The following is a 57,671-nucleotide window of genomic DNA, read 5'->3' as shown; positions in this document are numbered from 1 at the left end:
CTACCCAGGCGGCCCCGGAAACCGTTCCCTCGTGACCATTGCCGGATGCGTCGGACACGCTCGCGCCAGAGCCTTCGTCCAAGGTCCAATGCGCCAGCAAGCCTTGCTTGCCCACAGTGTCAGACACGGTCAGCTCCACCACGCGAACTCCCGTCCCCGAGGCATCCGTCGCTCTCAATTCAAATTCATAGCGCGTCGGCAATAACTCCGTGGGCACTCCTGAAAGCTCCCAAGTTCCTGGAGAGACTTCACTAACGCTCAACCAGGACGGCGCTCCTGACAAAGAAAGGGAAACGCTGTCTCCTTCCGGATCCCAAAAGTCCTCGCCTTGCACCAGCAAGCGCGAATAGGCAACGCCTCGCGCGGCATCCGGCAACACCGTGTAGGCGCGGGCCCAGTTCGGGGCGCCGGGCGATTCATGCTCCATTAGGTAAGCGTCCAAGTTCTCAAGCATGACGTAGGCCCATTCGTAAATTGCAGTGACGCTCCTGTTGTAGGAACCATCCCAGGTCATAGAGCCGCCCGCTTGCATGGCTTCCAGGTTCCACTGGTTGAAGTCGTTCTGCTCCCAAGCCTGCGTTGCCCCGTACTTCCAGGACGTGGTGCTCAACTTGGAGTGGAAATTCCCCACAACGAGATCGTCCCAGCTCCAGTTCCCTCCGTCATGCACAAAACCGTTGGTTGCAGCCATGCGAGTGATGTGCTGATAGTTCAAGTTGAACTGATTCCCGCTCACCTTCTCGGCGTGATTCTTGTTACCGCCAAAAGCATGCCCAAAGGTGAAGTCCTCGAAGCGAATCGCATGGGCAAAGGGATAGGAAGCGTAGTTAATCGTACTCCTGCCGTTGTTGAAGGAAGTTGGAATATCCGGATTCCCCGCGTGTACCGCATCCGCGAAGGCCTGGTAGATGCGCTGCTCTTCAATCAGTCCGCTCGTAGCAACGTCCCCATTTTCCTCCATCGTTCCGCCATCGTCGAAAATCCAGGAATCGACGTAAGGACCATAGCGGAGAGCGAACTCCTTCAACACATATTCCGCGTAGCAAAACATGTATTTCCGATACGGATACTGGGTTTCCGCATTCACATAGCCCCCTACCCCAGCATCCCAGATTCCGGTATGGTAAGGCTGGCTGGCGATAAAGGCCTGCACCTCCGGATCAGTATCGCAGTAGGCCATCCAGCTCGCCACGAACTGATCGAACTGGCTTTGGTTCGATCCCACGAAATTTTCGGAGTTCAGGTAGACCTTCACTTTGAAGCCAGCGGATTTGATGTCCAATATCTGGTCCATAATCGGATCGTTCTCTGGTTCGTCCAAACTCGGATTTCCCCAAGGCGGAACCACCTCGCTCCCGCCAACCAAGCTCTCCAGCAACTTGTGCGGAGCAAAGTGCTGCGCCGACAAGCTCGCTCCCTCGCTCAAGCGGACTTGAAAGGCATCCAGGGTCTTCAATGCCTTCAAGCGGCTATCGATCAAACTGGCATCCACCCCGGAAGTCCACGTGCCTCGCAACTTCGCGGCTCGTTCGCCAGCAGCGGGGGCCTTCTCAAGCTTGACGGACTGAATCGACTTCCCGCCTCCATGGTCGTCCTGTCCGTACACGACCACGCGATAGCTTTTGCTGAAATCGAAACCGTCGAGCAACACACCCGAGGCCTCGTACTGGTCATCGATCCGATAGTTCCAGGAACCTCCGATCCCGATTTCAATATACACCTTGCAAGGTTCGCCCGCCTTGAATTGCACGCGCGTCCCGGACTGGTCCAAATTCTCAACCGTCGATCCATCCGTAAAGTTCAGGCCCTGGAAAGCAGCTCCCCCGTCTAGGGTCACGTTCGCTCCCAAACTGTAGACACTGCTATCCGCCTGAAACGGGTTGTATCCAGAATAACTGGACAAGTCCGTGTCCACGCTGACCAAACCAAAGGAAAGGTTATGCGCCGCGAGGTCTCCGATCGACCCTGTCGTTAACTCAACCGTAAGCCTAAAGCCCGAATCGGACTGGAACGCATTTTGCGAATACACCAGAGCCCTTTGCGTGTAAGGAGTGCCGGCTTCGATAAAGCTCAGGTTTCCGTCATCCTCCCAGGAATGCCCTTCAATCGTGCGATTCACCGCGCCGCCACCGACGCCACTTGTATTCACCGATAGCGTATCGCCATCGAAACGGTCTTGGTACAAGACTGACGACTGGGCAAAACAGCCCACAGTGCCCCAAAGGGCCAAGCAGTTGCTGAGCAACTTAGTTCTCTTATTCATTAACTGATTTATTTTGAGGTTTTTAGGGTATAGAGCAGGAAGGCATCCCACCCTTCTTAGGCCCAACCGAACAGCGAACGCTCGCCTATGGATCTGGAAATTCGTATCGCTTTTTTCCTTACAAAGGAAAGCGGACGTCGTTCGGAACGGACTCTAAAATCAAAAAAAGGGGTATCGAGAAGCGTCCTGCTGGGGTCCCGCTATGATAGCCTCCAAAGGGTCGTTCCGGTAATGTCATTTCGTCCGAAAGCTAGGACATAAAATCCTAAGCAGCTGCAGGCGTGCAGCTTACCAAACTCGCCAAGTACCGAATATCCGCCCGCGAAAAAGGCACCTCCCCAGTAGGGAGGCGCCTTGTGCACTCAATAGGTCAGGATCGGCTACTCAACCACCTCGCCGTCGGCGATGCTCGAGCCGGAACGAATCACCGCCCCGTCAGATATCTGAACGTTTTTGCCGATACGCACGAAGCGCCCGATCGTCACCCCGTTACCAATGGTCGTTCCCTCGCCGATCACCACGAAGTAGCTCATCTCCACGTCGCTTCCGATGCTTACGCCGGATCCAACCGTGGTGAACAGGTTCGTTTCCACGCGATCACCCACCGTAACCTCGTCACCGAAGCAACTGAAGCGGCCCAGGTAGGAGTCCTCGCCCACCGCGAGTTCGTCGCCCGCTCGGGTAAAGCGCTCGATGCGGGAACGGTCGCCCACTTGCAGCCCCGCTCCAAACTCGCTGAAGCGATCGATCGTCACCTCGTCGCCCAGCACGGCGCCGTCGCGCAGGATCACGAAACGGTCGACCTGCGTATCCGATCCGATGAAGACATCGTTACCGAGCCAGCTGAATTCGCCGATCGAACTGCCATCCGCGATCGTAAACCCGTTGCCGATGGTGGCGTCCTTGCCGATTTCAACGTTTTCGCCAATGAGCGCATTGTCGCCGATCAGCGCCCCCTTGCCGATCACCGAACCGGCGCCGACGAAGGGGTTGTAGCCCAGACGGGCGCTGGCATCGACTGTCGAGCCTGTATCCACGCAAACATCACCGTAACCGTCGCCGTTAATATCGGCCTGGTCCGCATTGGGCGTGGTCGGGCAGCTGTCCACGAGATCGTCGACGCCGTCATTGTCGTCGTCGGGGTCGGCATTGTCGCCAATTCCGTCACGATCGTTGTCAGCGTTTTCCGTCGGGTCGTTGGGGAACGCGTCCGAGCTGTCGGGCGTGCCGTCGTTGTCGTCGTCCAAGTCGGCGTTGTCGCCAATTCCGTCACCGTCGGCATCCGCATCCTCGGTTGGGTCCTTGGGGAAGGCATCCAACTCATCTGGCGTACCGTCGTTGTCGTCGTCGGGGTCCGCTTCGTCCGGGATGCCGTCGCTATCGTAGTCAGCCTCGACCGTGATACTCACCGTCGCCTCGGAACTGTCGTCCCGGCCGTCGTTCGCCACATAGGTGAAGCTGTCCGTACCGCTGAAGTCGAGGTCCGGCGTGTAGAGGAGGTTTGGAGCCTCTCCGCTCAGCGTACCGTGGGCTGGCGGCGTTAGGATGCGGTAGCTAAGAGCGCTGGTCTCCACATCCGAAGCGAGCAATGCGATTGGCAAGGCAGCGTCCTCCGTGGTTGTCAGGTTCTGAGACTCCGCAAGCGGAAGATTATTGTATCCGTAACTCGTATACAGGTTCGCAACCTCTGCCGCGTCGAGGCTCACGTCGTACACGCGGAAACTATCGATCAAACCGTCGTAGAACAAGTCTCCGTCACCGCCGAGCGTCGCTTTCACGATGCCGCCCATGGTCTTCGTATTCCCACTGGCGCTATGCACGAGTTCGCCGTTTAGGTAGAACGCGATCTCGCCCGTTGTGGCGTCTTTCGTGAACACCCAATGGTTCCACGCATCCTTGTAGTTGACTGGACTCGCAGTGAAGGCGGTCCGGTCGGTCGAGGAGGTCCCGCTATTGCCCCCATCGAAGATGACGAGATTCCTGATCCACGGCAGATGCAAGTTCAGGACATTGTTTCCATTGGCGTCTTCTGCGATGAAGGTCACATCCCTGCGGGGTTGAGAACTACTTCCCAATATCCACAGGGAAATCGTGGCCTGCTCGTCCAAGGTGCTAAACGCCTCAGCGGGAAGATCGACGATGCTAGCAGAGCCATCGAATCCCAAGGCGCTGCCCTGCACGCCGGCAACCCATTCCGTGCCGCTGGCTGTGGCATCGAAACCGAATCCCGCGCTGTCCGCTACCGTCGTTCCGGCAGCATCGTCGAGCGCCCAATGGGCGATCAATCCGCCAGTCCAACCAACGATAACCTTCAAGGTCGCTGTAGCGCTTCTTCCACTACCATCGGAAACTTCGACACTCCAGCTGTTCAAGCCTTTGTCGTCCTCAGCGGGCGTGCCGCTCAAGGTACCATCGGGAGCGATGCTCAACCAAGCCGGACCGCTGAGCTTCGCGTAACTCAAGCTGTCGCCATCCGCATCCGTCGCCGCGCCCTGCAAAGACGCGCTGTAGGCAACCTCCAAGTCCGCGACCGGCTTAACGATCGTGTCCGCGGAGAAGACCGGAGCATCGTCGCTTAGCGGCGTCACCGTGATGGATACCGTCGCTTCCGCGCTGTCGTCGCGTCCGTCGTTCACCACGAAGGTAAAGTGGTCCGAACCGCCAAAATCGGCCTCAGGCGTGTAGACAAGGTCGGGAGCCGTTCCGCTCAGGCTTCCGTTTGCCGGTGGCGTCACGATCACGAAACTCAAGGCATCTCCATCCGCGTCCGAACCTGTCAAGGCAATCGGGCTAGACGTGTCCTCATCCAACACCACGTCCTGCGCATCAGCGACGGGGACCGCGTTGGCATTTAGAACGCTGAGCGTAACCTTGCGGGCCTCGAAACCGCTCGCATCGGCGGCCCTCAACTCGAAGGCAAGCTCCGTCGCCTCCGATTCGCTAGGAGTACCCGAAAACTCCCACACTCCGGGGCTCACTTCACCGATGCTCAGCCAGGCCGGAGCTCCGACAAGGGAGAGCGTTACCGCATCGCCTTCGGGATCCCAGAAATCGATGTCGTTCTGGAGGGTATGCGAGTACGGCTTTCCGATTTCCGCAGCCGGTAAAATCGTCGCATAGCGAGCCCAGTTCGGGGCGCCGGGGTCCAGGTTAGCGGCGAGGTGATCGTCGAGGGCCTTCAATAAATCGGAAGCCCAACCATAGAGGGTTTCAGAGGTTCGCGGATGCGAGCCTCCCCAAGTCATGTGGCCACCAGCTTGCAAGGCTTCGAGATTCCACGCCAAAAAGTCCGCTTCTTCCCAAGCTTGAACGGGACCGTACTTCCAAGCCGTAGTAGCCAGCTTGGAATGGAAGTTTCCAACGATCAAGTCGTCCCACTCCCAGGCGCCGCCATCGTGCACGTAGCCATTAGTCTCGGTCATGCGCTGCACGTGCAGGTAGTTCCTGTCGAACTGGCCGCCCTCCTTGCTCGCATGGTCATTGTTGCCTCCAAAAGCATGCCCGAACGTAAAGTCGTCGAAGCGTACCGCGTGGGCGAAAGGAAAGGACGCATAGCTTACCGTGCTACGTCCATTGTTGAAAGCGATCGGGATCTCAGGATTGCCCGCATGGACCGCATTTGCGTAAGCCTGATAGATGCGCTGCTCCTCGATAAGGCCGCTGGTCGCATTGTCTCCCATCTGCTCCATGGTGGAACCATCGTCGAAGATCCACCCCGCGAAGTGCTCGCCATAACGCAAGGAATGGTCCTTTAGGATAAACTCCGCGTAGCAAAACATGTATTTTCGGTAAGGATACGTCTCGCTCGCATCTTCATACTGCTGCGTATCCCGATTCCAAATACCGGTATGGAAAGGTTGGCTATTGATGAAGGCCTGCGCTTCCGGGTCGGTATCGCACCAAGCCATCCATGCGTCCACGAAGGGCTGCAGGTGCGGCTGGTTCGGGCCAACGAAGTTTTCGCTGTTGGTGTAGGTCTTCACCTTAAAGCCGGCAGCCTTTATCTCCATGATCTTCTCGAGCATGGAATCATGCTCCGGCTCGTCGCGGCTCAGGTCGCCCCATGTCGGAGCGACGATATACTCGATCCCTGCATCCAGCGCGATCTGCTCCATGAGCTTGTGCGGCACGAGTTGCTGGGCCGAAAGGCTTGCCCCATCGGTGAACGTAGTCCCGACGGAATCCATGGTCTTAAAGTGCCTAACGCTCTCAAGGTCGAGCTGGCCTCCTATCCATCCACCCCTGAGATGGGCCGCCCGCTCGCCGGGCCGGTAGCCGCGCTTGAGCGTGATCGACTGGATAGACTTGCCGCCCCCGTTGTCGTCCTGTCCGTAGACGACGACATGATAGGATTTGCTCAGGTCAATCTCCTCGAGCAGGACGCCCGACGCCTCGTATTCGCCATCGATGCGGAGGCACCAGTAGCCGCCGACGCCGATCTCAATCGTCGCCTCGCAGGTTTGGCCCGCTTTGAACTGAACCTTGGTTCCAGACTGATCGAGAGTCGTGACCGTCGCGCCATCGGTGAAGTTGAGCCCCTGGGCGAGTTCGCCGCCATCAGGCGTGACGTTAGCCCCGACGCTATAGACTCCAGTCTCCGCTTGGAAAGGGTTGAAGCCTGCGTAACTCGCTAAATCCGTTTCCGCGCTCACCAATCCAAATGAGAGATTATGGGCCGCCGAATCTTGGATCGTCCCCGTGGTGAAGGCCACCGATAGCACGAAGCCCGTATCGGATTGGAAGGCGCTTTCTGAATACATCAGCGCCCGACGGGTGTAGGTCCTCCCCGGCGAAACATACACGGCCTCGCCGCCGCTTTCCTCCCAGGAGTGGGCTTCTATCGAAGTGGTGAGAGCGCCGCCGCCCACTCCATTCGCATTCGTGGACAGCGAACCATCGTCAAAACTGTCCTGATAGAGAACAGTGTTCTGGGCCCAGCTACCCGCAGCGCCCATCAGCGCTACACAGGTACCAAGCAATACGTTTCTTTTCTTCATAAACGACTTCGTTCTTATTTTGAGGTTTGAGGTAAAGAGGGGGCAGCTCCGCAAAGGGCCGAACCGACATGGCTCGTTCGGCGCGGGCCTCGCGAGCCAAGCGTCTACTCCGCAACCGAAATAGGCATGCCAAGCAGGGCTCCCTTCTAAGCCGACCACTCTAGCGCCCCGGCCTCTTTGGCATAATGTCAATCCGTCCAAATCCTAGGACACAACGTCCTAACCCGCTATCCGCTAGGAACTTGCCAACGCCCATTTCGCCTCCCAGCCACCCGGCCGTCCTGCTTCGACCTGTCCCCAGAACGATTGCATCCAGCCCTCAATCGACCTACACCTTGGCCGCCTTTTGAAACTCGGACGGCGTACAATTGAAACGTTTCTTGAAGGCCCGATAAAAGGATCTCGTCTCGAAGTACCCAACCCATTCGGCGACCTGCGCCACCGACTTTCCCTGCAGCAGGAGCTCCTTGGCCTTGGCGAGGCGATACGCCTTGATCGCTTCCGCTGGAGACGTATTGGTAATCGCCTTACACTTGTCGTAGAAGGAACTCCGTCCCATTCCCATTTCGCTGGCAAGCTTATCGGCATTGAATTCCGCCTTGTCCCAATTCCGCTCCAATAGGGATTGGATTTTCCGCACGAATTCCACTTCGGCATCGTTTTCGCCGCCCCCCGAGTCAAGTGGTTCGTCCGGCTCCAAAAGCTGCGTCCTCAGGTGCTTGGCAAAGCGCCGCCTCGCATCCAAATGGCTATAGATCCGCCTCTTGAGCAGCGACACGGAAGTCGGCTTCGCCACGTAGTCGATGGCGCCCGCCTCAAGTCCAGCCGCCTCGCTTTCGTCAGAGGCAAGCGAGGTCTGCAAAATGATCGGTATGTGGCTTGTCGCCACCTTCTTCTTCAGCGCATCGCAAAAGTCGACCCCGCTCATCTCCGGCATGATCACATCCGCCACGATAATATCCGGCATGCGCTGCACGGCCAATTCGATCCCCTCGCGACCGCTACCCGCCTCCAAGACCGCAAAATCGGCCGCCAACTCGCGGGCCAAGTACTGCCGCAGTTCATCATGGTCGTCCACCAGCAACACACTCGGCTTCCCACCCTCCCCCTTCGTCGCGACCACCGGGCTCGCCCCAAGATGCCGTTTCGGATCGCTCGGCGCCGGCGCCTGCCCTCGCGCTTCCGTTTGCCGCTCTTCGCAACGGGGCATGCCTGCCAACTCAACCGTAAAGCGAGCCCCATAGCCACGGCCGGCCGCGTCATGGCGAATCGGACTTTCGCCCACGATGGAACCTTGGCAAAACTCCACCAGCTCCTTCACCAAGGCCAAACCGATCCCGAAACTCCTCATCCGCTCGCCGGACTCCTTGGCATCGTGATAAAAGGGTTCGAAAATCCTCTTCAAGGCCCGCGGCCGAATCCCCTCTCCATTGTCCTCCACCACCAGCCGCAAGGTCTCGGCAGCGTCACCCACCTGGAGCGATACGGAGATCTCCGCATTCGCGGGCGAGTGCTTGATCGCATTGAGAACTAGGTTGTCCATTATCTTGCGATAGATATCTTCGTCGAATCGAGTCACGTACTCCTCCTCGTTGGAGGAAAATCGCACCTGCTGCCCTCGCCCCTCAGCGAGGTTCCCAAAATCGGATACGATCGCCCGCGTATATCCGACGATGTCGCCAGTTTTTGGATTCAACTTATACTTTAGGGCACGCGCCTTGTGCAGGTCCAACAACTGATCGACGAGCTGGTTCAAGCGCTGCGTACTGCGAATCGCCGTCGCCAAGTCATGCGAACGATCCCCATCGCCGCCTTGCTTCTTCAGCTTTTCCAGCGGCATCATGATCAAGCTCAAAGGCGAACGGAGCTCATGCGAAATGTTCATCAGGAAACGCGTGCGCACCCCGTCTAGCTCCGCCATATGACGGAACTTCTGGGCAACCAACAGAATGACAAAGCCCACCACCGCCAGCGGAAAGGCCACCGCAGCTACCTTGAACCAAGCGCTTTCCCAAAATGGAAAGACCACCGAAAACACCAGCACGGCTGGACTTGTATCCACATTTCTATCCTGGTCCCGCGCCCTCACCCTGAAAAAGTGATCGCCCGGCGAAAGCCCGGAGAGATAGGTGGACGTTTCGGAGCCGTAGGGCGACCACTCCCCGTCGTCGAGCCGATAGGAATACTGCAAGGCGCTTTGCGCCGTTTCGGACCAAGGATCACGGCCTTCCCATACGATGTATGCAGCATCTGAATACTTCGTCGGCTCCACGAAAAACGACGCCTGCGTCTGCGGGGCCTGCTCATCCGCCCGAAACCGCCAGCATGCGAAATCCAGCCCCGGCTCCATCCTAGAATCGCGCGTAACGAACCAACTGGGCGCCGCCTGATTGACCCATACCGTTCCATCCGCCGATTGACGCAGCGTCGAACCTTCCCGTATTCCCTCCAGCGGCGGGCCCGCCACCGCATGCCATTCCCCATCGACAAAGCGATCCAGCCCTTTCGCCGTAAGGGCCAAAACCTTCCCGTCCTCCAGCACAAGCAGGTTCGAAACGAAATCGGAACTCAAGCCTTCGCTCTCCGTAAAGACCTGCCATTCCCGGCCGTCGTAGTAGTGCACGCCCTGCCCCCAACTGCAGTACCAGAGCTTGTCCTGGCCTTGAGGGTGAAACTCATCGATCCAACTCCCCGCCCCCTTCAAGGGCACATCGAGCGGAGACGATTCTCCGTTCGCGTAGCGATAGATGCGATTCTTGCTATAAAGCAGGTCTCCATTCTCTGCCTCCTCGATCGACACGATCCGATTGTACTCCAGATTCTCCAGCCTCTCCTTCACATAGCGCCCCGCCTCCAGACGGATGCGAACGATTCCTCCAGCCCCCTTCCAATGCCTTCGCGCTTGCCCATACCCAAAGGCCAAGCTGCCGTCAGATAACGCTTTCGCCGCAAAGCGGCTGACGAAGCGCCCAAGCTCCGGCAGCTCCAGGAGCTCCCAAGCTTCCCCATCGAAATGGTTGACCGCAGCCTGACCGCCATGGGAGCCAGCCACCCAAAGCTCGTCGTTCCGGTCCCGGAGCGCGACAACGGGATTATCGATCAGCCCGTCGCTTTCGTCGTACAATTTCCAATCGCCCCCTTTCGCGTCCTGAACAACAAGTTCGCCCGACTGGGTAAGGAAGCAATGCCGCCCATCCCCCAAATCGCATTGGTAGTTTAATCCCTGATACGCCTTCCACCGTTCCCCAGCGTAGTCGATACGCGACAAACGACTGCGGGACTTCAAACGACTACTCTGCAAGCACCACAGGGCTCCATCCTTACCCGAGCTCATAGAGGTAACCGGTAGCCCCTTATCCAAGTCGATATTCGGCACCGAATGCCAATCGTCCCCGGACTGATAGACAATCGATTCCGCTCCGGAAATCAGCATCCTTCCTGGCCGGCTTTCCCAGATCGCATAGTTTACGTTGGTCCCGCCGAAACGACGCAGGTCTATCTCCTGCCAACGCCCTGTCTCCGGAGCAAAGACCTGCGGCAATCGTCGCAAGAGGGAGTCGACCACCCAGACCCGTCCGTCGCTCGCCACCTCGATCATACCCGCTTTCGCCCGCAAATGCGACGTATCCCCTACCCACTCCTGCCGGGCGATCGCCGTCCCCGCTTCCACCTCGCAGCGAAAGACGCTACCCTCTTCCGCGAGCACCCAAAGGTCACCTGAGCGATCGAAGGCGATATCGAGAATCCTGCGTGCCAGCCGCTCCGATCGAACGAGCTCGTCTCCCGCAACGCTGAGAATCCTCCCCCGAGAAGCCAGCCAAACGCGGCCGTCTTGCCCCTCCTGCAGACGATGCCCTTCGAAAGGGCCATCCCCCGCGATTTGCACCCACTCTCCCTGCTGGAGACGATAAAGCTCTTGATGCGCCATCAGGTACACTTCTCCCGAAGCGCACTGCTTGACCGCTCCCAAGGTCGACGGAGGAGAACTAAAGACGCCGAATTCCTCAACGGAGCTTCCATCGTAGCGCTGCACCAATCCTTCCTTGCCGATCCAGACAGAACCGTCCTCGGCCAAATCGAAACATCGAATGAAGCCATCGCCCAGCCCTTCGATTTCGCTCCACCGCCAGGCATCTCCAATGACCTCGCTTTCGGACGGCGAATACGCTTGGGCTCCTTCCAGAAAAGAAGCGAAGCAAAGAAGTGCGCATCCAAGGACAAGCCGAAAATGATAGGCGCCCCATGGGAACAAGCCCCAAGCCTGCCCTCTAAGCGATAAACCGGTTCCCTTGAGGATCCCACGCTTTCGCCTCATGCAATCCAAGTAAGCGAACAGGACTTTCATCTTATTCGCCACGAGCTTCAGTAGCCAATCGCTGCTTCAAATTCACGACTTACAAATAGGGGTTGGGGTTCAACGCAGTCGCGCAAGCCAGAGACGGAGGCTCCCTGTCCGAAGCAAACGGAGAAAGCCCGTCTCCCACAGGCGCGAAACAGGCTTCTGACCATAGGCAAAAAGCGGACAAGCGACCACCGCTATTTTAAGTAGGGTTCAAGCGGCATCGAAAAAGGTCCCGCCCTAGGATCTGCCCCACCTCTCGTACCTATCTCTCTGAATACGAAAAAACCTGAGCCCATAAACATAGGCCCAGGACTGCGTACCCTAATACACAGGAAAGGGTAGATAGGAGCGGCAACGCGCCGCCCCTACGATTGTCGCTCGAAACTAGAATTCGATGGTGGTCTTAAGCTTCCAGGTGCGCGGACCAATGATCTGATACTTGCGAACGGTACCATCCACCTGATAGCGAAGCGGATTCACCTGGTAGTCAGGCTCCAGTATATTGTTCGCGTTGAACTGGAACTTTACGACTCGATCCGCACCCAAAAGCTTCATTTTCGTTTTATAGGAAGCCATTATGTTCAGCTTGAAGTCGTCATCGGCTTGATACTCTTTCACGCCGTCTGGATCGCCCCACTCAACCACAGGCTTGGTCACGAGCTCGATCGAACCGTCTTCCTGCTCATATTCGAAGAAGCGATTCAAGATGCGACCTTCGCGCCAGCTGAAACCGCCTCCGATGGACAGTCCCTTCAAGCCACCATCGCGAAACTTGTAGGTCGTGAACATACTTGCCTTCTTCTTGCTGGCGCCCATCGAGCTATCTTCAACAGCCATCTTGTTCACGAAGATCTCTTCCATGACGTGTTCATGGATACGATCGATCGGATCGAGACCGTACAGGAACTCAGCGGCAGCTTCCGGGTCGGTCTCCGCAAGCCGCAGGTATTCTACATTGTGCGCCTCCTTCAAGTAGGAGCGGTTCGCATTGTTCTGCACGACGAAACTATTGAAGAGCTCGCCGTAGCCATCCCCTTCAGCAAGCAACGCATCGTAACGCTCCCTCGCAGCGGCGTATTGCTCCTCGTACCAGGGAAGATCCTCGTCGAAAAGCCCTTCCGCGGAATACGAAAGCATGTCCGACCAGTTCAGAACGATAGACCAATTCTTAGTCGGATTCGCATGGATGCGCAGGTCGTAGCCGCTGGAAGCCTTATCGACGGGCGAAGTCACTACGTTACCGGGCTCGATCGCGTCCCGTTCTTCGGCCGAAAAGAATTGCGGGTGGCTCTCAGGCAGAGGAAGCAACACCGAATCCGGGTTTACGACAGGCTCGGCGCCTGACTCGAGGACCACGCCATCCGCGTCTGTATAGTTCCCCTCTTCATCCGTATAGAAATCGGAGAATCCAGCTTGGGCATTTTCGAACTGAGTCCAAAGATAGCGATAGGCATTCACCATCTGCTTGGTGCCGCTTCGAGAAAGGAAGTTGTTGGCCGAGTTCTCGAAATAGTTAACGGTCACGTTTAGCTTATTATCGAACAGTTTCATGCGGATGCCGATATCACGCCCTTCGCCATCGGGGCTAGGAGCCAGAACCCCTGGCAAAACAACCGCGAAAGCGTCCTGATCCTGTCGATTCGTCGATTGGTTATAGGTAAGCGAAAGCCAATCCGTCGCCTTGTATACGATGCCCAAGGTTTTGTTGGAGGACTTTCCGTCCTTGATTTCCGTAGGAACGGAAGACTGGTAGAGGGGAGAAAAGGCCTGATGCGTAAGCTCTCCCGTGAACGGATCGGTCCAAATATAGGGTCTCGCCGCTTCGTCGCTAAGCTGATACGTGCCATCCTCGTTGAACAATGGGTTACCCTCCTCGTCCAACAGGACCGCGGCATTGGCCCGCAATCCGCTATAGATAACGGTTTCCTCATCGGTCTTCCGCAATCCCAATGTCGTCACTAATCGGTTCTTGAACCACTTATTGGTCATCGCGAGGACGGTGCCATCCTTATAGTTTTCAACCGTACGACGTCCCTGAGAAACGGTAGGCGTCCAAACCGATTCGAGCATGACCGGGTTTCCATCGACATCGTGCACCAGCATACTGACCGGTTCGCTCAAACTACCGACGGAAATTTCGTTCTGGTCAAGCGGCAGGCCATCTGGACCAGCCTTATAGTAATGACGACGGACGATTCTGTTCTGGGCGCGCGTGGAAGCCAGGTGCCAACCATAATCCTCCAAATTGACGCGCTGCTGGTAGGCGCCTTGGAAATCGATCGTTTCAAATTCGTCCTTCTTCCGACGGGAACGCTCCTTGCTGTCCATAGCGAGGTTGAAACTGTGGTTTCCCCACCGCTCGGTATTCAGTCGATACCCCAAGGAAGCTCGGTAGGTCGAATCGTTTATGAAGGTGTTGGAACGTTGCAGAGTCGCCTCCGAATACAGCCAATATCCGTCCTCGCTAGGACCAAATGGATTGGCCATACCATCAAGAGCAGAAGCGCCGTAAATCCCGTCAAAAACCTTCATGGGCTCGGCATAGATGCTCACACCGTTGCCAGCGGGAGAAATCGTCGGCGCGGAATTTTCGGAATTGAAATACTCGAGATTCAAAAACAAGTCCGGAGTAATTCTCTGAACGAGGCCGAGCTTATAATTTTCGATATTCTCGTTGCGATACGAATCTTTTCCAAAGGGTGTGAACGCTGCGAGATTGATTTGATCGCTTGAGAACATCTCATTGGGATTCACCGCTCTTGTCCGAGCGAAGCCTTGCATGGGCAGAAGATTCCCGACGTCGGTCGGTAAGCCCTCCGCTTCGAAATCCAAATTGTCGATGAAGACCAGTTGATTCGAAGCGAAACTAAGGCCTTGACTGGCTAGGCGCCTATTGCGCGCCCCAGCTCTCGCTGGAGTCGTAACTTGGGCGTAAGTTCCGTCGCCATAGAATCCCTCGTACTCCTCCGTACCGTAGTAGTTCAACCACTCCGTGAACGAGTCCGTAGCGCCTTGCTTAACCGTAAACTGCTTGTCGACATGGCCCTTTTCGTAGTTGGCATTGATCTCCGTACCCGCAAATGGTCTGGCAGTTAAAATAAAGGTCGAACGCAAAGTATCCGTCGTATCTCCGGCGCGCCACCCCGCGGATTCTTCGTGTAGCGTGATCGCCTTTATCGCAAGCCGATCTTGGATGAGGACCTTATTGATGTTCAATATATTCCGAAACTGATCGAAGGAGCCAATTTGCGTCTGCAGGCTCATCGAATCCCGCGAGGCGCTCGCTCTTTGCGTAGAGAGATTGATCAAGCCTCCTGCTCCTCCGAAGCCAAAGAGAATCGCATTGGGGCCCTGAGAAATCGTGATTCGAGATGTATTGTAGGTATCGAGCGATCCTCCACCCAAGTTGTTGTCAACCGTGATAGAGGCAGCGTTCCCGCGAATATTCGTCTTCGCATTCCCATAATATTCCGTATCCGAGCCAATCGCGTCCTCCACGGAACTGCTCTCGTTGAAATCCTCTTCCGCATTTAGGGAATAAAGGAGGATGTCATCCAGGTCTTCCGCGCCAACATCCTCGAGGAATTCTGCGGTGAGCACGTTCACCGATTGAGCCACGTCCGCGAGCGACATGTTCATGCGACTGCCCGCCAGCGTATTTTCGGCTCGGTAGCCAGTATCTTTCGAGGCGTCTACAACGAAAGGAGAAAGCTCGTACACCTCATCTTCGGAGGCGTCATCCTGAGAATACAGGGCAGGAGCAAAACTGAGATGCGCCGCGAGCAGAACTCCGGAGGAGGTCCGATACCTCCACGACTTGGGGTTAATTCTGGGGATTTTCATCTTACAATAGTCTTAGTTTGTATCTTGTGGGTTACAGTAGAAGTAGCCGCGCAGAGCACCAACGCTTGAAGGACGAGCCAAAACGGGGTCGACCTCCTCGACCCCAAAGGGCCAGTAGAAGGTGGCTCGCTACGCAACGCCCGGACTATATAAGTTCACGCCCTACTAAAGAATGACCATTCGTTCGAATCCCTTGACCAGTCATCCTTTCCTACTCTACATCAACACCTTACAAACCAAATACGATCTTCTTAAAAACCGCCCAATCGCCAATGCCTTCATCTTCTAACGTGGATGCAGCGACGAGGATCCCAGCGAGCGAACGCCGACATGAATTCGCCAACGCCATGCGAGAAACCGCTTAGGGCATTATTCGTTTGATCATTCGCATAAGGTAGGGCGGGACCGCCGGGCACGCCGCGTTTCCCTCATCACACAGTACAACTAACTAAACGAAAAACGCTTAAACTCTCGCCCCTTTCTGAACCTCAGAAGGGTTGCAACGGTATCGCTTCTTGAAAGCGCGATTGAAGGGACTCGCTTCAGAATAGCCTACAAGCGTTGCGACCTCGAAGGCCGGCATACCGCTCTCCAATAGCTCTTTCGCCTTCCCGAGGCGATAGCTCTTGATGGCTTCCGCCGGAGGAATGTTCAAAACCACCTTACACTTTCGATAGAACGTGGTTCGCCCCATGCCCATCTCGCTGGCGAGCTTATCGGCGCTGAAACTCGATTCGCTCCACCGTTGGTCCAAGATGCTTCGAATCTTCTTCACGAACTCTAGTTCAGCATCCTTCTCGCTCGATTCGGATCCTCCCTCTTCGTCCAGCTCCAACAGCTGGCTCGAAAGATACTTCGCTTGCGCCTTTCTCGCTTCCAGGTGGCTCCGAACGCGTTTCTTGATGAGCGAAATCGAAGTGGGCTTGGTAATGTAATCGATAGCGCCGGCTTCAAACCCTGCTCCGATACTCTCCTCGGACCCGAGAGAGGTCTGCAATATGATCGGAATGTGGCTAGTCGCAACGTTCTCCTTTAGGGCCTGGCAAAAAGCGACGCCGTCCATGCCGGGCATCACGATATCTGCAATGATCAAATCTGGAGACTTCCTGGTGGCCAGATCGATTCCCTCCCGTCCGTTTCCAGCTTCTATAACCGTGAACTCGGCGGCCAGTTCTTCCGCGATATATTCCCTCAACTCGCTGTGATCGTCCACAAGCAAAATAAGGCCCTTACGTTTTCTCCCCTTACCTTCCACGCTCGAGGAAGCAGCCCTTGGATCGATCGTTTTAACCCTGACCGGACTCTCGGCGTTTTCGTCCGGCTTCTCAGGGACAGGCGGCATGCCTTCGAATTCGATGGTGAAACGGGAGCCAAAAGCGCCATTGCCATCCTTCTTTATCGGGCTTTCTGCAGTGATCTTGGCCTGGCAGAAGTCCACGAGCTCTTTAACCAAGGCGAGTCCAATCCCGTAACTCTTAGCCCTCTGACTGGAATTTTCGGAGTGCCTATAAAAAGGCTCAAAGATTCGCTTCAATACATTCCTCTGAATGCCCGATCCATTATCTTCAACGATCAAGCGTAGCTTCCTCTCCCCGAAACCGTCGATCTCTCCAGACCGCAGCATCACCGATATGTCAGCACCCTCCGGCGAATGCTTAATCGCGTTAAGCACGAGATTATCCAACATCTTTCGATATATATCCTCATCGAAAAACGTTACATAAGTATCATCGGTGGAATAGAAACCAATCCGCTGTCCTCGCGAGGCAGCGAGGTTCTCAAAATCGGCTACAATCGTTCGAGTGAACCTAACGATGTCGCTCCTCTTCGCATTTAATTTGTATTTATGCGCTTTCGCTTGCTGCAAATCGAGCAGCTGCTCGACCAATTGGTTGAGACGCTTGGCGCTCCGCAGGGCAGTGGTCAGATGCCGTGAATCCCCTCCGTCGCCATGTTTCTTCATCAACTTTTCCAGGGGCATCATAATCAGGCTCAACGGAGCCCGCAGCTCGTGCGAAACGTTCATTAGGAATCGAGCGCGCACGCCATCCAGCTCCGCCATATGCCTGATCCGCTGCGTTAGAAGCAGGAAAATCAAAGTTATGATAACAATCGGTACCGCAATCGCAGTTCCGATAAACCAAGAGCTTTCCCAGAAGGGCAAAGATACCGTGAAGGCCAGGGCCGCCGGGCTCGCGTCCACGTTCAGGTCCGAATCGCGAGCCTTCACTCTCAACAGGTGATCTCCCGGATCGAGGTCGGATAGGTAGGTCCCCGTCTGCGAGCTAAACGCCGTCCACTCGCCGTGATCGAACTGATAGGAAAATTGCAGGGCATCCACCGGCGTATTGGTCCAGGGATCCCTGCCGGACCACGAAACGTATGCAGAGTTCGAATACTTGGGTGGATCCATAACGAAGGAAACGCGCGTTTCCGGAGCGAGCTCGTCTGCCCGAAACCGAAAGCTCCGAAACGAGAGATCCAGCCCGCTTCGGTCTCCAAAGGCGTGATACCAGTCGCGGTTGGCAAGGTTTACCCAGAGAGACCCGTCCGAAGACTCGCGAAGGCTGGAACCTGAACGTATCCCCTTGAGTTCTGGCCCTTCCACACGCTGCCATTCCCCATCGCGAAAACGGTCGAGTCCCTTGGCGGTCAAGGCAAACACAGTGCCGTCTTCCTTGACTAAAACGTTCGATACAAAATCGGAACTGAGCCCATCTTTCTTGGTAAAGACCCGCCAACTTTCTCCGTCGAACGCGTGAACCCCTTGCCCCCAACTACAATACCAGAGCTCTCCTCCCGGCAACGATTGGAATCCATCAACCCAATTGCTCGCCCCCTTGATGGGCATGGGAACCACAGTCGAATCGTCCCCCTCGTAGCGTACGATGCGGTTCTTGCTATACAGAAAGTTTCCCTCGCCGTCTTCCTGGATGGAAATCACCCGCTTATATTTCAAATCCGTCAGCCATTCCTTATTGTATCCGCTCGCCCGAGGGTGAAAACGAACGATTCCTCCCGTCCCAGCACGGTGCCCGCCTTCCTGACCATAAGCAAAGACAAGGCTTCCATCCGAAAGCGACTGAGCTGAATCACGACTGATCCTTGCGCCGAGTTCCGGCATTTCGTACAGATGCCAGCTGTCGCCATCGAAACGGGCTGCCGCTGCCTGATCCCGATGAGAGCCAGCGACCCAAACTTCACCTCGCTCGCTACAAATCGCAACCACAGCGTTGTCGATCAAACCGTCCGCCTCCGTGTACAAAGTCCAATCGTTTTCACTAGTATCATGAAGGACGAGCTCTCCCCTTCCAGTGAGAAAACAGAGCGTTCCATTCCCAAGGTCGCATTGGAAATTCAAGTCTTCGAACTCCTTCCAACGCTTGCCGACATAGTCGATCCGCGCCAAGCGGCTATGCTGCTTTATCCTGCTATTTTCCAGGATCCAAAGGAAGCCGTCCGCTCCCGAATTCATGAAAGTCACAGGCACAGATAAATCCAGCGACAGGTTGGAGATGCTCCGCCACTTCCCGTTGATGCAATAGGATAGAGCATCCACCCCGGAAATCAGAATCCGCCCCTTTTCCGGTTCCAGTATCGAGTAATTCTGCCGAGTACCGCCAAAAGCCCGCAAGTCAAGCAAGGTCCACTTTTCCGTATCCGGATTCAAATGACGCGGGGCCCGTCGCCGATTCGAATCGACCGCCCAAATACGCCCATCACTCGTTTCCGCGATCATACCGACTCTGGCAGCACGGAGCGATCCCATTCCCCGCCACCTCCTTTCGACGCGAGCTGTTCCTAAGCTGGTACTGCAGCGATAGACGCTCCCGTCTTCCGCAAGAACCCAGAGCCTCCCAGAACGATCGAAATCTAGGTCGAGAATTCGCGAACCAATCTCCTCCGATCGAACTACCTCGTCCCCTAAGACGCTGAGAACCCGACCTTGCGAAGCCAGCCAAATGCGACCATCCCGCCCCTCTCGCATGCGTCGCCCCTCAAAGGGCCCATCCCCAGATATCTGTATCCACTTTTCCGCGACAAGTCGATAGAGCTCCCGATGCGCCATCAAGTACACTTCCCCCGACGAGCTACTCGCAATCGCGCACAAGGTAGAGGGCGGTGCGCTGAAATCACCATACTCCTGGACGGATTCGCCATCGTAACGCCGCACTACAGCGTCTTGGCCAACCCAAACGGACCCGTCTTCGGCCAAATCGAAACAATGTATGAAGCCATCGCCCAGGCCCTCGATCTCCCTCCACCGCCAAGCATCGCAAATGATTTCACTATCAACCGGAGAATAGCTTCGAGCACCCTCGAGAAGAGTCCCCAACATCAAAATTGGCAACCAAACGCCAACACACCCAAGCGACGATCCCAACCACTGCAGAAACCGAAACGGAAATCCGCTCAAATGGCCGAGTCTCTCAAACTTCAATCGCCTTAACCTCATCAGAAACAGAACAGTAACTTCGAACCCAAAAATCGTTCTCCTTCTCTACTGGTCGTAGTAATGAAACTCAACCCGCGAGCCTTCGCCAGGAGTCCCGCTTAGGACAAGCAGGACGCACAAGGTTGGGAAGCGTACGATATCAAAGATCGAACGCTCTGAACTGAGGCTAAATGGGAACATTGGGAAAACAAGGGCACGTCTCAAACGACGCGCTGAACAGCAGGAAACCAAGGGTTAAAACCGATTACGACAGGGGGTAAGCCGATTTCAGGCACTCGCTGAAAAGGCAGACCGCATTTTGGCGACAAAGAGGGATCTCGAACACCGCCTTTTTCGGTAGCGCCACGAAACAAAAAAAAAGGCGCCTCCCCAACAGGGAGGCGCCTTGTACACTCAATAGGTCAGGATTGGCTACTCAACCACTTCGCCGTCGGCGATGCGCGATCCGGAGCGAATCACCGCCCCATCAGATATCTGAACGTCTTTGCCGATTCGTACGAAGCGCCCAATCGTCACCCCGTCACCAATGGTCGTTCCCTCGCCGATCACTACGAAGTAGCTCATCTCCCCGTCGCTTCCGATGCTTACACCGGATCCAACCGTCGTGAACAGGTTCGTTTCCACACGATCACCCACCGTCACCTCGTCGCCGAAGCAACTAAAGCGGCCCAGGTAGGAGCCCTCGCCCACCGCGAGTCCGTCGCCCGCTCGGGTGAAACGCTCGATGTGGGAACGGTTGCCCACTTGCAGCCCCGCTCCAAACTCGCTGAAGCGATCGATCTTCACCTCGTCGCCCAGCACGGCGCCGTCGCGCAGAATCACGAAACGGTCGACCTGGCTATCCGATCCGATGAAGGCGTCGCTACCGAGCCAGTTGAATTCGCCGATCGAACTGCCATCCGCGATCGTAAACCCGTTGCCGATCGTGGCGTCCTTGCCGATTTCAACGTTTTCTCCGATGAGCGCATCGTCGCCGATCAGCGCCCACTTCCGGCATCCCGATCGCCGAAATCGATCGAGCTCCACTCGCCCGTTTTCGTATCCAAGTTCTTCGGGGGGGATCCGGAAAACGAATCGACCACCCAAATCTTCCCATCGCTAGTAGCCTCCAACATCCCATACCCGGCTTGCCGGCGGCTCCTACTCCTCGACGCAGCCCACCGACGCTTTACTACCACATGACCTCCCTCAACCAAGCAACGATAGGTGTCCCCCACCGCATCCAAAACCCAGAGTTTTCCAGCTCGATCGAACTCGATATCAAGAATTCTTTGAGCGAAGGACTCCGACTCTAGGATTTCGTCCCCCAAAACACTATAGAGCCGACCGCTTCCCGCGAACCACACTCGCCCGTCCTTATCTTCCTGAAGACGGCGCCCCTGATTCTCTCCCGTCCTCGATACCAGTTCCCATTCTTCGTCTTCCAACCGAAAAAGCTCGGCCCGCGTCATCAAATAAACCTCGCCCCCCGTGGTTTCCTTTATCGCCCGCAGGGCCGAGGGCCGCCTGCTAAACGAATCGTATTCGCGAAACGAGGTCCCATCATAACGCACCACTTTCGACCCAATCCCGATCCAAAGCGAACCGTCTTCCGACGGTTCCACGCAATCAATGAATTCACCTTCCAAGCCTTCGATATTGCCCCAATTCCACAAGCCCGCGACGCCGCCGACTTCCCGCGGCTTGTAGCTTTCAACGCCGTTAGACAGCGAAGCTCCCACAACGAACGAAAAGCAAAGCGACAGAGCCCGAAGCATTGCCGCACGCCACGGAATAAGGCCAATCCCTAGCTGATCTGAGCTTCTCATAAAAAGAACCAGAACCCAAGAACGCCTAAGCTCGCGCCCCACCGACAGAGAGCCCCGGCACCTCCGTGCAACGCTCCCTTTAAGCCTTCCACCAGACCGCAGAAGAACAATAAGCAAAGGACGATCATTTCGCTATTCCTATCGTATTCATTATCATGCTACATGCGTTCTCGTTTCTAAGGGCGCAAAACGAAGCGACACGGCTGTGAAGCTTCCAGCGCTTTGGAAACGGGGAGGTAAGACCGAACATAACTGGGCAATCGATTTTCAGGCATAACCCGGAAACGCCGGGTTACATACTGGGGCGGGGGGTGGGCAGTTCGAAAACGAGCCCTTATAGTAGGACATCAGCGCCTCCACTGCCTACCCCACATTTATGGGGTAGACCAATGGCTTGCCTAATCTCAGGACTGCGCGTCATCCTACCGGAAAGCCTTACGCGAACTGGCAGATTCCGATGGCCCTAACCCCACTCCCCCCACTACCCATGAATACACTCTTCCGCGCCTTACTGGCTCTATCGCTATTCAACCTTATCCCAACGCTAACCATAGCCGCCGAAGACGGTCCCGAAGGCTTACAGACCCTCGAAATAGGCGACAAAGCCCCCGACTTCACCCTGCCGGGAATAGACGGACGCGATTATTCCCTCTCCGACTTCGCCGGGCCCGACATTCTTATGGTCTTCTTCACCTCGAACCATTGCCCCACTTCCCACGCCGTGGAAGGCCGCCTCCAAGCCATGCTCGAGAAAATCGAACGCGAAAAACGCAGCTTCGCCTTCGTCGCCATCAACCCCAACCACCCCGAAGGCATGACGCCCGCGGAACTCGGATTCGGAAAGTACACCGACAGCTTCGAAGACATGATCCCCTACGCCAAGGAGGCCGGTTGGACCTTTCCCTACCTCTACGACGGCGACACGCAAAGCACCGCCCGAGCCTACGGCTGTCTCGCCACTCCCCATGTATTCATTTTCGACCGACACCGTACGCTCCAGTACAAAGGTCGCTTCGACGACTCGCGCATCCCCGACCCAGCTTCCGTAAAATCGCCCGACGCCCTCAACGCGCTCGATGCCCTCTTCGCCGGCGAACCGGTCCCCGTCCCCGTTACCAAGCCGCACGGCTGCTCTACCAAATGGCGAGAGAAGAAAGCCAAGGTTCGCGTCGCCCAAGAACGCTTCGAAAAAAGCGCCTCGGTCGTCGAGCTCGACACGCTTGACGCCGTCGGAGCAGCCGCCCTGCGAGCCAACGGCACCGACAAGTACCGCATGATCAACCTCTGGGCCACTTGGTGCGCTCCCTGCGTGGAAGAATTCCCCGACCTCGTATCCATCCAACGCCAGCTCGGGCTGCGTCCCTTCGAACTCATCACCATCAGTTTGGACGAACCCAAAAACGAAAAACGCGTGCAAGCCTTCCTCGAAAGAAAGTACGCCGGCACTCCGCCCAAGCTGAAACGCATCGCCGTCTCCGAAGGTCGTAAGAGCAACAACTACCTCTACACTGGCTCCGGACAGGACGAACTCGCGGCTGCCATCGATCCCGACTGGCCCGGTCCGCTGCCCCACACCGTCATCGTAGACCCCAAGGGCAATATCATCTACCGCCACAACGGAGTGATCGATCGAGAAGAAGCGATCTCCGTCCTCATCGAAAACCTCACCCCCTATTGGCCGAGCAATCCCAGCTCCTAGGCCTGCCCACAATCTCCCTTCACGCCCCGCTGCCATGAAACGCTCCATCCTAAGTGTTCTCCTTGCCCTAGCCGCGTGCTGGAGCGCCTCTCCTGCATCCGAGCGGATCGAGGTCCTAATCGTCGACGGCTTCAGCAACCACTCCGTCGAGAAGACCACCCAAAAAATCCAGGACATCCTCGCCAGCGATCCCACCTTCGCCGTTTCCGTGTCGAGTATGCCAGATTTCAATACAGACGCTTGGCGGCAATGGAACCCGAACTTCGCTGCCTACGACGTCGTCATTCAAACCTGCAACAACATCAAGAACCGCGAGATCTCCTGGCCCGATCCCGTCAAAGCGGACCTCGAGTCCTACCTCAGCAACGGCGGCGGCATGTACGTCTACCACAGCGCCAACAACGCCTTCGCCGACTGGCCGGAATACAACAAGATGATCGGCATGGGCTGGCGTCCCGCCGACTTCGGCAAGGCCCTCCAGGTCAAAGACGGCCAACTCGTCGAAATCCCCCCTGGGGTGGGCAACCGCACCAGCCATGGCCCCCGCATCGACGCGGTCTTCCACCGCTTCGGCGACCACCCCATCCACGCCAACCTGCCGCGCGCCTGGAAGTCCGCCGACGTCGAAGTCTACTCCTACACCCGCGGCCCGCTGGAAAACCTCACCGTGCTTTCCTACGCCCGCGAGCCTAAGACCGACATGGATTTCCCCACCGAATGGGTCGTGCAATACGGAGCCGGACGCACCTATACCTCCACGTACGGCCACTATTGGACCAACCAGGAAAACCCGCCCGGCGTGCGCGACGTAGCCTTCCAAACCCTCATGATCCGCGCCCTGCAATGGCTCGCCAAAAAGCCAGTAAACCAAACCGTCCCGGACAATTTTCCCACCGCCACCGCCACCTCCCTCCAAGACGTCCCGCCTCGGGTGGCAAAACGAAACCGATAAATCGGCTAAAACCCGGTTCCTTATATGAAAAACAACGTCGCACGACTCACCGTAGTGATCCTCTCACTACTACCTTTAACTCTAGTCGCCACGCCAAACGAAGCCACCGAACCCAGCGTCGCAGGACCAGCTGCCATCGACCTGCTCGCCAGCGGAAACCTCGACGCCTGGACCGTCCCCTCCGCTCATTGGCAATTTGAAAATGGCGCCATCGTCGCCAACACCCACGGACAAAAGCTCGACCTGCCGGAGTGGATCTACACCAAGCGCAGCTTCGGCGACTTCGAGTTTACCTGCGAGCTAAAGCTTAGCGGCGACGACCGCCGCAACAGCGGCATCTACTACCGCGCCAAAATCTTCCGCTTCGACGGCTACAAGACCTTCGATGCCCCAGCGGGCTACGAGCTGGACGCAGGAAAACCAAGGCCCAACAAAAACAACTACTGGGGCTCTCTCGGCGATTGGTACTCCCGCCCCAAGCTCCGCATCTTCGCCGACCAAGAAATCCTCAAACAAGCCTACCATCCTGACGACTGGAATCGCCTAACCATCCGAGCTCGCGACAAGCGCCTGGAATACTGGATCAACGGCATCAAAGTCATGGACTACCACGACCCGGACCCCAATGGATCGCGCGAAGGCGTAATCGGTTTCCAAATACACGACAAAACGGCGATGAAAGCAGAGTACCGAAACATCCGAGTCCGTCCCCTCTCGGACTAAGCGCTCAAACCTCTCCAGAGGGCCAAAGAGCGAATTCAACTGATTTCCTAAGAACAATATGTCCAGAATCCCCAGACATTCCAAATATCGAGTAGCAACAGCCCGACTGCTCCTAGCCCTCTTGGCGTTTCCCTGTGCCGCGTCCTCCCTAGCAAGCGAAGCAACGCAGGTCACTCTGATCACCGCCAGCGACCCGCACGCCTTTATCCACGCCCAGCAAATTAGCTCCTTCACGCGCTTGATGCGGGACCTCGCCTACGAGGAAAACTGGAAACTAACCGAGATACGCGACGCGAAACACATCACCGAAGATTTGCTCAAGCAAACTGATGTCTTAGTATTTGGATACACTGGCGGAAAGATCTTCGACAAAAAGCAGGAAGCCGATTTCGAGCAGTACGTGCGTTCTGGCGGCAGCACCATCGGCGTCCACTCCATCACCTACACAGAGGCATCCAACCCCTTTTTCCTCGAACTCGTAGGTGGAGGAAAATTCGCCGGACACCCACCCACCCAGCCGGCGGAACTGATCGTGCACGAAGGTCGACACCCTTCCACTCAACACCTGCCAGCACGCTTCAAGTCCTCCGACGAATGGTACTGCTACAGCCAAAATCCGATCGAAGACGCGGATACACGAACACTCCTCAGCGTCGACCCCAGCAGCTATGCCCATGACGGAAAAACCTACGGAGAAGGCGTCACCCACCCCATGACATGGTACAACCAAAAACACGGAGGACGCCATTGGTTCACCAGCCTAGGCCACACCATGATACTCCACCAACGCGGCTGGTTCGTAGACCACATTCGCGGCGGCATCCAGTGGGCTGCCGCAGAAAGAGAGCCTCTCGCCCCTTGGACCTCCCTCTTCGACGGAGAAAGCCTCGACGGCTGGCACCTGCGATACGACAGCGAGGACGACGTATCGAAGACCTTCGTAACGGTAGAAGACGGAACCCTGCTTTTCGATACCACAAGCGACGGAAAACAGAAAGGCATCTGGCTCGTATCCAATCATGAATACGACGACTTCGAGCTGCGCATGAAGATTCAATCCTTCAGCGACAGCCCGGGCAATTCTGGCATCCAAGTTCGCAGCCGCTACAACGACCGCATGGAAGGCCCGCAAATCGATATCCATCCGCCCGCCCCCTTCCGCAACGGCCTGATCTACGACATGACCCAAGGCAACCAACGCTGGATCCAGCCTTCGCTTCCCGACCACAAGGTCACGCCGGAACAAGCCGGAGATCCCGCTAAAGACTACTGGGTACATGCCGGCGACGATACCGAACACCAGACCGGAGCCTCGCCACGCCAGCTTCCCGTCCCCATCCATCTCGACTTCATCGAAGCCAATGACCAGGAAACCTGGGAGAAAGGGTGGAACAATATCATAATCCGCTGCGAAGGCACTCGCATTACCACCTTCGTCAATGAAGCCATGATCGCCGATCTCGACGGGGACGGGATCCTCAACGACGCGCTGCACCAAGCGGCCCATGTCGGCATGAGAGGACACATCGCCTTCCAAATCCACGCCAGAGGAAAACTGAAGCTACGCGTAAAGGATATCCGGATCAGGGAAATCGGCGCCGAGTAACCCTCGCCAGCGCCGCCCTTTCGCGACGAGCAACACTAATCGAGGCTAAGCGCCCTTCTCCTGTCCAATATCGATAACCACAACGGTTCCGCGCGATACCGATCGGGATAAACGTTATCTCTTTGCAAAAAAAATCCTCCGCTCGTCCAACGATTCACGATCGCATTCGTGAATCTGGAGGACAAGCGGAGGATTTCGTAATTCAGCTTCTATTTAGATTCTAGAAGCTAAAGGTATTCGACAGTGAGAACTGGCGGGGCACTGGAAGCGCCACGCGAGCGATCGAGCCGTCCGGCTGGAACTGCACTGTCAAGGGATCCTTGTCCGCGAAAAGGTTGCGAACGTTCAGCTGGATTCTCCAATCGACCGTGTCGTTGAAGACCTTGCGCTTGTAGCCAACCCATAGATCGAAGAACTCGGTCGCTTCGTCGAAGTACGGATTCGACACATCCTGGACAGGGAAGCCTGAAATCGGGTCGGTGGTAAGGCCGTACCCTGCAGCAGCTTCGTCCTGGTAACGGAAAGCGCCTCCGATATTCATTCCCTTGAAACGCCCTTCCGAGAAGGAATAGTTTCCGAGCAGGTTCACGCGCCACTCGCGCACTTCGGGATTGTTCGATCCCGATAGAGCAACCGCCTTGAAGTAAGCCTGTCCGGTAGTCGCACCGTGGATGAAGTTACCAGGGAGCGTCGATTCAGCGAATTCATCCTCAGTCAGCTCAGTAGAGAGCTTGTTCGCTCCGTTGCTAACACGCTTCGAATTCGGGATGGACTCGTATATATCCAACATCTCGTTCCACACCTTGGTCAAACGGGGAGCAATATTCGTCTGCATCGACTCCTGCTGCGTTACGTTCATGCTGAGGCGAAGGTTTCTGCTAGGATTGTAGGTAAGCTCTAGCTCCATTCCCTTCGCGTCCAGCTGCACGGTGTCGCCCAAGGTAAACCAGAGACCGTTACCGCTGTTCACGTCCGGTTCGCCATCCTCGGTTTCAGATCCAGGGATCAACGACAAATCCGTGACCTCGCGAACCCATGGATTCATCAGCTCCGAATATCCCGCTTCAAGAGCGAGCAACTCGTCGAGGCTAAAGTATTGGCTCTCGAAGTTTGGATTTGGAACTTCGACATCGTCGACGGTCATGAATTCCACGATATCGAGATAACCGTTACCGTTTTCGTCAGGATTGAACTCGTACTCCATTTCGGTCTCTGGATCGACTAGAGTCTGGATGTCGAAAACCCCATCGCGATTGCGGTCGTTGCGATCCACCTCGCTCCAGATCGTGGTAAATCCGCGGGTAACATTCGCAGTACCAAGCAGCTTATAGGCTCGATCCGTGCCGACGTATGGTTCGTTCTCTACGGATCCCTTGTAAAAGTTCAAACGCGCTACGAGCTTGTTGTTCATAAGCCCAAGGGTCGCACCGATTTCACGGGTAGAACCGGAAGAGCTAGGAACGGGGTCTCCGTACCAGTCAAACCCACCTGGGTTCGGAACGAAGTTGGAAGAGTCGCCGTAATGGAACGCGAGGTTGGTACCCTCAGGCATCCACTTGTCCGGAACCTTCGCTACGAGACCATAGGAAAAAGCGCTTTCCGTTATTACCTCCGGCTCGATCCCGTCGAGATTGAAAACCTCCGGATCGAGGATGGGAACGCTCTCGGCAGTTAGAGGCGGATTGGCATTGCGAATGAGCGTTACCGTATCTTCGCGCCAACCGAGGTTAGCAACGAATAGGTCGTTCAAGAAGAAGCTCTGCATATTCGCCGCGTAGGATTCAACGCCGGTTTCGATCAAAGCGCCTTGAGTCGGCTGCCATTCAGGACTGAACGCGCCCAACTCCGCCGTTTCATCGCGAATCGGAGAGTTCCAGCGTGGATCGTTTTCAGGATCCCCTTCGCTCAAGTACCAGACCGGTACCGTAAAGTTTTCCGGGTAGTTGTGATTCAGGTTTTCAGGCAGACCAGTCACCTGGAAATCGGATACCCCGAAATTCGAATCCGTAAAGGCTTCCGGAAAGGCATCGCTAATATAGAACATATGAGCGACCTGACGTTGGTACTGCGTAGCGTTCGTCTGTACGAGGTGGAAGCCAGCGTCATTGCCGAAAATAAACTGACGATTGGCGAACTGCTCCTGCTCGAGAACGTTGTCATCGTAAAGTCCCGTCAGCGTATGCTTGCCAAACCACTTCAGAGGGCTTCCGTCGAACTTATCGGCGAAGTCGAACTTCGCGAACGCGGTAGCGCGGGCTGTCGATCGAACGTCCGTGTTAAGCGTATTGTTGGCAGCGAGACCAAGGATATAAAGTTTTCCGTAATTGGGATTCGTCTCCCCAAACAGTTCGCCCGGGCCGAGCGGCAGCGTCAGGTTGTTATCGATTGAGATTTCAGGAGTACCCACTCCCACATAACTGTCCCGATTCCACTCTTCCTCGTTATACGAAAGCTCGATACCGTAGTTTCCATTGTCCGAAACCGCTTCCAAGGTAACGTTATAACGATCGAAATCGTTTTCGTAGCTATCCAAGGCCCCGGTAAGCAGGTTCGTACGCCAATCGTAAACCTCGTAATCGACAAGACCTTGGCGGGTGTATCCAGCGTACTCGCCACCGATATCGGTCATTCTGAGACCTCGAACCAAACCGCTTTGCGTGTTGCCTGTCAGATTGTTATTAGGGTCGAAATACGGCGTGTTCCTACGAATGCGGTTGTTTGTCCACCCAGTATGCGTCGCCCGTGTCGGCAAACCGTTCGCATCGAGCGTATCATCCCAGACGATCGCCCATCCGTTTGCTTTAATTTGCTTGTTGTACAAGCCTACGTTTACCGGATTCCCCTCAGCGTCCTGGCCGAGATAGCCCTGGCCTTGGACATTGTTCGAAATGTTATTCCAAGGATCATGGGACCAGCGACCGCTCGGCGTGTCGAACACAGTACCATACGGATCATCGATAAAGGTCGAAAGCGTTTCGAGCGGGGCCAAGCGATCCACCGGGATCGCCGCGATATCGCCAATTTCGTAGTGAGCTCTCAAGGTCACCTTATGCTCCGAAAACGGCTTGTACTTGGCAGCTACGTAGCGACGACTCGAATCCTTCATCGCAGGTTTCTGCGTGTATTCGTTCTCCTCCTCCAGGGCAGCCACACGGATAGCCAGCTTATCCTCGAGCACCACACGATTGAGGTTTATGGAAGCTCGCTTGGAATAGTTGCTTTCGAAATTTTCCGTGGAGAATCGGATATCGATCTTGTTGGAATCCCTGAATTCTGCCTGAGCCAGAGATGTATTGATAATACCACCGGGCGAACCGAGTCCGAACAGGAAGGAATTGGCCCCGCGATTGATATCAACACGCCCGGATATATAACTATCCATCGGGACCGAAGTCTCGAAATAGTTCGTGGTGCGCGTCGCCCTGCCCAATCCACGCACGCGATTCGCGTCGCCCGGGTTCTGGCGCGCTGACGAGGACGACAAGGTACTTTCACCGTCAGCCTCGGCCGCAGTGTAGTTGCTCATCGAGCCCATCACGTCAGTATTGGTCGTATAGACGAGAATCTCGTCCATGCTCGTGGCGCCGATATCCTCCAGCATCTGCTCAGTCACGACCTGCACGGAGGTAGCAACATCTTTCAAGTTGGATTTGAGCCGACCACCGGCAAGCGTCTGGGAAGAGTAGTATCCTTGGTCTTCACTTCCATCGATAGTGAAGGGAGAGAGCTCGAATATCTCCTCCTCGGCATCGCTTTCCTGGGCCGTCGCCAAGGCAGGTACAAGCGGAATACTGGCAATCAACGCCAGCCTCCGTATGGGAATCGAAACGGAATGGGGGTATTTCATATATTTGATAGTATGGGTCTGGTTTTCATCTTTCGTAGAATCTGGCAATGAGGCCAACGTCTTCGCTCGGGAGCTACGTTCCGCGAAACCGGACGTGCCGCAAGGGGGGCAATTCAATGAGGACCTTCACAAGGTATCCTTTCACCCAAGTATTGCATACCCTGCGTTCGCAGGGTGCTCTCCTACCTCTGACCACTACTGCGAAATAGGCTAAGTATTTCCCACAGACACGCCTTCGAACGTGACTTTCCTCCCTACCTAACGGGACACACAACCGATATTCCCCAAAGATTCGAGGAGTCGGTACCCACTGCTCCCCTCGATTCTCCAAGATTACAAAGCTGTAATCTTGATCCTCCCGAAGAGGTAACCTTAAGCCCCTAACGTCTTTCAACTCCCCATTCGTATGATCACCATGAAACACCTGCTCCTCGCCTGCCTCATGCTTGCCTCAAGCCTCTCCAGCGCATCCGCGGCCACTCCGTCACCCCGCGGAAGCCAAAGCGGAGTTGGCCCCAACGGAGTGCTTCGCTCCGGTCAGATCCCCGACCTCGACGCCTACACGGCCACGGGCGAAGCCATCAAGCTCCGCGAGCTCCTCGACGGCAAGTACACGGTGCTCACCTCTGGCTGCTTAACCTGCCCGCAATTCCACGACACCTATCCTGAAATCGAAGCCGCCTTTGCCGACTACTCCACAGAGGGAGTGCAGTTCTACTATTTCTACAAAAGCCTCAGGCACCCGGAACTACAGGGCTACGTGGAAGCTCAAAACATACAGGAACGACTGCTGCAACTGGCCGAGCTGAAAGAAAAGCTCGCCACCCAAGTCCCATGGATCGCCGATACGATCGACGACTCCCTTCGCATCGGCTTGGGAGCGAATTCCCAATCCGTCTACCTCATCTCGCCCCAAGGCGAAATTTTCTACGCCAACGCTCGCATCGTCCGCAACGAACTACGGGCCGCTCTCAACAAAGCCGTTGGCAAGCCATCCCAGACCACGCTCGCTCACGACCTGGACCTGCCCACCCTCGGAAGGAACCCTCGCTTGCTCAACGAAGATACGGAACTCGGAGTCAAACGCCCCGAAGGCCTCACCATCGTTGCCATCGCTCCAGCGAAACCGGAAGAAACCTACTACGTGAAACTCCGAGCGGAAGCCGACGATGCCCTGCTAAAGACCGGAACGGGCAAGCTCTTTCTCGGCTTTTACCCCGACCCCATACACGACGCCCATTGGAACAATCTGACCCCACCCATGCAATACACCCTCACCCTCCCGGAAGGCGTGAAAGCGAGCCCTGCCCAAGCAAAGGCCAAGCAAGGCCCAGGCGATAGCGATACCTTGCCGCGACAATTCTGGGTGGATATCGAGGCCGACTCCCCTCCCGAAGCCATAACGCTCACGCTCGACTACTACGGCTGCACGCCGGACATGTGCATGGCATTGACCCATGAATACACGATTCGCCTCGAAGACCAGAACCGCGGTGCCCGTACCTACAGCATGAACCGGGGAAACCGCGGCAACGCTCGAGCAGGCAACTCCCAGGAACGGGGAAACCAAGCCGTTGGCCCACGAGGAATGAATTTCAGCCAAATGGACTCCGACCAGGACGGTTTCGTCAGTATCGAGGAAATGGTTACAGCGACCAAAAAGCAACGGGGTGAAGATGTCGAACTTTCGCGCATCCAACGCCGCTTCGAGCGCATCGACAGCGATGGCAACGGAAAGCTCAGCGAAAAGGAACTCGAAGCCGCTCCACGCCCCAACGCAGCTCAACGCGGCGGGAATCGCTAGGCACTAGGCAGCCTCGCCTATCGCTCAAGGTTTCCTGCTCCTCCGATTCCCCTACCCGCAAGTCCTAAACGATCTCCGGCAATTCGTATCCAGCCCGCCTCGGTCGATCCTGCATGGCTGCCGCCTCCGCGTCGTCCACGACCTGCTGGGCCGCCGGATCCCAGCGTAGGGGACGCTCCAAGCGTTCCGCAATCGCAGCCAACTGGCAAACCGTCCCGCTGCGGTGCCCCACCGCGGCCGGGCATACCGTCACCTTCCTCGACTGAACGCAGTCGATGAAATTCCCACGGTGGCTCTTGGATTCGTAGACGGTCTCGTCCGTATCCGTAAAGCGGTGACGTATCAGGTCCGCTGGCGTGGATTCGATTCTGCCACGACTGACCTGGACCTCCCCCGTTGAACCTACGAAGCGGATTTGGTGCTTCGCTTCGGGATCCGTATCCCGCCAAACCGTTACCCCATCCGCGTACCTGAAATGGTGCTGCCGCGCGCCCTCAAAGCCCTTCGGAACAAATTCGACCGGTCCGGAATCATCCTTCCCGAGAGCCCACTGTACGATATCGTAGTCATGGGCCCCGATATCGCCGTGCTTACGATTGCCATACTCCCAATAGCACCGCCAGCCCTTCCGGAAATTTCCAAGAGCGCGATGCTTGGAGTATTCAAAAAATGGAGTCGGACCGAGCCAACGATCGTAGTCGAATCCATCCGGCACAGGCTCGATCTCTTCACGCTCCGGCGGTTGCGGAAAACTTCCGATACGGCAATGGATCTCCTTCACATCGCCGATCATTCCGTTGCGCACCAGGTTCACGGCGATTCGAAAATGGGCGCTGGACCTTTGCTGGGAGCCGACTTGCAGCACGCGACCATATTTCTCCTGGGCCTTCACCACCGCCTTGCCTTCCTCGATCGTCAGGGTCAAAGGCTTCTCCACATAAACGTCTTTGCCCGCTTTCATCGCTTCTATCGCCAGAGCCGCGTGCCAATGGTCGGGCGTAGCGATGCAAACGACGTCAACCGCAGGGTTGGACAAGATATCCTCGTACCTGCGGCTACCCGGGATATCCGCGTAACCTGCTTCCGCCAATATTCCTTGAGCCTTGAGCAACTGCTCCTGCTTCACATCGCAAACCGCGATCGGCTGCACTTCCTTCATGCCGGGAAAGGACACGAGGTGTCCCTTAGCGATCAACCCTGTACCAATAAACCCAATACCGATACGGGAATTAGCGGCGTACTTCGCTCCATTGCCCAATGTCTGGGCCTTGATGACCTGAGGAGCAAGTACCGCCGCGCCTGCAGCAAGGCTGGCGCTCTTGATAAAGCTACGACGAGAGAACGATTCTGGGGTAGTATTCATTACAAAATATCGTAGGTCGAAAGCCTTATCAAAGCTGCATTCCTATTCCTCTACGGGGACGAAGATCAGAGTCTTAAACCTCAAGATTCGCTTGCCGCTAGGCCGATCGAAGGAAATCGAACAATTAGTGGCGCCTACTTGATTCAATTCCATATGCCCCAACTCCGTTAGCTGATATTGGTTCTTCGAACCGGAGGCTTCGATCTTTCCGCTCAAGGTCTGATCGCCCACCGTGACCGACACGGGGCTGCCATCCACGTCGTTGGCATAGAGAGCCTTCACCAAGTACTTCCCGGGAGCGGGAACGTTCAGCGTCCAAGAAACGCGATCCTCCGCGTCCAACCAACCACTCACATACTTCTTGTTAACGAGTACCAGCTTGCGGCCGGTCACCTCCGCGTTGCCCGCCTCTAGGATCAGCTCGTCACCCTTCAAGCCCAGATCGATGACCTGCTCATGCGCCTTCATCCCCCCACTGTACTTGAGGCGAATCACGGTGGCCGAGCTCTCGGGCTTCGCCTTCGAAAGATCGATTTCCAAATCGTTGCCTCCCGCCTTTGCCGCCAAGCCACGGCCTTGGTAAGTCGTAGCCTTCACCTTGCCAAAGCTGAGATTCTGAATCTTCAGCTTCCCATCTTCTGGCCAATCGAAAACGTAGGCGAAGAGCTCACCCTTTTTCTCGGTCGATCCTTTCTTCTGGGCCATCGTTCCGAAGCTCTGTTCCGGAACCATTACGAACTCGCTGTCGTAAACCGCTTCCCGGTGTTTCCTGTTCCACTCGCCCATCTGCTCCAGCAGTTCGGTCGACGCTTCCGGCCAAGCACCGTCGGCGTAGGGCCCTACGTTAAGCAGCAAGTTTCCGCCCTTCGCGTTGATGTCGATCTGCTTCTGGATTAGCACGTCGATACTCTTCCAGGTCGTATCGCTCTTCTTGTAGCCCCAGGAGTGATTAACTGTCCAGCAGGCTTCCCAAACGTGGTCCAAAGCTCCGCCCGGCGTAGAGTTCTCGGGCGTGCCAAAGTCCTTCTTGAACTGAGCTCGCTTGGCCACGCGATTGTTGATCACCATATCGGGGCTCAGCTCGCGAAGGTATCGGTAAAGATCCAGGCCGTCTTCCATGGTCCACCACTTCACCCAGTCGCCGTCGAACCACATGATGGCTGGATCGTAGCGATCGATCAACTCCTTGAGCTGGGCCTTCATGTAAGTCACGTATCCATCCTTGTCGTACATCGGCGGCTGGTTCGTAGCCAACTCCACGCGCTGCGAAGGATGGTGCCAGTCGATAATCGAATAATAGGTACCAAACTTCAGCCCGTACTTTTCGCAAGCCGCCTTCAACTCACCCAAAATGTCTCGATCGAAATCGGTCGCTTCGCCGAGGTCGTATTCCGTCACCGCGCTATCCCACAGGCAAAAGCCCTCGTGGTGCTTGGTAGTGATCACCATGTACTTCATGCCTGCCTCCTTGGCAGTGCGAACCCAGAGGTCGGCATCCAGCTCGTCTGGCCGGAAGTCCGCAGCCAGAGGATAGTACTCCTCCGAAGGGATCTGCCCCCAGCGCTGTATCCACTCCGCATAGCGAGGAACCGATTCGCCCTTCCACTCGCCTCCAAGATTTGAATACACGCCGTAGTGGATAAAAAGCCCGAACTGAGCATCCGTAAACCACTGCATGCGCTCTTGGAACTCTGCTTCCGTTTCAGACAACACGTCCTTCGACTGAGCGGGACTAGCGAAAAGCGTGGCGCCAACCGCTAAAGCAAGCGTCCATTTATTCTTCAGGGAAAGGGAACTACAAGGGTGATTCATTACACAATTTCGATTCGATAAGCTAAATATCCGCAGCCGATCTACGGCAAGCGAGGGGTCCAACATACAAGCCTTCTTTTCTGCCAGTCGCGCCCCCACTCGGCAAGGCATTATCCGTTCCGCCACCCTAGGCTGCGCTTCCCTTCCCCTCATCCGCAACCCGAGAAGCACTGCGCTATCGTTTTTATTACCCGCTGTCCTTCTGAGAGTTACAACGCTAGCAACTTCACCTAATGGCCTCAACCTGAGCAAATAGCGTCGCCCTCGCCACCTCCCTACCGTCTAAAAAGAGGGTACTCCATTTCGGTAAAATCCACTACACTTCAGGCACGGAGTCCGACAACTACATCGGCTCCCAGCAAGTCGTATTCTATCCCTAGAAGAGGCGAAGCCTCCCGATTTGCATACCTCAACAAACCTATAAAACTACAACGATGAACACCCTGTTCCCTGGCGCCTCCCTGCGCCTAAAGCGGAAGCTGGCGTGCGCGATGTGCGCACCCATTTTGTCGGTCTCCCTCTTCGCCCAAGAAGAGGAAGAGGAAATCTTCGAGCTATCCCCCTTCCAAGTGGACGGTTCCGGCGACGTCGGATACTACTCCTCGCAAACCTTGGCGGGCGGTCGCTTGAATACCAGCCTCAAGAACGTAGCAACTTCCGTGCAGGTCGTTACCAAGGAGTTTATGGAGGACATCGGAGCGACCAGTCTCGACGAAGTCTTCGCTTATACTACCAGCACCGAAGCCTTCGGCCCCATGAGCGACTACCAGCAAGTCGCATCGCGTTCGAACGACGACCAGCAGCAGGCTGGCGACCTCGACAACTCTGCGGCTCGGCAAAACCCGAACGCAGCCAGCCGCGTCCGCGGCATGGCCGCCCCTACGCGAACCTCCAACTACTTCGCGACCAGCATCCCCTTCGACTCCTACAACTCGAGCCGCATCGACATCAACCGAGGAGCGAACTCCTTCCTCTTCGGACTCGGCTCCCCCGGGGGCATCGTCAACATTGGGCTCGAAAGCGCTCACCTCAACAAGGACTCCGTGGATATAGACTTCCGCGTATCCACCGAGAACTTCGAGAACAACTTCTCCAACGAAATTTCGGTCAACCTCAACAAAGTCATCCTGCAGGACAAACTGGCCCTTCGCCTCGCCGCCAAGGAAAGGGATGACGAGTTTATGCAAAAGCCAGCCTTCACCGACGCGTCGCGCCAGTATGCGGCCCTTCGATACAAGCCCTTCGCCGAACATCAAATTAGCCTGAGCGCCAATTACGAAAGAGGCGATAGCGAGTTTATATCGATAGAACGAAATGGACCGCTCGAAACCTTGTCTACCTTTATAGACAATCCGCTCGGCGACAAGTTTGGCCCCGTCGGTACCATCAGCAACGAGGCCCAACGCTATATCCTAGATGGTTTCGGTAATATGCTAAAAAACAGCGCCGAAGGAAACGTCGCCTACACCGGAAGGGATATCAACGGAACCCCACTCGACTTCGCATTCTACAACAACTTCTTCGTAAAGCGAAACGGTTGGATGCCAGTCTACGATGGCACCGAAAATGCAGCCGGCTACCCGACCCGCGCCGTCGACACCGGCTGGACCAACAATCGCGTCCGCCGCGGCAGCCCCACCTGGGACCCGGACAATAACCTGCTCGGCAATACCTCCCTGCAGTTCGCCTCCAACCCCATGTATAGCCGCATCGGCACCACCGCCCTCGCTCGTGGCGGGCAAGACTATACCGGCTGGGTCAACCAAGGCCTGCTCGATTACGAAGTCTTCGATTTCCGCAAGAACCTTATCACCGGTTCGAACGACCTTAACTCCAACGACTTCGACCGACACATGCTCTCCTTCGAGGCCGTCTCCGAAAGCGGGAACTACGGCGTGAGCATCGACTATGCCGCCGAAAGCTTCGAATCCAGCGGCTTCTCGCTGTCGGGCTCTCCTCGTATCGATATAGATATCAACTACAGCCTGCCCGTAGGGCCGAACGACCTCTTCGGAGCGACCAATCCTAACTTCGGACGACTCTATATATACGCAAGCGCGGCGTCCCGCACGGAATACGCGAACGAGCGCGAATCCGCTCGGGCAACGGCCTTTGCAAAGGTCGACCTCAAGGAAAAGTTCGAAGGCGGTATCTTCAGCTGGCTGGGACGCCATACCATTAGCGGCCTCGCCGACAAGAACTCACTCCACGAAGAAACCTTGGTCAAGAAGCCGCTGGTATTCGGAAACGACGCCGATTGGCACATCGCCACCAATACCCAGGTTTTCCAAAGGCAATCCTCGGCCATTTTTTATTTAAGCGACCCCTACCTCAACGCCTTCGAGGATCCGAACTTCAGCCTCGCCGACTTCCATACCACGGGCGTAGATCCGCGCGTATCGGTCGATATGCCCGAAGGTTATATGATCCCCCTTGCCTACAAGTCGGAAGGCGATCCGCTCACCCAGCCGCTTCGCACCACCGTACTGGGTGACGAGCATCTCGCCTATGGCGAATACTCATCGCAATTCACCTACACCGACGGGAACCTGTCCCTCACCAAGACACGTTCCCAAGCTCTCAATCTCCAGAGTTTCTTCCTCAACGATCTCCTCGTCGCCAACCTCGGTTGGCGCACGGACAAGGTCGACCTGCAGCGAGCCCAGGCTCCCTTCACCACGACCTTTCCCGAAAACCTCCCCATCCTCGATCCGGAATTCTTTAACCTCGACGAGGCAGAAACGCTATCCGCCAAGAAAAGCAACTTCGGCTACGGGCTAGTCCTCAAAGCGCCTTCACAATGGCTCGGCGAAGGCATGAGCCTTTCCTTCCACTACGGAGAAAACAGCAACTTCGTGGCCGTCCCCGGACTCAACGACTTCGAAGGCAACACCGTTCCGAACCAATCCGGCGAGACAAAGGACTACGGACTCACCCTCGGACTCATGAACGACAAGCTGGTGCTTCGCCTCAATGCCTACGAGGCCAACATCGTCGACGAAAACTACAGCGACACCTCCAACGCATACCGCCAGTTCCTCAACGTTCGCTCCCGCGAATTCGGAGCCCTCTTCGTCGCCCTCGACGGCTACGACCAAAACCGGGACGGCGTTTTCGACCTGGAGCCCGACCCCAACGCTCCCGGCGGCTTCATCGACATCGACGCCAACAAGAACGGCTACGTCGACTCTATCGAGCCCGGAGGAGCCGCCTATGTCGAAGGCGCTGAATACATGTCGCTCGCCCAGCTAAACCAGTTCTACGACGCCTACGCGCCACTCTGGAACGATTGGGTAAGCGAGCAGCTGCAGTTCGTCTTCACGCCGAAGTCAGACACCACCGTCGGCAGCTACTCCAGCGTGCAGTTCCCAAGCAATGTGCTCTCCGACACGGTTGATCTCAATGCCAAGGGCTACGAGCTAGAGCTCACCTACAATCCTTCGCGAAAACTGCGGCTCGCCTTCAACGCGTCCCAGTCCACCGCCCAACGGAGCAACGTCGCCCCCCGCATGGGATACCTCGTCGACCGCGTTATCGAGATCTTCGAATCAGTGCCAAACGCCCCACGGCTTACCGCCATGAACGTCAACGCGCTCGAAACGCCCTTAGCGCCCGCCAACTTCGACGGCACCGACCTGCTGGGCAGCAGCTTGAACAACGCAGGCCAAGGCGGCGCCTACTTCATCGCCAAAGCCCTCGAAGGTTCGGACACGCCCGAGCTAAGCAAGTACAGCTTCAACGTGCTCGGCAACTACACCTTCGGCGAAGGCCGTATGAAAGGATTCAATACAGGAGCCGCCTACCGTTGGACGGACAAGCGAGCCATCGGCTATCCCAACGGCCTCGACGCCTCCGGCCGTTTCGTAGTCGGCGACGTATCCAATCCTTATTACAACGAAGACACCGGCTACGCCGACCTCTGGATCGGCTACCGCCGCAAGCTCTTCGAAGACAAGGTCAACTGGAAGGTCCAGCTAAACGCACGCAACGTATTCGCCGACAGCGATCCCGTTGCCATCCAAACCCAGCCCGACGGATCCATCGCCCGCGTCTCGATCCCAGTCCCCCGCCAGTTCGTGCTCTCGAACACATTCAGCTTCTAAGATAAGGTAAACGAAGCGGGTTGGAGCAAACGCTCCAACCCGCTTTTTCATTCAACCCCCCAATAACCTCCTCTCGGTCCTCGCCGGTCGAAGACCGGATCATCGCCCTGCGCAGCAGGGATCAAGCGAAGCGTTGTTAATCACATCCCCATTGCAGGATCAGAGACATTCAAACATCGCTCCTACGTCGCTGGACCCGCTACGCGGCAATGATCCGACTACGTCGGCGAGGACCGAAGCGAGTCGACCTTCTTATTTACGTCCTCGTCCTGAGCTCGATGGGGGGATCATCGCCCTCTTAGCCTTGTTCTGCCCCTTGCAATAGCGGATAAACGATAACGCCTTACTGAGCGAGGCTCAAGGCTTCACGGATTACGCGGGCGACTTCGTCGCCTTGGCGGTTTTTGCCGAGCTCGCTGTAATGCACGTCGCCAGGCTTGACCCACCACTCTTCCTGATGGGGCTTAGCAAACGAATACAAGTCGTTGATTCGTATCGCCGGATACTCAGACATCACCTCGAGCGCCGCCTCATTGTACTTCTTGGCATCGCCGGCAAAGCGCCCATCCGCATTCTCGGGAACAGGGGTTGTGGTTGCGAAAACGAGTTCTGCCCCTGGGAATCGTTCTTCCAAAAACGCTACGATGGCATGCAGGTTTTCCTTGTATTCATCGATCGATGACACCTGCTGCCCATTCTCCTTATCGAGCTTGCCGTTCTTGAGATACTTCAAGTCGTGCAGGCCCACATTGAAGTGGACAACGTCCCACTCGAAATCCCAGCGATCCTGCAAATCCTCGTTCTCCATCGTTTCAAGCATCTTGCTAACGTAAGGAACGAACGCGTTCGAGGCGCTGCCATTGCGATACAAGCGATAAACATTCGCCTCGCCCTTCAACTGGCTCCGCACCCGTTCCGTATAGCCAATCGATATGGAATCCCCGTAAATGAGGACGTTCGGCAAGGCCGGATCGTTTTCGATAAAATAGAACTCTGGGCGCTTCGCGAACCTTTCACCGACCAGCGAAAGCCATGCGTCTTCTGCCGTTCCAGCAAAACTCGCGTTCGTAAAATAAAAGCCAACAAGCAGAGCGATCAGAATTGATAATTTCCTTTTCATAGTCTTCGCATTAAATCCTCACCCTCGCTTCCTGAGTACCACGAGCCAATCCTGATTTTTCGAGGCAGGCGGGACTCCCACCGACACCGCGCGAGCGCCACCTTCCACGCGAGCAGGCATCCCCTCGATCAACTCTCCCCCGAGACGCGGGTTAAACCAATGGACAGTAAACGTCTTTCCCTGAGCTCCGCTCAAGTCAACCTTGGCCTCGCCTCCATTTTTCAAATACAGCAGATACGTCTGCCCCTCCTTGGCCAAAGCCCAATTGTCCTCGCCCACCACCAAGGCATCGTTCGGTTCCATCTCCGCTATCTCACGGGCGAAGTTTTCGTTCATAAAGCGGGCGGCAATGCCCAAGGTTTTCCAGCAATCTTCGTAGCGGCGGTAGTCGATATGCAATACATCGTCCTTCCCAGTATAAAACTCCATGTGTCCGCCTGCCATGAGAGCGCCCCAGACCGCTTCTTTGCGAATGATATCCACCAAACCCTCCGGGCGCTTGCCCCACCATGGTTCGTCGATGGAAACGACCCACGGATGACCGCTCCGAGCACTGAGATCGACCCATTTCCGAACCTCCTCGTGGTTGCTCAGCATTACGCGCTTCTTTCGCTCGGGGCGAACCAAATAGGTCTGCAAGCTAGGGCCGGTCAGATCCTTGTGCCCTAGAAGCTGCGGAAAAATATCCTCGAAGACACCACCAGGCCCGTTGTGCACCGAGATGTGATCGTCGTAGTAGGTCAGCTCCCGAATCCAACTTGCGAACGCCTTGCGCTGCGCATGCGTGTTAGGAGTGTGGAAGCCTTCCCCTTTGGCTTGGTTCTCTTCGCCGATATTCCAAGTGATAGCCATGTGATGCCCAAAGCGAGCGACCATCTCGCGATACAATATCTTGCGCGCGTCGGAAAACTCCCCCTTTCCGTCCCGATCTTCCAGGTAGTTCGAGTTTTCGGATTCGGAGAGCTGGAAATGCACCATCATCCCCATCCGGTCAAAGTGGGTGAACAACACTTCCCACTGAGCCAGCTTCGAAACGTCGTAGATATCGATATCGTCCTCGCCCGTCCACGGCCACGCTTCGCGACCGTCCCCATAGGCGTTCATGCCAAGGAAATAGTGGACGTTGAGCCCGAAGGACGAGAGGTAGTTCACCAGCCCGATAATCCCTTTTCCCTTGCCGTCACCCCATGTGGGATCGCCCTGTATCCAATCTTTAATGTTAGGCGTATAGAGATCGTCCTCATGTCCCGGCGTCCCGTCGAATTCGCCGTACTCTAGAAGCACTTCCGGACTGTTCGCTCCCAACTTAATGAAGAAGTCCCCATCGGCGAAGCGTAGGTAACGTTTCCCTACATACTCGAGCTTCCCCTTGGCTCGAAAGTCCTTGCCAACCTTGTCCTGCGGGCCGATTCGGAAACGGCCTTCCTGCCGATCAGGCCCGGTTCCCCGCTTACCTCCGGAAAGCTTGGCTGCCACGTTCTGGCCGGTAACGAACTTCGTCTGGTAACTCCACTCGCCTTCCTCGCCCCCAGCGAAGCGGGCTTTCCATTTGTTGCCACGGGTCGCCGAGGTATTGGCTGGATTCCAATCCGCATCGAAGAAGCCCGGCACCTCGTAGCGCTTTCCGCTGGGCGAGACGAAGGTAACATCCAATCGATAGTTGCGAAAGGTTTCCGAGGATTCCTCGAGCTCAGGCCCCTCAAAGACCAGCTCGATGCGATGCCACTTCTTAAAGCTTCCGTCCGGATTCTGCTCGCCTCTAATAAACGGGGCCGCCGCGAAGCTAGAAAGGGCCGCTCCAGATAGAGCGAAAGTTAGAGCTACGAATTTTATTAGGTTCATACCGAAATACTATTTGAATGACTGCGCAGGGCTGCCGCTTGTCGCTGACCGTGAGCCAGTCGAATGGCGGCATTCCGTGCGACCCTCATCAACGCTTCTCCTGTTCTCCTACATTGCGGCGTGGCGCAAGCGCCAGCCCTACATTGCCTTGGCATTCAAGTTCAGCGAAAGCACACCTATCATGAAAAGGTATGAAACAAGGTATCAGGGGTATTCGTATCATAAAAAACAGGGGTAACATTTGAGGTCGCCTCGAACGCGGCCCGGCGCATCGGGGCCGCGTTTTCGATTCTTACTTACGGCAACAAACGGATCGCGGTAGCTCCGTCCGAGCTCTCCCGTCCATCCGAGCGCACTGCCGTTACCTTCAGCGTCATCTGCCCGATCTGCTTCAGGTCGGACGCTTTATAGAGAAACTCCGAACCTTTGATATCGGAAGCGATCCGCTCATAGGTCGGAGCGTTTCCGACTGCTCGATACAGATTGTACGAGGCCGCATCTTCGCTTGCAGTCCAGGAGAGCTTAATCTGATCCTTCGCGCGCCCCTCTGCGACCGCCAGCTCCGTCGGAGCGGCAACCGGCGCATAAGGCGGGATCTTGGTGAATACATAAGTTTGTCCCTTAACCGTCTCGATGCTCACGCGGTCGCGTCCTCTCGAGTTAACGTCTACCTTCCGCCCGGCTGCAGTTTTGACAGCTGCTTGAGCAACGTTGGGATAGCGCAGTTCCAAGGTCCCTCCCGACTTGGATACAACCTCAAACTGGCTGGCTTGCCCGTCGGCCCACTTGGCGGAAACCTCGAAGTTGCCGCGAGCCAAGAGACCGCGATAGCTGCCGTCCGGCCAGGCGGAAGGTACCGCCGGCAATGGGCTCACCACATAGTCTTGGCTCTGCAGCAGCAGCTCGGCCACCCCGGCCGTAGCGCCGTAATTCCCGTCGGCCTGGAAGAGCGGTCCGCCGCGATGGTCGTTGAAAAGATTGTGCAGAAAGTTTCCTCCCAGCAAATCCTGGAAGAAGAGATAGGCTTCGTCGCCATCGTGCACCCGCGCCCAAAACGCGATCCGCTCCGCTCGCGCCCAGCCAATGTGCGACTTGCGGGTACGCAGGGTTAGCGTCTTCTTAACCGCATCCAGCCAAGCGGGCGTGGTGTCGTTGATCAACTGCCCGGGATAGGAACCGAGCAACATGGAGGTGTGACGGTGATGCGGGTCGAGGTTGTCGCTGAAGTCGCAGTAAAACTCCTCCTGACGAAACTCCTTAATCTGCCCGGACTTTCCGATCTGGATGGGGTCCAGCAGCGGAAGCTGCCGCTCGTATACCGACAATCGCTCGTCGTCGCGACCGAGGATCTTGGCAGCCGTCAGCGTATTGTGATGGTTCTCGTAGAACATTTGCTGGTCAAAGGTGGTCCCCACCGTGTCGCGCACCTTCTGCTCCGGAGACGAGGATGGCCTAGCCAACAGGGCCCCATCGATCTCCTGCACGAAGCGAGAAGCGAAGTTGGCCTGCTCGTACATAATTGGATACACCGTTTCCTCCAGCAAGGTCTCGTCCCGCGTGTAGTCGTAGTAGTCCCAGAACATCTGCCCGATCCAACCGCCCGTGCCAAAGCCGGCCACGATGGATCTTCCCGGCACATGATACGGGTTGGCCCAGAAAGGTCCGGACCAGCCGTTGTTGCCTTCGGGATCGAGCTGGGAGGGATTGAACTCCTTGACGTATTGGGTCGCATACAAGCGCTGACGCGGCTCGAAGGCCTTGAAGAAGTCTACATAGGACTCGAAGAGTTCCGGCATGTTGGCTGAGAAAACCGGAGCGTAAGCCATTTGCACGTTCGTGTCGTGGAGGTACTGGGACGCCCAAGGCGGACGTTCGTAGACGTTCCAAATCCCCTGCAAGTGCGGCGGCAGGGTGCCTGGCCGCGACGAACAAATCAACATGTAGCGCCCGAACTGGAAGGCGAGCTCCTCCAGATAGCGGCTCGAAGGCCCTTCCGGATAGGCGTCCACCAACTCATCGGTGGTAACGCTCGGCTCTTCGGCACCGAGATCGATGCTTACCCGATCGTAGAGCTCTGAGTAGTCGGCTTGATGGTTCGCCAGCAACTCCTCGTAGGACTTGGCAGCAGCGTCGGCAATGTAGCCGCTCACCTTTGCGTGCGGATGCGGAAAGCCGTCCAGCTTCTCGGATTCGTTTTCGGTGAGGAAAACCTTGGGATCGAGTTTATAGTTGGTCCCCACCGCGATCAGGATCAATGCGCTATCCGCATTGGAAACGGTGATCGTTCCCCCCTTGGCCTTCATGCTGCCGCCTTGCGGGATAACCTTGAACTGCCCCTCGAACTGCACGTTGAACTGATGCGTCACGCCGCTAAGCGTGACCGTGTCGCCCTTCGCTTCCACCGATCCGGACTTGTCCTCGCCCAGAAACGGAATCGTCGGCCGCAGGGTGAAAGACAATTCTCCCGCCTTCGATGCCCGCAGGCGTACCACCGAAACCTTGTCCGGGTAGCTAGCGAAAATCTCCCGCGAATACTCCACGCCGCCGTGCTTGTATTTCACATACGAAACGCCGTCGTTCAGGTTTAGCTCCCGCTCGTAGTCACGGGCCTGGCCGTGACCGAAGTCGATATACACCTCGGCAAAATTGTTTAGCCCCCCGCGGCGAAAGCCCCGGGCCTCCATCTTGCCGTACAAGCTGTTCTCGGTAATTTGGATACGCTCCGAATCGGTACCGCCGAACACGTTGAGCCCCATGTAGCCGTTGCCCATCGGAATCGAGCGGTTGGCCCAGCCCTCGTCGCTGTCCGGAGCAGGCTCGTCGTACCAGAGCCGGAAAGCCTTGCCGGGCTCGTCTCCAATCAGAGTAGATTCTTGGGCCACAGCCGAAGCGACCGAGGCGAGGGACAAGCCAGCCACAGCCGTCACGGCGAGGGCGGTTTTCAGTAAAGAGCGTACACACATAAATTTTATCGGGATCGATGCAAAGGGGATTCGGGTAAGCAAAATTCCGTGAGATAATAACAGTTCTAGAAAAATAATCCTACCCCATGTTTGCGGGGTAGCGCTTCCCGTCGCTCCCCCTCCCAGGGTCGACAAGTCTCCCCTACTTCACCGGGACAAGCTCAAGGCCCTTCATATGATATCGCCGCAGCTTCCTGACCGCATTTTTTGGATACGCAGTAATTTTCTGCACTCCAGCCTTCTTGATCGTAAGCGTTCCATCGTGGCTCTTGCGAGTCATCTGGCCGATATTCTCGTCCGCATCGAGCACGATAGAATCGTCAGGCGTCGACACCTCATAAGTAAACTCCTTGGCACCCGTGTCTTCGCTGAACACCTTGAAGGTACCTGGCTCGGTCACGTTAACCGTCCAGATCAAGCCTTGCTTCTCCTTCTCGCTCCAACGCACCGTCACTTCCCGCTCGTAATCATAACTGATGCGGCGAATCGCGAACTCGCAACGCGAAACCGGCAGCTTGATCGAGCCGTCCTTCTCCTGCTGCAAGGTCTCGTCGACAACTTTGGCAACCTCGTCGGCGATCTCCAAGGTTACCACCGTGACGTGCTCTTGTCGCAATTTTTCGGGTACATTTACCCGAATGGTCGCCCCCTTCTGCTTCACCTTAAGCGGCGTCCGCTGCGTATCGGCCAAAACGTAGGCCTTCTTCACCTTCGACAGAACCCCATCCAGTTCGACTTCAGTTTCGTCTAAGTCCTGGAAATGCAGAAAGAGCTTCCCGGGCTTGCTCGTTATGGCGTAGGGAGGAAACTTCAGCGGGCTCGGATCCGCCCCGTAAACCGCCTCGCCGTTTACCTTTAGCCAATCCCCGATCGCCTTGATGCTGGCCGCTTGCGTTTCCGGAATGGTTCCGTCAGGACGTGGCCCTACATTCAAAAGGTAGACGCCACCATAACTAACGATGCGCGACACGCTGTATATAAACTCCGAATAGTGATCCGAACGGTCGTTCTCTCCGCCGTCCTTCGTGTAGCCCCACCCACCGGTCGTGACCGACTCGTGCGTTTGCCAAGGCACCTTCAGGTCGGGCAGCCAAGTGTCCTTGCTCACAGCGGGCGTCATACCGTTGTCGATGGAAACATCGAAGTGGCCGTAGCCATTGCCCAGGCGCGAGTTCACGAGGGCGCCCGGCTGGTTCGCCGCCACCGTATCCATGAGCAACTGACACTGCTCGTCGCTCAACTGGGCAGGCGTGTCGAACCAAATCATGAAAATGTCGCCATAGTTCTGAGTCAGCTCCTTAACTTGCGGAACCACCTTGCCATTGAAATAGGCGTCGAACTTGGGCTGCGGCTTCAACACCTCCCCAAAATCCCAATCGTTGCCCACACCGCCTTCTTCATGCCAATCGAAGCTTTGCGAATAATAGAAGCCAAGGTTCATGTCGCGTTCGGAGCACTCTTCGGCTAGCTCCTTCATGATATCGCGACCGAAGCCCGCGAAATCGACGAGATCGTAAGGATGCTCGGAATCGTACATGGCGAAGCCGTCATGGTGCTTGGCCGTTACGACGATGAACTTCATTCCCGCCGCTTCCGCGATGTCGACCCACTCGCTGGCGTCGAACTTCTCCGGCTGGAAACGCCGCGCCGCATGCTCTTCGTACTCCTTCACGGGAATCTGCCCAACCTTCATGATCCATTCCGCAGCAAGCCGCTTGCCCTGCCACTCACCTCCGAGCTGGGCATACGGACCGAAATGCACGAACATGCCGATCTTGTCCTCGTAGAGCTGCTTCATGTTTTCACGAATCTCAGGGGTATAGGCAGACATGGACGTCTTGCCAAAATCCACTTCGTTTCCTTCTCCCGCCACGTAATCAACTGCCTTCTCTTCTTCAGCGAAGAGAGGACCAAGAAAAGTAAGAGCTAGAAGCGTAGGAATTTTATATATATTTCTCATGTTCGTAAGGTTTTCGAAATCTACAGCTTTTCGATGTAAACATAATAGGATGGGTAAACGCGCCCGTCCGCATCGATCAGCTGGGCCTCCATATCGTATTTTCCGGCAGGCACGAATCCTGTGTAGCTAACCTCCTCCTGCCCGGGCTCGATCTTCTTGGTTCCACTCAAGCCAGCTACATACAAATAGGCCTCTACAAAGTCGTCCTTTACGCTGGCTGGCATAACGCGCTCCAGCTCGACCCGTTTCGCCTGAGCGGGAAAAGTTGCATTGATCGCAAGTCCGCTTTCCCGCGGAAAGCGCCGCAGCGAAACCCGATACCGTCCGTCCTCGACAAACTCGATCTTCCAGCGTCCCGTCACCTGCGAGGCCACAACCGGCCCGTGCTGGTGCCAGGCTCCGCCGTGCTTGCCGGTGAGCATATCATGGGCGTTGATACGACTCGGATTCTCGTAAGCGGTGCCTACCTTGATGTAAGCGAAGCGTTCGTCCGCTCCTTCGTCCAAAAACGACTGCCAGATTCGCTCGTAGCCCTGAGCCAAACGCCCGACTACCTCCGGATAACGTTCGATCACGTTCTCCTTCTGAGCCAGGTCCTGCGTCACATCGTAGAGCTCCTTGCCGTTCACCAAACGCCAGCGCTCGTCCATAACCGCGTAATTCTTGTATTTCACCAGATTCTGCAGTCGTTGCGTATCGACCATTAGAATACGGTTCGGCCAGCTTGCGTTCCGATCCCGCAACAAGGACGCAAAGCTGATCCCGTCCAGCGGTTTCGTCGGCGTAAAGTCCAGGTCCAGCAAATCGACAAAGGTCGGAAGCAGATCGTAGTGCGACACCAGCCTCTCGTCGTCCCGACCTCCAAGCAAATTCCCCTCAGGCCAACGCACGAAAAACGGTACCCGATGACCTCCCTCGTAAACGCTGCCCTTTCCCTCCCTCAGGCCTCCGTCGTAAACGCGACGTCCCCAAGCGGAACCGTTATCGGTGGTGAAGATGAAAATCGTGTTCTCCCGCAAACCGAGTTCCGCAAGCTTCTTGTCCAGGCGCTTCACGTTGTCGTCGATGTTGGTGATCATCCCATAAAACCGTTCCGCCGTTTCCGGCAACTCCGGGTGGTCCTTGTACAGATTGAAATATTTCTCGGGCAGGTTGAGCGGAGCATGCGGCGCATTGGTCGAGATGTAGGCGAAAAACGGGCGACTCTCCTGCCCTGAGCCTGTCGAACGGGCGTTATCCTCGATAAAGCGCATTGCCTCCTCGAAGAACACGTCCGTGCAATACCCTTCGTAAGCCTCCGGTTCTCCGTTGTGCCAAAGCGTATCGTCGAAATAATCGTTTCCCCAATAGTCGGGGCCTTGATACATGCCCCCGCCTCCGTGGCGAACGACTTCGTGAAATCCGCGATCCTCCGGGCGAAACGGATAGTTATCCCCCAGATGCCACTTCCCGAACATCCCGTTGACGTATCCATTTTCCGCCAATACTTGGGGCAACATCTTCTCGTCCGCGTAAACCATGGAACGCCCCGTGATCGTATGATAAACGTTGATACGGTTCGGGTGCCGCCCCGTCATCAAGGCTCCACGACTCGGAGCGCAGGTCGTTGAGACGTGGTAGTTCGAAAAACGAACGGATTCCTCATGCAGCTTGTCCAGATAAGGCGTCTGAACGTAGGGGTTCCCTCGGGACGCGAGATCGCCGTAGCCTTGGTCATCGGTGATGATGAGGACAATGTTCGGTTTTTGCGGCGTGCTCTCCTCGCCCTTGACTTGCTGGATGCCAACGATGCCACAGAAGCCCAGTATCGCCAGGGCTGCCTCTCTCATTCTTAACGCCATGTTATCTTAGCCTTTCTAGTTTCCGTATTCACCCAAACGCTGGCATGTTCGAATTCACGCGTGAATTCCCAACCATCGGGATTAGTCCGACGATACGGCCCCTGCGGTGGTCCCAGCGGCTTTCTCAATTCCGGATAATCCACCAAAGCCCCGTCATCCAAGGTCCACCCCCAGCTGTACATGAAATACGAATACGGTTGCGCCCCAATGAGGTAACAGGCTAAGGCAAACTCCAACTTATCCTGCGAAAGGGCTGGCATGATCTCATGCTTTTTCTCTCGCGAAATGGTTCTCAGAAAACCGCGACCGTGCCCCTCCACCCCGAGGCGAAAGACCGTAACCTTCCCCTCCTGGGCGTTACGCAGCATATCGCCCCATTCGACGAGAAGGTTTTCCTTCGAAGAGCGTACGTCCGCGTAGTTCTCGAACATCAGCGCATCGCAAACCGGATAGACGAAACGGGCGTCCTTGTTGTTCGCATTGTTGCCCAAGAGGATCTTATCAGGACCAATCCGAGCTTTCAGTTCCGCCATCATGTCCCCCATGTGGCGAGCGATCTCCTCTGCCTTGTCTCGACGCAAGCGTACGTTGCCATGCATTTGGTCGATGAACACGCCGTCGGTGCCCGAGTCTTCCACACCTCGAGCCACCGTCTCTACCCACCACTCCCGAAACTCCGGGTTCAAGATGTCGAACATGTAGACACTCCCATGCTGCCGGCCCAACTCCCCTGTCTTTGGGTCCTCCAGCAGAAAGGACTTCAACTTCGCATTGGAATCGATCCGCTCCCGCGTGAAGTCCTTATTGTACGAGGTATAAGGCCAAGCATAAGTGGAGTTAAAATAAAACAAAACCGTCATATCCGGATTCGCGGCCTTGAAAGCAGCCGCATCGTGCTTGGCTCCCAGCTCCGCTGCGCCGAGTTCACCTAATCCGTGCGACTTCTCGATACACAAAAAGTCGGTCCGTTCCGCGATAAATTCAATCTCCTCCGGTGTTAGGACTCGTTCCTTGTCACCAAACATGTAATACACCGGAGTCGTATCCCAAGTGAACTTGGGAAAGATATCCTGAGGAGTGAAAACACTTCCATCGCTTACGAGAAGCGACGCGTCCGGAGCAGCGCTCGGAGCACCGCTAAGAGTCGACGCAGACAGGGCAAAAGCGGTCAAACCGGCTAAGCCGCATAGCCTAGTAATTTTGTTTAGAATGTTCATGTCTTTATAAGTCTATAATTTAATCCTTCCCATCTTGTTCGCATCGAGCGGTTCGATGCCGAGTTCGAGCGCGGGGCTGCCCTCCTTGAAACTGAAGTCTCCGCTCTCCGGATCGACGAAAAGTGGATCGCCAAAGAGACTTGCTTCTTCGTCTCCGTTCGCCCGCATCATCTCAAGATAGTCCTCGACCCAGCGAGGATCCGCTGGGTTGAAGTACAGATTCGCATCGTTGATCGTTTCCTCGAGAGTCGGGCTGTTCGGGCTTGGGTTCTTCATATCCCTCGGCCGCGCGAACTGAGGACGCCCGCCGTCCGGATGGGAAACGATAATGTTATTGCGCACTTTCGATCCCGTCACGGGAACCCATTCGAAACTGAGGTATCCCCAAGTCGGCACCGCCGCGGGAGCTACGATGAAATTGTTGATGATATCGTTCACTCCCTTGGACGCGATGCCTGCAGCCCGTCCGTAGTTGTTATAAATGACGTTACCAAAAATCAGCGTATCATGCTGGTCGTCATCGCAACGAATCGGTGCGGGCAAGGTGTGGGACAAGCTATCGTGCAGGTAGTTGTAGCGAACGATGTTGCCGGTTCCCGCTCCTGACACGTAAATGCCATTACCGTCCGACAGCAACTGAACCGTATCGCTGATCCGGTTGTATTCCAAAAGGTTGTGCCGCGCGTGGTAGTACTTTTCGCGATTCTGCCAATTCGCGTAGGTCCTCTCTCCGGAGCTGCCTGGCTCGATCTCATTGCTGCGCACGGTACGGGCTCCTTCGCCATCCAGGCTGCCGACTCGATAGGGATTGATGCGACAGGTAATCAGAACCGCCGAGTAACCGCTATGATGCAGCTCGTTGTGCACGATCTTGTTATGCCCGCTCTGCCAAGCCCAAATCCCTGGCGAATGCCAAGTGATCTCGCTGAAGTGGTGTATGTAGTTGTTCACTACATCATTGTGACGGTTCGCATCCTTGGTTCCCGGGCCATAGCCCGCTAGAAGAATGCCTGCCTCGCCCAGGTGGGCAAACTCGGAATCGGCGACGCGGTTCCGCTGGGCATGCAAGTCCATACGCAGGCCAGAACCGCCAGAATTGACGAAACGGCAGCCGGTAACGATACACTCCTCCGCTCCTCGGAATCGCAGCAAGGCAGTCGGGCGATCGAACATATCCCAGTCGTGCTGCAACCCCCAGCCGACTCGACCTTCGTCGCTCTTCCATGCCCAACGATCCGCGTGCGAAAAAGTTAGACCTTCGAAAGCGATTCCGCGGACAGGCTTATCCGTTGGACCTTCGTAATCGATCTCGCCTTCCACGCGAATCAGCTCGGTCGTAACCGGAGCCAAAATACCACGCGGGGATCCATCAGGAGCGGGATCGGAAGGCCAAAGGTAGATCTTTCGGGTCTTGCTATTCACAACCCATTCACCCGGTTCATCGAGGGCTTCTAAAACGTTCTCTACCCAAACGACCGACTCGTCGTCCTTATGCAAATAACCGGGAAGCGGCCCCATACCGTAAGTCGCGGACGCGCCGGTGGTGGCCACGCCATTGGCTTCGTCGACCGTGGCAAGCGGCAGCATGTTGATGGTCCAAGCCCGGCCAGGCCGGGCCTGAATTTCCACGTCCTCTATATTATCCCAATCCTTCAAGGCTCCCTTCGGAAAGTGCAGCGTTCTCTTGTCGCCCTGCTTGGTATAGGCAAAGCCCTCGTCCCGAGCCCGCTTCAAGCGCCCTTTCGCATCGTAGAGCGTATAAAACCGCTCCATGTCTTCCGGCATATCCGCTACCCAAACCTTGCCACGCGCTTTGTCAGGCAATTCCGCCGGAGCTTTCCGCATCAGCCTCCATCCTTCCACCGGCCGGCCACCGCTTACGACTGGCTTTTCTCCGGGAAAGGCTGCAAAGGTCAAATAGGCTGGTTCAGCAACCACCCCCGCTCCATAGCCGCCGAGCGTGACTTGCCTCGCTTGCGAAGGGTTTCCATCCTTCATCCCCAACACAAGCGTTTCGCTCACAGGGTGCCGCCCCTCGCGCAGATAGATAGTAATCGGCTCCTCGTAGCCCTTTCCACGCAGTTGCCGGCTCGCTTCCACCGCTTCAGAAATCAATCCGAAGGGACGGGCTTCGCTGCCGTCAGCTTCCGTTCCCCCCTCCGGGGAAACATAAATTTCCATGGCCTGGACGCTAACCACAGAGATCAGAGCGATCATGCCCCAAAGGCATCCTCGGCAACCAAACCGTTTTCTCCTCGTATTCATAATTCCTTACTTCCTAATTGTTCTGTTTTCCGGTCTACTCGCTTCGCCGAAGGCAGCCTACCATTTCAGCGTTCTACGCTCGCCTGCATCCAATTTCACGATACGTTCCTTTCCGCCACTGAGTAAAGTTACGTCCCCCGCATTTTTAGCCCAAATCTCTACGCTCGTAAGCGTTCCTCCGGACCACTCGAACGACACCTCGTAACCGCCGCGGGCCCGTAATCCCTTGATCGATCCTTCCGGCCAGGCATCCGGCAAGGCCGGCAGCAACTGGATGTTCCCTTGGTGCGACTGCATCAGCATTTCGACGACGCCGGCGGCTCCCCCGAAGTTGCCATCGATCTGAAACGGCGGATGCGCGTCCAACAGATTTGGATACGTCCCGCCTCCCTTGCTGTAGTTCGTATACAGGCCAGACGGCTCCACGTAGTGCAACAAAGTACGGTACATCTTGTAGGCATGGTTTCCGTCTTGCAGCCGAGCCCAGAGATTGATGCGCCAGCCCTTCGACCAACCGGTCGATTCATCGCCTTTGATTTCGAGCGTCCTACGGCTTGCTGCCGCTAGGTCAGGCGTAGCCTCGGGAGTTATGTGGCCGCCAGGATGCAAGCCGAACAAGTGCGTTTGGTGACGGTGCTGCGGGTCCGCATCCTCCCAATCATGGTACCACTCCTGCAAATTCCCCTTCTTGCCAATTTGGTAGGGGTGCAGCTTTTCTAGGGCCGCTTCCAATTCCGCCCTGAAGGCAGCGTCGATATCCAAAATCCTGCATGCCTCGATCAATTGCAGGAAGCTCTCGCGAATCATCGCCAAATCGCCCGTAGCCCCGTACAGGGTATCTCCTTTGTAGCCTTCGGGGGTGATGTATGCATTTTCTGGTGACGTCGAGGGCGAGGTGATGAGTCGCCCTTTCTCGTCTTCGATCATCCATTCCAGGCAAAACTCAGCTGAGCCTTTCATGAGCGGGTAGGCTTCGTTCCTTAGGAAATCCTTGTCTTGCGTGAACTGGTAGTGCTCCCAGAGGTGCGTCACCAACCAAGTCCCGCTCATATTCCAATTCGCCCAGCGCGGACTACCGCGACCAAAATCGCCCACCGGATTGCTCATCGCCCAAATATCCGAAGTATGGCAGGCCGCCCAACCTTGATCGACCCCGTAAAAAGTCTTCGCCGTTACCGCACCGGTCTTGGAGAGGTTTTCAATGTAGCTTAGAAGAGGCATGTGGAACTCGGAAAGGTTAGCCGTTTCGGCCATCCAGTAGTTTTCCTCTACATTGATATTCATGGTGTAGTTGCTGCACCAGGGAGGCTGCAGGTAGGGATTCCAAATGCCCTGTAAGGTGGAGGGAACGCCCTTGGTACGGGAACTGGCAATCAGCAAGTAGCGACCGTATTGAAAATACAATACTTCTAGATTCTTGTCTTCAGCGCCGTGAAAATAGCGCTTCAGCCGTTCGTCGGTGCTCAAGTCAGGAGCTCGAGTCTCCCCTAAATCCAGCTCCACCCGACTGAAATATGACTGGTAATCATCGAGGTGGGCGCTTCGGATCTCATCGAAAGTTTTCCGAGACGACTTATTCAGTTGCGCAGTCGCCAGCGCCTTATTGTCCAGACCGTCCTTGGCTGGATCCTTGTCGAATCCATTGAAGCTGGTCGCGATCGACAGGTAGACTGTAGCCTCGCTGGCGCCGCTCACCACCAAGGAGTCGTCCGTGAAAGTCACTTCGCCGCCCTTGTTGACAATTTTTAGGTAGGACGAAAAACGCGTTCCCCGGTCCTTGTCGAAACGCACCGGATCCTCCACGTACTTTTGAATATTGTGGGCAACGTAGTACGGCGCGTAACCGTCCACCTTCAGGACCGAAGCTTCCACCTTCGTTTCGTACTTCAACAAGCTCTCGAAACTCACGCTAAAATTCAAGGACTCCTCCTGATCGGCAGCGAGCTTCACCACCATGATCTGGTCGGGATGCGAGATCAGGTACTCGCGTGAGAAGTTCACTCCATCCACCTCGTAGCTCACCTTCGAGATCGCTCGGCTAATATCCAATTCGCGATAGTAGTTTTCGGCTTTTCCCTCGTGCTCGAAATTCAAATACAGAGTCCCCAGCGGAGCGAAGGACTCGGTGAACTTGCCCTGAAGCTTTTTATTCAGCTTATCTCCCAATTCGTAATTCTCGTTCGCCAGCGCCTCCCGAATTTCTGGGATGGCTTCGTATGCCTCCGGACTCATGTAAGGATCGACCGGCTCCCCCGACCAAAGCGTGGCATCGTTCAAATAGATCTGATCCGATTCAACGCCCCCAAAGACCGAGGCCCCCATTTTACCATTTCCCAGCACCAGGCTTTCCTCGAAATACTCCGCAGGCTCGTCGTACCAGAGCTTCGTCGTAGACTGGGCGTTCGCAGCCAGCACCGTAGCGGCGACCGCTAAAAGGCTGGAAAGCGATCGGATCAATAGCAACATAGTGGGGTTCATTTTATATGATATCGGGGTAACAAAAGTCGCAGCAGGAAGTGATGGTAGTCTAAAACAAAGGGCCGAATGGTAGGGCTGCCGCTTGCGGCACGCCGCGACTCCCTAGAATGCATCTTCCCGCGCTCCTCCAATGCGGCGCGGCGCGAGCGCCAGCCCTACATCGAGCCAACGCGACCGCGGGAAGAGACATATATCTTGGATCTTTGATGGATCTCATATTAATGAAGTGAACACACAAGAAGCGCGCTAGTAGCCCTTCACGGCCTTACGCACTTGTTTCATAATTTCGATACACTCGGGATTGAAGAAAGGCTGCCCGGCCTTTACGTCCGGAGTCATGGCCAGGTTGATGGTGATCGGCATATTCGCCGCATCCGCGGCCTTGAATATTTCGACATACTGCTCCGCAGAAAACTTCGGCTCTTGCGTCCACTTCCCCTCTCCAGTCCGGCTAGACCATCCATCCATGTAGAACCAAGCCGCCCGGTGTTGTCCTTCCAATTGCCCGCCTTCTTCGAACAGGAATTCCGGCTGGATCTCCGGCACTCGACCGGAACCATCGGAAACCACCATATCGCTAAAGGGCGTGAGGTTCGGAAAGATATTCTGACTGAAGCCAACGGGCGCCTGCGGGTTGCCGGCTTTGATTGCGTTGGCGAGCTTTTCCCAAGGCGGATCGAGCTGGTATACCTTCCAACCGCAGTCGTCGATATAGCCAGCCGCGGTGGCCAGATCCTCGCCATAGCGCAGGCTCACCTCGCGAAAATGATTCTCCAAAAACTCGAAATAACCGCTCGGATCCGGTTCCGCGCCGCTCCCATACGTATTCCCATACAAATCCTCCATGCCGCTATTCGGATTGTAATAGAGCATCAAGCGGATTCCATGCTTGCCCAAGCCATCGATCAGCTCGCGAATCAGATCGCGCTCGCAGGTGAAGCCGGGCTTGATGCTGTCGATCGTCTTGCTCGGTCCCGGCCAATGCTGAGTCCCATGAGCGCAGGTGAAGCACACCCACGACGCGCCGATCTCAACCACCTTTTCTACGAAGGCATCCACATCGAAAGCATCGACCAACTTCTGGTACTGATCGCCGAGACGAGGGCCACCGTTGAACGGTCGCGAGCCCGACGAGAAATGCACGAACAGCCCATACTTGCCATCGACCATCCATTGCACATCCGCCCGCTGCGCCTCGGCCCGCGCCTTGAGGGCGGCCAATGCTTCGGGACGGGCCAACTCGATCGACCAAAAGGCAAACGGGGTCGGATTGCCGCGAGCGTTGGGGATGCTCTCCAAGGCCTCTCGTTCCGCGGGAGTGCCCTCGAAATCCACCAGCCGGAAACTGATTTCATTAATCCCCTTCTTCAGCAACAAGGTCTGCGCCACCGCGTGCCGCACCACCGCGGGACGCGTATCCCAATTCGGCACGATCGCCCGCTCCACGATTCTCGTTTTCCCCGAGGACACTTCCACCGTGGTTTCGGAAAGCAATTGCTTGTTTCCCGTGTAGAGCAAGGCGACCGAGTAACGAGCCGCAGCGGGCGCGTACACTTCCCAGGTCATGACGTCCTTCTCGGTCTTGAAGCCACGAATGAAGGCATTGTTGACCACGGTCGGCGTGGGGCGCTCTTCAACCTCCAGGTTTCCGGAAAGCTCAGCCCGAAACCCCATAATGGTCGTAATGTCATCCGCCCTCAACTCCCAGGTCCGCGGCGCCCAATAGGGATGCAGGACGCTTTCCTTTGCTGAAGAGAAAGCGGCGCCTAAAAATGCGGAGGCAACCGACAAGATAATAGCGCCAATAAAGGTGGGGTAGCGAAACATACGATCACTCATATCATTTAAGATTTTCAAATTTGATTCGCCGCTATCGGTGCCCAAATATTTGATACACTTTTCCAAAGCCGCAGCGACAAAGCGAACGCCCTCACCTCACTGGTCCTGCGAACGGGACCACTAGGCAGGCGCGAAAAAACACTTACGGGGAAAGTATCGAACATGGGGTTTCGGGGCGGGCGGCTCCCAGAGAGCCTTCAGACACCCAGCATCATAGAGCAATCGACGGCGCCGAACTACCGTACTTTTCAGGGGTGCGTTTTACCTAGCTCCGAACCGGGACGCGTCTTCACTTCTCCGCTGAAGGTGCCGGACCATCAGCCTTTACTCCCATTTCGGAAACGTCCAGCGACAGCACGCCCAGGCTCCTCGCGGGCGATGCGAGCGTAAGGCGAAAATCGCCCTTCTCCGGGGCCACCAGGAGCGGATCAGCCGCCAGACTGTGGGCATCGACGCCTTGCGATTGCGAGGTGGCGAGGTGCGACTCGCTCAAGCTCGGATCTTCCGCAGCCCAAAATACGTTGAAAT

At 56.1% G+C, this 57,671-nt stretch carries 25 protein-coding genes (2 of these 25 running past the window's edge); 6 read left to right on the top strand and 19 right to left on the bottom strand.

Annotated features, from left to right (window positions below):
- The 6 genes from QEH57_RS02905 to QEH57_RS02880 all read right to left on the bottom strand — a co-directional run.
- Nucleotides 1-2,263, bottom strand: partial view of a LamG-like jellyroll fold domain-containing protein gene (locus tag QEH57_RS02905; RefSeq protein WP_309005175.1) — the 5' portion only. It extends 1,085 nt beyond the left edge of the window; the window shows 2,263 of its 3,348 coding nt (coding positions 1-2,263); the start codon lies at nucleotides 2,261-2,263; the stop codon falls past the left edge of the window.
- A 380-nt stretch (nucleotides 2,264-2,643) separates the two neighbouring features.
- Nucleotides 2,644-7,260 (bottom strand): Ig-like domain-containing protein, encoded by a 4,617-nt coding sequence (locus tag QEH57_RS02900; RefSeq protein WP_309005174.1) that lies wholly within the window; start codon nucleotides 7,258-7,260, stop codon nucleotides 2,644-2,646.
- 328 nt (nucleotides 7,261-7,588) lie between these two features.
- Nucleotides 7,589-11,605 (bottom strand): helix-turn-helix domain-containing protein, encoded by a 4,017-nt coding sequence (locus QEH57_RS02895; protein WP_309005173.1) that lies wholly within the window; start codon nucleotides 11,603-11,605, stop codon nucleotides 7,589-7,591.
- A gap of 381 nt (nucleotides 11,606-11,986) precedes the next feature.
- Nucleotides 11,987-15,445 (bottom strand): TonB-dependent receptor plug domain-containing protein, encoded by a 3,459-nt coding sequence (locus tag QEH57_RS02890; protein ID WP_309005172.1) that lies wholly within the window; start codon nucleotides 15,443-15,445, stop codon nucleotides 11,987-11,989.
- A 463-nt stretch (nucleotides 15,446-15,908) separates the two neighbouring features.
- Complete coding sequence (locus tag QEH57_RS02885) at nucleotides 15,909-19,214, bottom strand: response regulator (RefSeq protein WP_309005171.1); 3,306 nt, start codon at nucleotides 19,212-19,214, stop codon at nucleotides 15,909-15,911.
- A gap of 1,098 nt (nucleotides 19,215-20,312) precedes the next feature.
- Entirely contained in the window at nucleotides 20,313-20,927 is a 615-nt protein-coding gene (locus QEH57_RS02880) for a hypothetical protein (protein ID WP_309005170.1), read from the bottom strand.
- A gap of 1,269 nt (nucleotides 20,928-22,196) precedes the next feature.
- Between QEH57_RS02880 and QEH57_RS02875 the strand changes: the two genes are divergently transcribed.
- From QEH57_RS02875 to QEH57_RS02860, 4 genes are read left to right on the top strand one after another with little or no spacing between them, the layout of a single operon-like run.
- Nucleotides 22,197-23,408 carry a redoxin domain-containing protein gene (locus tag QEH57_RS02875; RefSeq protein ID WP_309005169.1) on the top strand — a complete coding sequence of 404 codons (1,212 nt, stop codon included), beginning with the start codon at nucleotides 22,197-22,199 and terminating at the stop codon, nucleotides 23,406-23,408.
- Between the two features lie 34 nt (nucleotides 23,409-23,442).
- Entirely contained in the window at nucleotides 23,443-24,360 is a 918-nt protein-coding gene (locus tag QEH57_RS02870) for a ThuA domain-containing protein (protein WP_309005168.1), read from the top strand.
- Between the two features lie 24 nt (nucleotides 24,361-24,384).
- Nucleotides 24,385-25,083 carry a DUF1080 domain-containing protein gene (locus QEH57_RS02865; protein WP_309005167.1) on the top strand — a complete coding sequence of 233 codons (699 nt, stop codon included), beginning with the start codon at nucleotides 24,385-24,387 and terminating at the stop codon, nucleotides 25,081-25,083.
- A 58-nt stretch (nucleotides 25,084-25,141) separates the two neighbouring features.
- Nucleotides 25,142-26,689 (top strand): ThuA domain-containing protein, encoded by a 1,548-nt coding sequence (locus tag QEH57_RS02860; protein ID WP_309005166.1) that lies wholly within the window; start codon nucleotides 25,142-25,144, stop codon nucleotides 26,687-26,689.
- A 220-nt stretch (nucleotides 26,690-26,909) separates the two neighbouring features.
- Here the strand turns inward: QEH57_RS02860 and QEH57_RS02855 are convergent, their stop codons facing one another.
- Nucleotides 26,910-30,536: a TonB-dependent receptor plug domain-containing protein gene (locus tag QEH57_RS02855; RefSeq protein WP_309005165.1), complete on the bottom strand. Its 3,627-nt coding sequence runs from the start codon at nucleotides 30,534-30,536 to the stop codon at nucleotides 26,910-26,912.
- Between the two features lie 415 nt (nucleotides 30,537-30,951).
- Here QEH57_RS02855 and QEH57_RS02850 point away from each other — a divergent pair, with 415 nt between their 5' ends.
- The gene (locus tag QEH57_RS02850; RefSeq protein WP_309005164.1) at nucleotides 30,952-32,340 is read left to right on the top strand and encodes an EF-hand domain-containing protein; all 1,389 of its coding nucleotides are present in this window, start codon (nucleotides 30,952-30,954) and stop codon (nucleotides 32,338-32,340) included.
- Nucleotides 32,341-32,404: 64 nt separating this feature from the next.
- Here the strand turns inward: QEH57_RS02850 and QEH57_RS02845 are convergent, their stop codons facing one another.
- Nucleotides 32,405-33,703 carry a Gfo/Idh/MocA family oxidoreductase gene (locus tag QEH57_RS02845; protein WP_309005163.1) on the bottom strand — a complete coding sequence of 433 codons (1,299 nt, stop codon included), beginning with the start codon at nucleotides 33,701-33,703 and terminating at the stop codon, nucleotides 32,405-32,407.
- A 42-nt stretch (nucleotides 33,704-33,745) separates the two neighbouring features.
- Nucleotides 33,746-35,515 carry an alpha-L-fucosidase gene (locus QEH57_RS02840; RefSeq protein ID WP_309005162.1) on the bottom strand — a complete coding sequence of 590 codons (1,770 nt, stop codon included), beginning with the start codon at nucleotides 35,513-35,515 and terminating at the stop codon, nucleotides 33,746-33,748.
- Nucleotides 35,516-36,006: 491 nt separating this feature from the next.
- Between QEH57_RS02840 and QEH57_RS02835 the strand changes: the two genes are divergently transcribed.
- On the top strand, nucleotides 36,007-39,618 hold the full coding sequence (locus QEH57_RS02835) for a TonB-dependent receptor plug domain-containing protein (protein WP_309005161.1): 3,612 nt from the start codon (nucleotides 36,007-36,009) through the stop codon (nucleotides 39,616-39,618).
- Between the two features lie 343 nt (nucleotides 39,619-39,961).
- Here QEH57_RS02835 and QEH57_RS02830 read toward each other — a convergent pair whose 3' ends face one another.
- From QEH57_RS02830 to QEH57_RS02785, 10 genes are all read right to left on the bottom strand, one after another.
- Nucleotides 39,962-40,738 (bottom strand): SGNH/GDSL hydrolase family protein, encoded by a 777-nt coding sequence (locus tag QEH57_RS02830; protein WP_309005160.1) that lies wholly within the window; start codon nucleotides 40,736-40,738, stop codon nucleotides 39,962-39,964.
- Between the two features lie 18 nt (nucleotides 40,739-40,756).
- Complete coding sequence (locus QEH57_RS02825; protein ID WP_309005159.1) at nucleotides 40,757-42,580, bottom strand: DUF5060 domain-containing protein; 1,824 nt, start codon at nucleotides 42,578-42,580, stop codon at nucleotides 40,757-40,759.
- Between the two features lie 296 nt (nucleotides 42,581-42,876).
- Complete coding sequence (locus QEH57_RS02820; RefSeq protein WP_309005158.1) at nucleotides 42,877-45,543, bottom strand: glycoside hydrolase family 95 protein; 2,667 nt, start codon at nucleotides 45,541-45,543, stop codon at nucleotides 42,877-42,879.
- A gap of 142 nt (nucleotides 45,544-45,685) precedes the next feature.
- Complete coding sequence (locus QEH57_RS02815; RefSeq protein ID WP_309005157.1) at nucleotides 45,686-47,503, bottom strand: alpha-L-fucosidase; 1,818 nt, start codon at nucleotides 47,501-47,503, stop codon at nucleotides 45,686-45,688.
- Nucleotides 47,504-47,523: 20 nt separating this feature from the next.
- Entirely contained in the window at nucleotides 47,524-49,332 is a 1,809-nt protein-coding gene (locus tag QEH57_RS02810) for an arylsulfatase (RefSeq protein ID WP_309005156.1), read from the bottom strand.
- 2 nt (nucleotides 49,333-49,334) lie between these two features.
- Nucleotides 49,335-50,561 carry a putative glycoside hydrolase gene (locus QEH57_RS02805; protein WP_309005155.1) on the bottom strand — a complete coding sequence of 409 codons (1,227 nt, stop codon included), beginning with the start codon at nucleotides 50,559-50,561 and terminating at the stop codon, nucleotides 49,335-49,337.
- A gap of 12 nt (nucleotides 50,562-50,573) precedes the next feature.
- Nucleotides 50,574-52,742 carry a right-handed parallel beta-helix repeat-containing protein gene (locus QEH57_RS02800; protein WP_309005154.1) on the bottom strand — a complete coding sequence of 723 codons (2,169 nt, stop codon included), beginning with the start codon at nucleotides 52,740-52,742 and terminating at the stop codon, nucleotides 50,574-50,576.
- A 141-nt stretch (nucleotides 52,743-52,883) separates the two neighbouring features.
- Complete coding sequence (locus tag QEH57_RS02795; protein WP_309005153.1) at nucleotides 52,884-55,304, bottom strand: glycoside hydrolase family 95 protein; 2,421 nt, start codon at nucleotides 55,302-55,304, stop codon at nucleotides 52,884-52,886.
- 246 nt (nucleotides 55,305-55,550) lie between these two features.
- Entirely contained in the window at nucleotides 55,551-57,143 is a 1,593-nt protein-coding gene (locus QEH57_RS02790; protein WP_309005152.1) for an alpha-L-fucosidase, read from the bottom strand.
- 289 nt (nucleotides 57,144-57,432) lie between these two features.
- On the bottom strand, nucleotides 57,433-57,671 hold the final stretch of the coding sequence (locus QEH57_RS02785; RefSeq protein WP_309005151.1) for a right-handed parallel beta-helix repeat-containing protein. It continues 1,981 nt past the right edge of the window; the window shows 239 of its 2,220 coding nt (coding positions 1,982-2,220); the start codon falls outside the window, past its right edge; its stop codon occupies nucleotides 57,433-57,435.

It is taken from the genome of Pelagicoccus sp. SDUM812005 (genome assembly GCF_031127875.1).
Taxonomy (GTDB): Bacteria; Verrucomicrobiota; Verrucomicrobiia; order Opitutales; family Opitutaceae; genus Pelagicoccus.
The sequence above is the reverse complement of the archived record's forward strand: the minus strand, read 5'-3'. Positions and strand labels throughout refer to the sequence as shown.

What these genes read in the sequence shown, in the direction of transcription:
- QEH57_RS02900 (WP_309005174.1), bottom strand. Translation starts at nt 7,260, where the DNA reads ATGAAGAAAAGAAACGTATTGCTTGGTACCTGTGTAGCGCTGATGGGC.
- QEH57_RS02895 (WP_309005173.1), bottom strand. Translation starts at nt 11,605, where the DNA reads ATGAAAGTCCTGTTCGCTTACTTGGATTGCATGAGGCGAAAGCGTGGG.
- QEH57_RS02890 (WP_309005172.1), bottom strand. Translation starts at nt 15,445, where the DNA reads ATGAAAATCCCCAGAATTAACCCCAAGTCGTGGAGGTATCGGACCTCC.
- QEH57_RS02885 (WP_309005171.1), bottom strand. Translation starts at nt 19,214, where the DNA reads ATGGGATCGCTCCGTGCTGCCAGAGTCGGTATGATCGCGGAAACGAGT.
- QEH57_RS02875 (WP_309005169.1), top strand. Translation starts at nt 22,197, where the DNA reads ATGAATACACTCTTCCGCGCCTTACTGGCTCTATCGCTATTCAACCTT.
- QEH57_RS02870 (WP_309005168.1), top strand. Translation starts at nt 23,443, where the DNA reads ATGAAACGCTCCATCCTAAGTGTTCTCCTTGCCCTAGCCGCGTGCTGG.
- QEH57_RS02865 (WP_309005167.1), top strand. Translation starts at nt 24,385, where the DNA reads ATGAAAAACAACGTCGCACGACTCACCGTAGTGATCCTCTCACTACTA.
- QEH57_RS02860 (WP_309005166.1), top strand. Translation starts at nt 25,142, where the DNA reads ATGTCCAGAATCCCCAGACATTCCAAATATCGAGTAGCAACAGCCCGA.
- QEH57_RS02855 (WP_309005165.1), bottom strand. Translation starts at nt 30,536, where the DNA reads ATGAAATACCCCCATTCCGTTTCGATTCCCATACGGAGGCTGGCGTTG.
- QEH57_RS02850 (WP_309005164.1), top strand. Translation starts at nt 30,952, where the DNA reads ATGAAACACCTGCTCCTCGCCTGCCTCATGCTTGCCTCAAGCCTCTCC.
- QEH57_RS02845 (WP_309005163.1), bottom strand. Translation starts at nt 33,703, where the DNA reads ATGAATACTACCCCAGAATCGTTCTCTCGTCGTAGCTTTATCAAGAGC.
- QEH57_RS02840 (WP_309005162.1), bottom strand. Translation starts at nt 35,515, where the DNA reads ATGAATCACCCTTGTAGTTCCCTTTCCCTGAAGAATAAATGGACGCTT.
- QEH57_RS02835 (WP_309005161.1), top strand. Translation starts at nt 36,007, where the DNA reads ATGTGCGCACCCATTTTGTCGGTCTCCCTCTTCGCCCAAGAAGAGGAA.
- QEH57_RS02830 (WP_309005160.1), bottom strand. Translation starts at nt 40,738, where the DNA reads ATGAAAAGGAAATTATCAATTCTGATCGCTCTGCTTGTTGGCTTTTAT.
- QEH57_RS02825 (WP_309005159.1), bottom strand. Translation starts at nt 42,580, where the DNA reads ATGAACCTAATAAAATTCGTAGCTCTAACTTTCGCTCTATCTGGAGCG.
- QEH57_RS02820 (WP_309005158.1), bottom strand. Translation starts at nt 45,543, where the DNA reads ATGTGTGTACGCTCTTTACTGAAAACCGCCCTCGCCGTGACGGCTGTG.
- QEH57_RS02815 (WP_309005157.1), bottom strand. Translation starts at nt 47,503, where the DNA reads ATGAGAAATATATATAAAATTCCTACGCTTCTAGCTCTTACTTTTCTT.
- QEH57_RS02810 (WP_309005156.1), bottom strand. Translation starts at nt 49,332, where the DNA reads ATGAGAGAGGCAGCCCTGGCGATACTGGGCTTCTGTGGCATCGTTGGC.
- QEH57_RS02805 (WP_309005155.1), bottom strand. Translation starts at nt 50,561, where the DNA reads ATGAACATTCTAAACAAAATTACTAGGCTATGCGGCTTAGCCGGTTTG.
- QEH57_RS02800 (WP_309005154.1), bottom strand. Translation starts at nt 52,742, where the DNA reads ATGGAAATTTATGTTTCCCCGGAGGGGGGAACGGAAGCTGACGGCAGC.
- QEH57_RS02795 (WP_309005153.1), bottom strand. Translation starts at nt 55,304, where the DNA reads ATGAACCCCACTATGTTGCTATTGATCCGATCGCTTTCCAGCCTTTTA.
- QEH57_RS02790 (WP_309005152.1), bottom strand. Translation starts at nt 57,143, where the DNA reads ATGAGTGATCGTATGTTTCGCTACCCCACCTTTATTGGCGCTATTATC.